The following is a 55113-nucleotide window of genomic DNA, read 5'->3' as shown; positions in this document are numbered from 1 at the left end:
CATCCTCAATTCGGGCATCCGCGCTGAAAAGGCCGATTGGGATGAGTACCGCTACTATCCCACCCAGTTCTTCGAGCCCTATCTGACCCGACGGCGCGCCAACGGCTTTGGGCTCTATGGCGCGCTCGGTATCGGCCGTCGCGAGGTCGACAAGATGCGCGCCCAGCACGACCGCAACTTCGTCTTCTTCGACGCGCCGGTCGGCATGATCTTCACCATCGACCGCCGGCTCAACCAGGGTTCATGGATCGACTACGGCATGTTCCTGCAAAACATCATGGTCGCGGCGCGGGGCAGGGGCTTGCACACGTGCCCACAAGCGGCGTTCGCCCCCTATCACCGGCAGATCCGGCCGGTGCTCAACATTCCCGACGAGGAGATCGTCGTCTGCGGCATGGCGCTTGGCCATGAGGATATTTCCAAACCCGAAAACGCCTTCCGCACCGACCGCGTGCCTCTGGAAGAGTGGGTGACGTTCAGCGAGTAAGCCGGCCGCCCTGGCCAGAACCGGCCAACTGGGCGTCGAGCCCTATTCCGTGTTCATCTGTGCGCCGTGGCCGCTGACATGGGCGCCGTCCTGCGGCGTCAGCTTGAGATAGGCGAATAGCGCACACAGCGTGATGACGCCCTCGATCACGAACAGGATGCGAAAATCGCTTGCCACGGCCGGGCCGCCGCCGGCCAGAAACGACAGTGCAGCGGCGGCTAGGCCAACGCTGATCGCCACCGCGAGCTGCCACAGGATGTAATAGAGCGCGCTGAAGCGGGCGAGCTGCTCGGGTGCGATGTCGGAATAGGCGAGGTTGCCGGTCGACGCCCATTGCGCGGAGCGGAAGACGCCGAAGACGAAGATGTAGGCAAGCACGATCCACACCGGTGTGGTTGCCTGCATCAAGGCAAATCCAGCGACCATGGCGGCGACGATCGGCGTGTTGCAGACCAGCACGCGGCGGAAGCCGAAACGGTTGAGGACACGCGGCATGAAGAAGCGCATGGCCACCGAACCGACCGCGGCAACGAAAGTCAGTGATCCCGCCTGCACCGCGCTCATGCCGAAGCCGAGCTGGAACATCAGAGGCAGCAGGAAGACGACCGAGCTGAGGCCGATCGTATCCAGGCCACCGCCGGTCAGGAAGGAAATGCGGAAGGTGCGGATGCGCAGGAGCTTGAGATCGAGCAGCGGGTTGCGCACGCGCAGGCAGTAGAACGAGGCAATGGTCAGGATGACGAGCGCGAGCGCCAGTTCACCGGCGATGACTCCGCCGGCCGCATCCTTGGCGGCAAGCGAATCCATGCCGAAGACCAGCAGCACCATGCCGCTGCCGACCAGCAGAAAGCCCGGAAAATCGAACGGCGTGCGCACCGGCTTGGTCACTGTCGGAAACAGCGAGGCTGCAAGTACAGCCGCGATCAGCGCGAACGGCACGTTGATGAAGAAGATCCAGCGCCAGGAAATGTAGGTGGTCAGCGCGCCGCCGACGAGCGGGCCGACCAGCGGCCCGGACTGGCCGGCCAGCGAGATGTACATGTTGATCTTCAGCGTGCGGCTGCGCGGAAAGGTCTGCAGGATGACGACCTGGCCGAGCGTGCCCATCAACGCGCCGCCGAACCCTTGCAGCGCGCGGGCACCGACCAGCATCCAGATGTTGTCGGACAACCCGCACAGGGCCGACGCGGTGGCGAACACCAGCAAGGCAAAGCAATAAACGTTGCGCAGGCCGAAGCGGTCGGCGGCCCAGCCGCCAAGCGGCATCGAGATGATCAGGCTGGCGACATAGACGGTGATCAGGAGGCCGAGCTGGCTGGGCGGGCGGCCGAGACTTTCGCCGATGCCGGGCAGGGCCGTCACCACGACATTCTGGTCGAGGCTGGTCATGAAGACGCCGCAGGCGACCGTCAGCGGCAGCAGGAGCAAGGCTCTGGCCGACACATCGGCGCGATCGGTGGCGCCGGCGGATATTTCTGCGGTCATGGGGATGTTCGAACCAAACGACTATGCCGAGCCTGAGACGGGGTTTGATGCCCCTTGGGCCGGTCTTGGCGGCCACGTTTCCCATCATGGCCGCCCGCGGCGCGATTCTCTAGCGGCAGAACCGGCTGGCGTTGATGCCAGAAGCCGCGGCGATGCGGCCATCCGGCCGGCGCTGCCTATTGCACCTCGTAGCCGATTTCCTCGCTGGCATGGCAGAGCGCCTTCCAGAACGAGCGTGCGAACGAGCGGAAGACATAGATGTCGAACTGGTCGGAGCCGGTACGCTGGATCTGGGCGAAGACATCGTGATGGGTGGTCGAGCGGCCGGCGCCAACCGGAAAGGCCGGCAGCGCGAAGTCGATGGCGAAGAACTTCGCCAGCACCCATTCGGCCTTTGGCCCGGCGATGCGAATGGCGGTGCGACCATGCGAAAGGTCGGTCACCGTGCCGATGGCCGGGGTGACCGCCTTGGCAAAGGCGCCGGCCAGGCCTTCGGCTTCATCGGCAACGGTGAATTTTCCCGGCGCGAAGCCGAACACCGACTTCACGCCGTCGCTCAGGCCGCCGCCGGCGCCATCGGGTAGCGCAAGCCCGGCGACGGTACGGATGGCGGCAATCAACTTCTTCTCCTCACCCGGCCAGGCTGCCAGCTGCACGATCGAGCCGGGCCCGGTCTCGGTCAGGATGATCTCGACGCCGTGTTCGAAATTGCCATGCGAGCCAATGTGAAACTCCGGCTCGAGCGGTGATTGGCGCTCAACCATGCATGCGGCTCCCGTCCGGATCGAAGAAGTGGTTGGAGACGATCTCGACCGGCCCGAACCGGTTGCGCAGGGGATCGGAGACATTGGCGCGCGTGCCGTGCCGTGCCTTGCCGCCCTTGACCAGCGCCAGCGCAATGTGCTTGCCGAGCGCCGGCGAATAACAGCAGGCGGTGATGTGGCCGATCGAGCCGTGGGGATTGGCTTCGTCGAGTTGCTCGACGATGTGCGCGCCGCCATTGAGTGGCCGGTTGTCCAGCGCGATCAGGCCGACGAGCTCCAGACGGTCAGACGCGATCAGGCCCTCGCGGTCCATCATCGCCGAGCCGATGAACGGCTTTTTCTTCGACAGCATCCAGTCGAGATGCAAGTCGCGCGCCGTGGTGCGGCCGTCGATCTCGGCGCCGGTGACATGGCCTTTCTCGATGCGCATCGTGCCCAGCGCCTCGAGCCCGTAGGTGACCAGCCCGAACGGTTTGCCGGCCTCGATCAACGCTTCCCAGACATGGGTGCCATGGCCGGCACCAGAATAGACCTCGAAGGCCATTTCACCGGAGAAGGAGAGCCGGCAAATCATCACCGGGACACCCGATATCTCGCCGCGCACGATGCCCATGAAGGGCAAGGTGGCGTTGTCGACCGATGTGCCGGTGACGCAAGCAGCGAGGATTTGCCTGGCCTTCGGTCCGCCGATCGCGGCGCCCGCCCATTCGTCGGTCACCGAGGTGACGTGCACCTTGAGCTCCGGCCAGATCACGTCGAGGAAATATTCCAGATGCTGCATCACCTTGCCGGCGTTGGCCGTGGTGGTGGTCATCAGGAAATCCTGCTCGCCCAACCGCCAGGTGGTGCCGTCGTCGAAGGCGAGGCCGTCCTCGCGCAGCATCAGCCCGTAGCGGGCCTTGCCGACGGCCAGCGTCGAAAACATGTTGGTGTAGACGCGGTCGAGGAATGCAGCGGCGTCGGGCCCTTGCACGGCGATCTTGCCCAATGTCGAGACATCGACGATGCCGGCGCTTTCGCGCGTCGCCTTGGCTTCGCGCACATAGGCCTGCTCAATCGTCTCCCCGGCATGGCCGTAGATCATCGGACGGTACCACAGGCCGGCCGAATACATCGTCGCGCCATTGGCGAGATGCCAGTCATGCATCGGCGTCAGCCGCTCGGGTTTCAGGTCACCGAAGCGCTCGGCCGCCAGCGAGCCGATCGACACCGGCGCAAAGGGCGGGCGGAAGCGTGTCGTGCCGACCTCGGGGATCGGCTTGCCCAGCGCCTCGGCCATGATGGCAAGGCCCGGAACATTGGAGCTCTTGCCCTGGTCGGTCGCCATGCCGAGCGTGGTGTAGCGCTTCAGGTGCTCGACCGAGACAAAGCCTTCGCGGTGTGCCAGCCGCACATCCTCTGCAGTGACGTCGTGCTGGAAATCGACAAAGCTCTTGCCTTTGGCCCTGATCTCGAACACCGGCGCCGGATCGGGATCGCCAGGAACGGCTTCAACAGTGGGCAACGCCGCCGGCGTGCTGGTTCCGCCGGCCGCGGCAAGGCCAGCGGCGCGGCCTTCCGCGATGGCTTCAGTGGTGGAAAAGCTGCCGGTGAAGGCGCCGGCGCCAATCCAGTGCTGCGTTGGCCATTGCTGCGTCGGCTTCGGCGGCAGGAAAGCCTGCCGCGCGGCATTCCACTCGGCCTTGGCACCGGCCTGGCTGGCCAGATGGATGGTCGGCGACCAGCCGCCCGACATCAGCAGGCAATCGGCATGGATGCTGCGGGCGTCGCCGGTGAGCGAGCCGTTGGCCATGTCGAAGCGTTGCAGCTTGAGGCCGGACAGCGCCTTGCCGCCCTCGGTGGCGATGACGGCATGGCCGGCGAAGATCTCGGCCTCGGCCTCCGTGGCCAGCTTGCGCATTTCGGCTGAAAGATCTGGCCGGACGTCGGCTATGGCGACGACCGCGGCACCCGCCTTCTTCAAGGCGACTGCCGTCCGGTAGGCGCTGTCGTTGTTGGTGAACAGCGCGATCCGTTCACCCGGCAGCACACCGAACTCGTTGGCGTAGCGCTCGGCGGCATGCGCCAGCATCACGCCTGGCCTGTCATTGCCCGGAAACACCAGCGGCCGTTCGAAGGCGCCGGTGGCGAGCACCACGGAGCGGGCGCGGATCGCCCAATAGCGATGGCGCGGCTCGCCCTTGCCGGGCTGCTCCTTGTGGTCGCTGACCCGTTCGAGCGCGGCAAGTGTGTTGTTGTCGTAATAGCCCCAGACCGTGGTGCGCGGCAAAAGCCGGACATTGTCGCGGCCTTCGAGCTGGGCAACGGTGCGGCGGGCCCAGTCGGCGGCCGGTGCGCCATCGATGGTTTCGCCTGACCAGTTGGCAGAGCCGCCGAAACGCGGCTCAAGATCAGCCAGCATGACCCGGGCGCCCTGATCGGCAGCGGCCTTGGCGGCCATCAGCCCGGCCGGGCCGGAGCCGACCACCAGCACGTCGCAAAAGGCGTTCATGCGTTCATAGCGGGCCGGGTCCTTCGCCGATCCGGCGCTGCCGAGACCGGCGGCGCGGCGGATGAAATGCTCGCAGAACATCCAGAAGCGAGTGCCTTTGAGCGGACCGATCACCGGCCCCATGAAGGTCTTGTAGTAGAAGCCGGCCGACAGGATCTTGCCGCCAAGCTGGTTGACGGCGTTGACGTCCCAGGCAAGCGAGGGAAAGCGGTTCTGGCTGATGGCGACCAGTCCGTCATGGATCTCGACCATGGTCGCCGGAATGTTGGGCTCGCGAACATCGCCCTTCAGCACCGTCACCAGCGCGTTGGGCTCCTCGACGCCTGCGGTGAGCAGGCCGCGCGGGCGGTGATATTTGAATGAACGCCCATAAAGGGTGACGCCCTTGGCCAACAGCGCCGACGCCAGCGTGTCGCCGGCATGGCCGGTATAGGTGGCTCCGTCGAAGGTGAAGCGGATGGTTTTCAGCCGGTCTATGCGGCCGCCAGTGTCGGTGCGGCGCGGGCTCATGATTTGTCCTCCGCCTTGCGGCGCGCGGTCGAGGTGTGAGCGCCGCGCATGAAGGCGACGCTCAAAATCTCATGCGTCAGCGTGTTGCGCACGACCCTGAGATGCGCGCGGCAACCGCCAGAATGCTGCCAGATCTCGTTGTGGTCGCCGGCCGGGTTCAGCCGGTCGTAGACATAGGCGTTCCATGCCTCGAAATTCTGCGAGGCGGGGTCGGGACGCTCACGGTTGCCGTCACCTTGATAGGTAAATTCGACGACGTCGCGCGGGCCGCAATAGGGACAGGTGATCAACATGGGACTTTACCTAATGCAGCCGCGGGTTTGCACCCTGGCCCTTGTCGTCGATCACCAGGCCGCGGTGGAAGCGGTCGAGCGTGAAGGGGGCGTTGAACTCGTGCGGCTGATCCTTGGCGATGGTCCAGGCAAAGCACCAACCCGAGGCCGGCGTCGCCTTGAAGCCGCCATAGCACCAGCCGCAGTTGAGATACATGCCGGGCAGGGGGCCGGTGGTGATGATCGGCGAGCCGTCCATCGACATGTCGCAGACGCCGCCCCAGGAGCGCAGCATGCGCACGCGGGCAAGGCCCGGAAACAGCGCCAGCATCTCGCTCATCACTTCGTCGACGATGGGCAGGTTGCCGCGCTGGGCGTAGCTGTTGTAGCCGTCGATGTCGCCGCCATAGATGAGGCCGCCCTTGTCCGACTGCGACATGTAGAAATGCCCCATGCCGAAGGTGACGACGGTGTCGATGAAAGGCTTTAGCGATTCGGTGACGAAGGCCTGCAGCACATGGCTCTCGATCGGCATCGTCTCGACGCCGGCCAACTGCATGACGCGCCCGGTGCTGCCGGCGACCGTCACGGCCACTTTTTTGGCGCGGATGTCGCCGCGCGACGTCGTGACGCCGGTGACGCGGTCGCCGTCGCGCAGGAAGCCGGTGACCTCGCAATTCTCGATGATGTCGACGCCGCGCCGGTCGGCGCCGCGCGCATAGCCCCAGGCGACCGCATCGTGGCGGGCGGTGCCGGCGCGCCGCTGCATCAGGCCGCCGACCACCGGGAATCGTGCGCTGTCGGAGATATCGAGCGCCGGGATCAGGCGTTTGATCTGCGCCGGCGTCATCAATTCAGCATCGACGCCGAGATGACGCATGGCGTTGCCGCGCCGTGCATAATCGTCGAACTGGGCCGGCGTGTGCGCCAGGTTCAGGCAGCCGCGCTGGGAGAACATGACGTTGTAATTCAACTCGTGCGACAGGTTCTCCCACATCTTCATCGAATGCTCGTAGAAGCGGGTGTTGGCGGGCAGCAGATAGTTCGAGCGCACGGCCGTCGTGTTGCGGCCGACATTGCCGGAGCCGAGCCAACCCTTTTCCAGCACCGCGACATTGGTGATACCGTGCTCCTTGGCGAGATAGTAGGCGGTTGCCAGCCCGTGACCGCCGCCACCGATGATGATGACATCATAGGACGCCTTCGGATCCGGCTTGCGCCAGGCCGGTTTCCAGTCCTTGTTTCCCTTGAGCGCGTTCGCGAGCAGCGAAAAGGCCGAGTACTCTGCCATCATTGTCATCCGGTTCGGGCGATGCGGCAGACTATAGAGCAGGCCGCATCCGCAAAGCCAATATTGCGCCATCGCCTTTCGACTGGCCGACGCCCGCGATCGGATCAGTGGAGCGATCGGATGCGACGGCTTGCCCCATGATATGGCCGTCTTTATCAATGACAGGCTTTTTAGATGCCTTTGCCGCTCGTGAGTCGCCAACAAATCATGCTTTTCCGGTTGCTTCGCCTCATTTTGATCCTCGCGCTTGTCGTCTCGGCGCCGCCTTCGTTTGACGCGATGGCGCAAGCGCTCGGTCAGGGCGCTGCCGGATTGATCACCGATCAGCAGAAAGTCATCCAGGGCCTGACGGCCAAGACTGACGACCTCGAGAAGAAAATACAGCAGGACGGTGAGGACGATGCCGCACTCGTCGATATCCGTCTGCAACTGGAGGACCTGTCGCGGGCGGCACTTACCAGTGCGCTGGCGTTTCGTTCGCGCCTCACCGACATCAACAATCGGATCGAGGTGCTGGGCCCGCCACCCGCGGCGGGGCAGCCACAGGAGCCCGACATAGTTACAGGCGAACGCCAGGCGTTGGCGTCGGAAAAGGCCGAGATCAACGCAGTTGTCGCCAGCGCGCAGAACCTGTCGATCCGCATCAGCGGGCTGGTCGACAACATCGGCAACATGCGCAGCGCGCTGTTCCGCAACCTTTTGACCAAGCGCTACGTGCTGTCCGATGCCCTGAGCCCTGAGGTCTTCTCCGACGCCCATGACGAATACGCCAACCTGTACAAGGCGGTGTCGTCCTGGCTGATCTTCGCTTTCAAGTTCAAGTTTAAGGCCATCCTGGCAGCGACCTTCGTGGCGCTCGGACTGGCGCTGGTGCTGCTGGTCGGGGGCAGGCGGCTGTTCGGGCGGGTCTTCGAAGCCGACCCGACGGTCGAGCAACCGTCCTATCTCAGCCGTCTATCGGTGGCGTTCTGGTCGACTTTGCTGCCGTCACTGGCGGTCAGCGTATTCCTGGCCTCCACGGTGTTCTTATTCAACTATTACAATGTGTTGCGTGGCGACATCGGGGTCTTCCTGAACGCGCTGGCGGCTGTCATCGCTGTGGTGTTCGGCGTCAACCGGCTGACCAATGCGGCGCTCGAGCCGCGGCTGCCGAACTGGCGGCTCATTCCCGTCGAAACCGGCCCGGCGCGCTGGTTGGTGCGGCTGACGACCGCCATGGCAGTGGTCATCGGCGTCAACTATTTCCTGTCGATCGTCAACGACAAGATGGGCTCGCCGCTGTCGCTGACCATTGCCCGCAGTTTCGGCGCCACGATCATCTTTGGCGTGATCCTGATCCTGATGGCGATGCTGCGGCCGTTCAGGGCGCGTGACGGAAGCTGGCGGCCGTGGCCGGCATGGCTGCGCTACATGGCGCTCGCACTCGGTTTGTTCACCATCGCTGCGGCCTTGCTCGGCTATATTGGCCTTGCCATCTTTGTCTCGGTGCAAGTGTTGGTCACCGGCACCATCCTCATCACTTCCTATATCGGCTTCCTGTCGGCGCGGGCGATCGGCGAGGAGGGCGCTTTCGCCGACACGTCCGTTGGGCGCTGGCTGTCGGCCAATTCGAGTTACGATGACGCCGCCCTCGATCAACTCGGCCTCGCCGTCAGCGTCGCCATCAACTTGATGATCGTGCTGGTCTTCCTGCCGCTGATCCTGTTGATGTGGGGTTTCCAGCCCGGCGACATCGAGGCCTGGGCCTACAGGCTGGCAACCGGGATCACCGTCGGTTCGGTGACGATTTCGGTCACCGGCATCCTTTCCGGCATCGTCGTCTTCATCATCGGCTATTTCCTGACGCGCTGGTTCCAGGGCTGGCTCGACGGTTCGGTGATGGCGCGCGGCAAGGTCGATACCGGAGTGCGCAACTCGATCCGGCTGGCGGTCGGCTACTCCGGTGTTGCGCTGGCGGCACTGGTCGGCATCTCGGCTGCGGGCATCGACCTGTCCAATCTAGCGCTGGTCGCCGGTGCCCTCTCTCTCGGCATCGGCTTTGGCCTGCAGAATGTGGTGTCCAATTTCGTCTCCGGCCTGATTCTTTTGGCCGAGCGGCCATTCAAGGTCGGCGACTGGATCGTCGCCGGCGATGTCAGCGGCACCGTCAAGAAGATCAGCGTGCGCGCCACCGAGATCGAGACGTTCCAGCGGCAGTCGGTGATCCTGCCCAATTCGAACCTGATCAACAACGCCGTCGGCAACTGGACGCATCGCAACAAGCTTGGCCGGGTCGACATCAAGGTCGGCGTCGCCTATGGCAGCGACGTCAAAAAGGTTCACGCCATCCTGACGGAGATCGCACGCGGCCACCCGATGGTGCTGAAGAATCCGGAACCTTTCGTGCTGTTTTCCAATTTCGGCGCGGCAGCACTGGAATTCGAGATCCGCGTGTTCCTGGCCGATGTGATGAACGGCAATATCGCGCAGAACGACATCCGTTTTGCCGTGCTCGAGAAATTCAGCGGCGAGCATATCGAGATTCCCTCGACGCCACGCGCCGTCGTCGAGGTCCGCAAGCCAGAGGCCTGGCCGACCGACGACGACAAGATCGAGGCCGACTTCGTCGAACAGGAGCAGGCCAAGGTGGAAGCCGCGGCCGAAGCAAAAAAGCTCGCCAAGACGGGACGCAAGGCGCGCAAGCCCGATCCGGACTAGGGGTAATGAGTCAACTGGCCTTTGAACGGGTGCGCTCGCAACCGAGCAAAGCCAATTGCGGCATGAATGCGGCATTCAGTTGCGGTTCAGCTTCCATCTCATATAAGCTCCCATGCAAAGGCGAAAATGCCTTGCGAAATGCAACAGAGGCGGTGGGAACACCGATATTGCAACATGTGGAAGTCTCTCGTCGCTGCCGTCGCTTTGGCCGCCGCCATCGGCTCGACCCATGCCGCCAGCGCGGTCAACAAGGACGCCGAGACCCGCACGCTGATCGTGACGGAGGGCGGCAGCAAATCAGACCTTGCGCTGGCCGCTGGCGAAACCGTTGAATTCTGCCCGAACGGTTGCTTCGTCACCTTGCCCAATGGCGATCTCGAAGCCCTGACCGGCTCGGAAACGGTCGAGATCTCGGGCGGCGTTGCCCGCATCAAGTAATCCCGACGGCATGACAGGAAAGGCCGGGCATTTGCCCGGCCTTTTATTGTTTCCGGTAGCGTTTGCTTAACAATGACGCCGGAAATACGGCCGCAACAACCGCCTGCATCCGGGCGTTTTAACGTTCGCTATGCCGTTCCCGGCTATACCAGCTTCAAGACGCCGAAACGCGGCGCGCAACGAGGTTCCGGTTTTCCGGATCATACGCTGGCAGGGCAGGACGGGCTATGGATGCGAGGTCGGACAGGAACGCAATACCGTTTGCGGTCGATCTCGACGGCACGCTGATTGCTACCGACCTGTTGTGGGAAGGACTGTTCATCCTTCTCAAGAAGAACCCGCTCTATATATTCCTCGTGCCTTTCTGGGCCGCCCGCGGGCCGGCCCGGTTGAAGCAGGCGATTGCCCAGCGCATCGACATCGACCCGGCATCGCTGCCCTATCGCGAGGCGTTGCTCTGCCGCCTCCGGACCGAGCACGCCGAAGGCCGCAAGATCGTGCTGGCGACCGGCACGCCGCGCAAGTTCGCCGATGCCATCGCTGCCCATCTCGGCATTTTCGACCGGGTGATGGCCACCGACGGCTTCGACAATCTCACCTCCGGCAAGAAGCGCGCCTCACTGATCGCGGCCTATGGCGACGGCGGCTTCGATTACGCCGGCAACAGCCGCCACGACCTCCAGGTCTTCGACGCGGCGCGCACGGCGATCGTGGTGGCGCCCGACCGTCATGCCGCGCGCTGGCAGGCAGCACACGGCGCCGAGACGATGCCGACGCCGAAGCCGACATTGCGGACCGTCGTCAAGATGTTGCGCGTGCATCAGTGGCTCAAGAACTCGCTGATCGCCGTGCCGATGGTGCTGTCGCATGAATACTTCAACACCGCCATGATCTGGCAATGCCTGCTGGCGTTCGTCTCGTTCAGCGCGGTGGCGTCGGCCATCTACATCCTCAACGATTTCTTCGACCTTGCGCTCGACCGCAAGCACGCCACCAAGCGCAACCGGCCGTTCGCCAGCGGCGCGCTGTCGATCCCGTTCGGCCTTTGCGCGATCGCGGTGCTGCTGGCGATCGGCATCGCCACCGGGTTGCTTTTGTCGCCCGAATTCCTGGCCGTGCTTGGCGGCTACATGGTGGTCACGACGGCCTATTCGCTGTCGTTCAAGCGGATGCTGCTTGTCGACGTGCTGACGCTTGCAGGCCTCTACACGATCCGCGTCCTGGCGGGTGCGGCCGCGACCGGTGTCGACGTCTCGTTCTGGCTGCTCGCTTTCTCGATCTTCTTCTTCCTGTCGCTGGCGCTGGTGAAGCGCTTCGTCGAACTGCGCACCACCGCCATTCCGCCCGGCGAGCGCATTGCCGGCCGTGGCTATCGCACCGAAGACCAGGAGATCGTCGCCCAGGCCGGAATGGCTTCGGCCTTCTCCTCGGCGCTGGTGCTGGCGCTCTACATGGACAGCGTCGCGGTGCGCGAGCTTTATCCGCATCCGTGGCTGATCTGGCCGCTGGCGCCGATCGTGCTTTATCTCACCATGCGCGTCTGGATTCTGGCGCGCCGCGACGAGATGCATGACGACCCGGTCGTCTTCATCATCCGCGACTGGCGCAGCCAGATCGTGGTGCTGATCGGCGCGGTGATGCTGGTCATCGGAGGCTGGTAGGGGATGGCCGCCGAACGCTTCCCGAGCTTTGGTCTTGCCACGCCGCCGGCACCACGCGCGATCGGTGCCGACCATGGCATTGCGCTGCTGAAGGGCGGCCAGGCCAAGCCGGCGTCGCTGCTCGCCTATGGCAACGGCCGTTCCTACGGCGATTCTTGCCAGAACGAGGCCGGCACGGTCGTCGACATGCGGTCCTTGAATACCATCCGCGCCTTCAATGCCGAGACAGGCCTTCTTGTAGCCGATGCCGGGGTGCTGTTGTCCGACATCATCGCACACGCTGCCCCTTACGGCTTCTTCCCGGCGGTTGTTCCGGGCACCCAATTCGTCACGCTCGGCGGCGCCATCGCCAATGATGTGCATGGCAAGAACCATCATCGGCGCGGCACCTTCGGCTGCCATGTCGAGGCCTTGACGCTGCTCAGGTCCGACGGAAAGACCCGTCGCTGTTCGGCGACCGACAATGCGCGGCTGTTTCGGGCGACGATCGGCGGAATGGGGCTGACCGGCCTCATCCTGTCGGCCTCGATCCGGCTGATGCGGGTGCCTTCGCTCGACATCGTCGAGACGGCGACGCCGTTTCGCGATCTCGGCGAATTTTTCGGTCTGGCCGAGGCGGCCGACCAGGCCAATGAATATGCGGTCGCCTGGATCGACCAGTTGGCCGGCGGCCGCAACGGAGGTCGCGGCCTGCTGTTCACGGGCAATCACGCCGAGCAGGGCTCGCATTCGGCCGCGCGCGCCGGTGGCATGCTATCGGTGCCGGTCCAGCCGCCGTTCAATGTCCTTAACCGGCCGTTCCTGACCGCCTTCAATGGCGCATACAGGTGGAAGAAGGGCCGGTCCGCGGCGCCGCGCCAGGTCGGATACCAGGGCTTCTTCTTTCCGCTTGACGGCGTGCGAGACTGGAATCGGCTTTACGGACCGAAAGGGCTTTTCCAGCACCAGAGCGTGGTGCCTGAAGAGACGGCGCACGAGGCGGTGCCGGCGCTGCTGGCGGCTGCAAGGCGGGCCGGGCACGGGTCGTTCCTCACAGTGCTCAAACGGTTCGGCTCGATCCGCTCGCCGGGGCTGCTGTCGTTCCCGCGTCCCGGCTATACGCTGACGCTGGATTTCCCCAACAGAGGGGCTGCAACGCTCGCGCTGCTGCGGGAACTCGATCGCATCACCGTCGAGGCCGGCGGCGCGGTCAACCCCTATAAGGATGCCAGCATGGGCGCCGACATCTTCGCTTCGTCCTTTCCCGAATGGCAGCGGCTGGAGGCGTTGCGCGATCCCGCCTTCATGTCGTCATTCTGGGCTCGGACGGCAAGGAAACTCGATGCGCGACGCGGCACGGTCGAGGCGGCGGAATAGATAAAACTCGAGTAATTCTTGGTTATCATATCGTTAAATTGACGATTCACTCAAAACATTCTTGTGGCTTCACGAAATGTTTGCGGGTTTGTAATAGGAAGCGTGAAGGGGTGGTTGGGAACACATGAAATACATCGTCTTCATTCTCTTCACGGTCATGACCAATGCCGCTGCGCAGCTGATGCTGAAGCAAGGCATGATGTCGCTCGGGCCGATCTCGTTCGAGGGCGTCAATCCCCTGGTCAAGCTGTTGCAGATCGTCTTCAGCCCCTGGGTGTTCCTGGGCCTGTGCACCTTCGTCATCTCGATGGCCTCGCACCTCTATGTGCTGTCCAAGGTCGAGCTTTCCTTCGCCTATCCGTTCCTCAGCCTCGCCTATGTCGCCGTCGCCATCTTCGCGTATTTCGTCTTCCGCGAGGACCTCAATGGCTGGCGCATCGCCGGCATCGCCTGCATCTGCGTCGGCACGGTGCTGATCGCGCAAAGCGGGCGCGGGCATGAGGCGCAAACGGCTTCGCTTTCTTCCGACAAGATTCACAGCGAGACTATCCAATGAGACATGTGATTTTCGGTGGCGACGGTTTCGTCGGTCGCCATCTAGCCCCGAAGCTTGTCGCCGATGGTGAAGAGGTTGTCGTCGCCGACATCGTCAGGAGCGACCTGCCGCACTACCGCAATGTCCGCTTTATCAAGTGCGATGTCACCGATCCGGCCTCGGTCGCCGCGGTTGGGCTGAAGGCCGACGACATGGTCTACAATTTGTCGGCCAAGATGCTGTCGCCGATCCAGGTTCGCGCCAAACGGCATGATTTCTTCTTCCCGGTCAATTTCCATGGCACCGAGCACATCATGCAGGCGATGGACAAGGCCGGCGCACCCAAGCTCGTCCACTACACGACCGACATGATTTACGGCCACACGGTCACCCAGCCGATGACGGAGGAGCATCCGGTCGCGCCGCTTGGCGAATATGGCTGGTCGAAACAGAAGACCGAGGAACTGGCCGCCGAATGGCGCAAGCGTGGCATGTCGATCTCGCTGTTCCGCCCGCGCCTGATCATCGGCCCCGGCCGGCTCGGCATTCTGGAAAAGCTGTTCAAGCTGATCGACTGGAGCTTTCCGGTGCCGATGATCGGTTCGGGCAGAAACCCCTATCAGTTCATCTCGGTGTTCGACTGCGCTGAGGCGGCGCGCGCCGCCTGGAAGGCCGGGGTGCCTGATGAGGCCTATAATCTGGGCTCGCTCAACCCGCCGCCGGTCAAGAAACTGCTCGGCGACCTGATCAGGCATGCGGGTTCTAAATCGATCCTGATCCCGACGCCGGGCTGGGCGGTGAAGCGCACGCTCGACCTGCTCGACCTGATGAACATGCCGATTATGGATCCGGAGCAATATCTGATCGCCGACGAAGAGTGCGTGCTCGATGTCTCCAAGGCGGAACGCCAGCTCGGCTGGGTGCCGCAATATCGCGACGAGGACATGCTGATCGCCGCCTACAGCGAGTACCGCGCCAAGAAGGCCGGTCACGCTGTCGCCACCAAACATGTGCCGGCCGAATAGCGGCTCGCAAAACAGTTTTCGTTGCGCACGATCCCCGGTCATGCGCGCAGACAGGAGATTGAAATGACCGTCATGGCCAAGCCCGAACAGACGAGCGCGCGCACCATGGTCAGCGCGCCGGCGCTGTCGCCCGCCACGATCGCCAAGCCCGACCTGATCAGCGTCGAGCAGGCCAAGGCGATGGACGTCGCTGTGATGACCGACCTGTTCAAGGCGCACCTCAATCCCGGCCAGCTGCATTTCATGAAGCTGCTCGGCTTCCACAAGATCAAGATCGAGCGTGCCGAGGGCATGTTCTACATCGACCAGAACGGCCGCAAGATCCTCGATTTCTTCGGTGGCTTTGGTTCGCTGGCCTTTGGCCACAACCATCCGCGCATTCTGGAAGCGCGGAAAAAATTCCAGGAGGAGAGGCGCCAGGAGATCGCCATCGCCTTCATGTCGCAATATGCGGCGGCTCTGGCGCACAACATCGCCAAATGCTCACCCGGCGATCTCGACATGGTGTTCCTCGGCTCGTCAGGCTCAGAGGCGATGGAAGCGGCGATCAAGCTCGCCGAGCGCGCCGCCGGCCCGAAGCGGCCGAAAATCGCCTATGCCGAGAATTCCTTTCACGGCAAGACCAAGGGCGTGTTGGGCATCACCGACGGCCAGCTTTATCGCGCCGACTTCAAGATGGCGGAGAATACGGTCCGCATCCCCTTTGCCGACATTGAAGCGGTCGAGCGCCTGTTCCGCTCCGACCCGGAGGTCGGCGTCATCGTGCTCGAAACCATCCAGGGCGGCGGCGGCATCATCCAGGCTCCCGCCGAATACTGGCATAAGCTGCGCGCGCTCTGCGACCAATATGGCGTGCTGTGGGTCGCCGACGAAGTGCAGTGCGGCTATGGCCGCTCGGGCCGCTTCTATGCCTTCGAGCATTACGGCGTGGTTCCTGATGTGACGGCGCTGGCCAAGTCGCTTGGCGCAGGCAAGGCGGCGGTCGGTGCGATGATTGCCCGGCGCGAGGTCTACATGAAGGCCTACGGCACGCCGAAGACGGCGATGATCCATGCGATGGCGACCTTCGGCGGCATGGGCGAGGCCTGCATCACCTCGATCGAGGGGCTCAACGTGCTCTATGACGAGGGGTTGATCGACAACGCAGCCGTTACCGGCGATTACCTGCTGCAGCGGCTGCAGGCGCTCAAGGACAAATATCCCAAGATCATCAAGGACGTCCGCGGCAAGGGCTTCATGGTCGGCCTGGAGTTCCACGACTTCTCGCAGACCTTGCCGATGGTGCTGCGGCCGATCGTCAGCGTGCTCGACGACAAGCTGAAAGGCTCGCTGTCGGGCTTTATCGGCGCGCTCTTGCTGCGTGATTACGACGTGCTCGTCGCCTTCACCGAATACAATCGCAACGTCATCCGGCTCGAGCCGCCGCTGATCTGCCAGCGCGAGCATGTCGACCGTTTCGTCGATGCCTTCGACAGCCTGCTGTCGCGCGGCATCGTGTCGATCGTCAAGGATTTCGTCAAAAGCCAAGTCCGTTAAAGCGAAGGTCGCTGAGCAAAATCATGCTGACCAAGTCTCCCCTTGCGAAAAACCCACTCGACCGGCTCACCGAGGCCGGCCTGGCGTGGGGCGAGGGGACCTATGCGCGTTTGGCGGCACCCATCGGCGCGGCGACTTTCGCGCTCTACATCCTGCTGACGGCGTTCACGGCATGGGTGATGCCGGACGCCAACTGGGACATGCTGCCCTATCTCGCCATCGCCGAGGAAGGCACCTATCCTGATGCGCAGGCGCTGCACGACTATGCCTACAGCACCGTCAAGGCCGGCGTGTCGGCGGGCGACTACAAGACGCTGACCGACGATGGCGGCGGCTTCCGCAGCCATATGGCGGAGAATGCCGCCGACTTCCATTCGCTGCTCGGCATGTATCGGATCAAGTTCCTCTATGCCGAGATCCTGTCGACCATGAGTTCGGCGATGTCGCCGGTGGAGGCGATGCGGCTGGTCTCGGTGTTGTCCGTGCTGTTGTTCGGCGCGATCGCGCTGCTCTGGCTGCGCTCGGAGCATGCACTGGCGCTGGCGCCTGTGGTCGGCGCGATCTTGATCATGGCCGACTTCGGCGATGCGGCGCGTGCCTCGACGCCTGACCTGTTGTGCTCGGCGCTGTTCCTCGGCGGGCTTTACGCCTATGTCCGCGGCCGCGAGGCGACAACGGCGATCCTGCTCTTCCTTGCCTTCATGGCGCGGCCGGACAACATTGTTTTCCTTGCTATTTTCGCTGTGTTGCTGGTCGCCTTCCGGCAGAAGGCATGGGGCGCGCTGGTCGGCTTCGCCGCGTCCTTCGTCGCCTATTTCGCCATTTCGCACTGGGCCCATCACCCCGGCTGGTGGCCACATCTGTGGTTCTCCAGCATCGAGCAGCACTACAATATGGACGGGTTCGAGCCGCCATTTTCGATCGCTGCTTATCTGCGGGCGTTCGCCACGTCGCTGCTGCGTGCCGTCAGCCTCAACAGCTGGGTCGGCGTCTCGGTGCTGGCTTTGGCCGGCTGGTACGCGGCAAGCCGCGCCGGCTTCCGCCTCGAGCGTCGCGCCGGCATCCTGTTCGCGGCGCTGGTGCTCGGCGTGCTGGCGAAGTTTGCCGTGTTCCCGATCCACGACACTCGCATCTATCTCCCCAATCTGATCCCGCCGTTCCTGCTGCTGGCGACGCCGCTGATGGCGCTGTGGGCAACAGCGGCCCGTGGCCAGCATCGCGCCGCCCTGCACGTCCTTCCCGGAGACAAGTCATGAGTTCAGTATCCAACCTGGCGCGTGTTGCCCTGTCGCTTGGTCTTCCCAGTGGACTTCTCGATCGCGGACCGTCGCTGCGCGGCACGAAATTCCTGGCCAAGGCGGCGCTGAAAGCGCGCTTCGGCGGATCAGGGCGCCCGTTCCAGATGGTCAATGTCGGCGCCTGCGACGGCGCGTTGTTCGATGACGTCACGCCGTGGCTGCACCGCATAGCTGGTGCACGCGCCATGCTGGTCGAGCCGATCCCGTACAATCAGAAGCGGCTGCGCGCCAACTATCCCGACACGAGCCGGTTCATCATCGAGCCGGTGGCTGTCACCAAGACGAAGGGCACGATCACCGTCCACACCTTCGATGCCGCGGCCCTCGAGGCCGGCACGTTGCCGATCGAGTTCATCGGCTGCTCGTCGGTGACTGACACCAATCTGATGTCGGGCAAGAACGCCTGGGGCGAGGCCGACGCAAATTTCAACAAGTTCGCGCCGCATCTGAGAGATATCGAGGTGCCGTCGGAAACGCTGCAGACCCTGCTCGACCGCAACGGTATCAGCTATATCGATGCATTTCTCGTCGATTGCGAGGGCGCCGACTGGGTCGTCTTCGAACAACTCGACCTCAAGCGCTATCGCCCAGGCATGATCAAGGTTGAGGTCGGCGCGCTGCCGGCCGCCGAGATCGGCCAGGTCGTGGTCAAGCTGAAGACGTCAGGCTATCAGGTCGGCTTCCAGGCCGAGGATGTGTGGGCCTTCGCCTGAACTGGCCTCTCTTCGGCCGAAAAAGAACCGGCCGATGCGTCCCATGTAAGCCATTCTGTCGTCTGGTCGCTCGGCTTTTTGCCAATGTCGCAAACAGGCTTCATCAGCGCCACCGCTCCGCCCTATAGTCCGCCCGCTTTATCACCTTGGAGTCGCGGGCAAATGGCAGAGTTTCCGAAAAAGGCGAAGGTCGTCATCGTTGGCCTGGGCGGCATTGTCGGCGCATCGATCGCCCATCACCTGATCGAACGCGGCTGGGACGATATTGTCGGCATCGACAAGTCCGGCATCCCGACCGACATCGGTTCGACGGCGCATGCCTCCGATTTCTGCTACACCACCAGCCATGATTTCCTGTCGTGCTGGACGACGCTGTACTCCATCGATTTCTACGAGAAGATGGGCCACTACGCGCGCATCGGCGGCCTCGAAGTGGCTCGCGTTGGCGACGACAGCCGCATGGACGAGATCAAGCGCAAGATCGCCTCGGCCAAGGCCTTTGGCACGCGCGCGCGCCTGATCGAACCGGCCGAGATCAAGGAAAAATTTCCGCTGATCGAAGAAGGCATGGTGCAGGGCGGCCTGTGGGATCCCGATGCCGGTCTTGTCATCCCGCGTTCGCAGACCGTCGCCGGCAAGCTTGTCGACCAGGCGGAAGCCTCCGGCAAGCTCAAATCCTTCGCCAACACGCCGGCAAAGTCGCTCATCGTCAAGGACGGCCGCATCACCGGCGTGGTGACCGATCGCGGCACCATCGAAGCCGATTATGTCGTGGTCTGCGCCGGCATCTGGGGCCGGCTGATCGCGGAGATGGTCGGCGAGGATCTGCCGGTCATGCCGATCGACCATCCGCTCACCTTCTTCGGCCCGTACAACGAGTTCGCCGGCACCGGCAAGGAGATCGGCTGGCCGCTGCTGCGTGACCAGGGCAATTCGGCCTATATGCGTGACACCGGCGATCCCAAGACCGCCGAGGGCGGGCAGATCGAATGGGGCTATTACGAAGAGACCAATCCGCGCCTTTGCCATCCGCGCGACCTCTTGGAGAAGGACCAGGCCCGGCTTTCGCCTTCGCAGCGCGATCTCGACATGGAGCAGATCCTGGGGCCGCTCGAACGCGCCATGGAACTGACGCCGATCCTGGGTGAACTCGGCTACAATGAGAGCCATTCCTTCAATGGTCTCTTGCAGGTGACAGCGGATGGCGGCCCCTCCATGGGCGAAAGCCAGAAGGTGAGGGGGCTGTGGTATGCCGTCGCCATCTGGGTCAAGGACGGGCCCGGCATGGGCAAGCTGATCGCCGACTGGATGACCGACGGCCGCACGGCGATCGACCATCACGCCATCGACTATGCGCGTTTCTATCCGCACCAGACGAAGGAGCAGTTCATCTGGGACCGCTGTACCGAGACGGCGATGAAGGTCTATAATCCGGCGGTGCATCCGCGCGAACCCTTCTCCAAGGCTCGCAACATCAGGCGCTCGCCGTTCTGGGAGCGCGAAAAGGAACTCGGCGGCTATTTCATGGAACTCGGCGGCTGGGAGCGTGCCCATGGCTATGCCGCCAACGAGCATCTTTTGGAAAAATACGGCAACCGCGTGCCGGTGCGCGAGAACGAGTGGGACAACCGCCATTTCTGGCGCGTTTCCAACGCCGAACATCTCGCAATGAGCGAGGATTGCGGCATCGTCAACCTGTCGCACTTCTCGATGTATGACATCGAAGGGCCAGACCATGTCGCGTTGCTGGAATGGTTGTGCGCAGCCAAGATCGGCGGCGACAACAACATCGGCAAGGGCATCTACACCCACTTCCTCGACGAGGAAGGCATGGTGCGCGCCGACTTCACCGTCATCCGCATGGCCGACCGCTGTCGTTTGATCGACGGGGCGGACGCCGGCCCGCGCGACTTCCAGTATATGCGCCGCACCGCGCAGGACAAAGGTTTCGACGTCACCATCACCGACGTGACCGAGAAATACGTCACCATCGGCATCTGGGGTCCTAATGCCCGGGCGACCTTGCAGAAGGTGGTCGAGAATCCGGACGGGCTGTCGCTTGAAAACTTCCCGTTCGCGGCGATCAAGCCGGTCCGGATCGGCGGCAAGGACGTCACCGCCTTCCGCATCTCCTATGTCGGCGAGCAGGGTTGGGAACTGCATATGCGCTACGAGGATGGTCTCGCCGTCTGGGACGCGCTGCGCTCGACCGGCGTGATGCCCTTTGGCGTCGAAACCTATGCCAACACGCGCCGCATGGAAAAGAGCCTGCGCCTGCAGAATGCCGACCTGCTGACCGAGTACAATCTGCTCGAAGCCGATCTAGCCCGTCCGAAGGTCAAGGAGAACGATTTCTGCGGCAAGGCCAGGCATGTCGAGTACCGCGCGCGCGAGCACCAGCCGGCCACGCTGTGCACGCTGGTGATGACCGAGAATGTCGATTCGAAAGGCGTTGCCCGCTATCCCGTCGGCACGATGCCGGTGATGGATCCGAAGACGGGCGAAACGCTGGTCGACGAACTCGGGCGCCGGTCGTTCACGACGTCGATGGCCTATGGTCCGACCATCGGCAAGAACATCGGCCTCGCCTATCTGCCGTGGGCGTTTGCCCAGGAAGGCCGCAAGCTTGCCATCGAGTATTTCGGTGAGACCTATCCGGTCGAAGTCGCGGCGGTCGGCTACAAGCCGCTCTACGACCCGGAGAACCTCAAGCCGCGCAGCTGACGACTGCAGGGCGCAAAACAGCGTGAATAAGAAGCCCGGCTGCTGGCCGGGCTTTTCTCTTTTTTAACGACCGATTCTCGCTTACCCTTGCGGCATGTCTGCTTTTTCATGCGCGAGACATGTCTTGTCGGGCGGCGCCGCGATCGCAATGATGCTCTGGCTGACGCCGGTGTCCCTCGCGGATGAACCGGTCGATGTCGAGCTGGTGCTGGCCGTCGATGTTTCCCTGTCGATGTCGCCCGATGAACTCGAGATCCAGCGGCACGGCTACGCGGCAGCGCTGACGCACGACAACGTTCTGCAGGCGATCGCCGACGGCGCTCATGGCAAGATCGCCGTCACCTATGTCGAGTGGGCCGGCACCACCTGGCAGCGCGTCATCGTGCCGTGGACGGTGATCGCCAATCGCGCTGACGCGGAGCGTGTGGTTGCGCAATTGTCGGCCCAACCGCCCGGCAGCGCGCGGCGCACCTCRATCTCCGGCGCACTGGAGTTCGGCAGCGATCTTTTTGCTGAAAGCGGCTACCAGGGAGACAAACGGGTCATCGACATTTCAGGTGACGGTCCCAACAACCAGGGCGCGCCGGTCAACCTCACCCGCGACGGGCTGGTCAAGCAAGGCATCGTCATCAACGGACTGCCGCTGATGACCCGAGGCGGCTTTTCCGGCGCCTACGACGTCAACAATCTCGATCGCTACTACAGCGACTGTGTCATCGGCGGTCCTGGGGCCTTCATGATCCCGGTCAACGACTGGACGCAATTTCCCGAAGCCATACGCCGCAAGCTGGTGCTGGAACTTGCCGGCCCAGCCTCACCGCAATGGGCGGCGGAAGAAGCCGCGCATCCGCCTGTTGTATTGGCGCAGGACGCGCCCGTCAGCGATTGCCTGGTCGGCGAGAAAATGTGGCGCAACCGCAGCTGGATGTTCGACAGCCGCTAGGCTTGCCTCTCCAACGGAAGCAATGGCAAACTGGCGAGGCCGCGCGATCGGGCGGCGGGGGCCGCGGTCAGAACCGAGGAAAACACCAGATGAAACGTCTTGCCATCCTGACTGCTGTCGCATCCGTGTTGTTTGCTGACGGCGCCAGCGCCCAATACAATGATGAGCCCGCCTGCATCATGTTCGAGCACGCAAATTTTCGCGGGCGGTCTATCGGCATGGGGTCCGACGATTCCGTGAATTTTCGCGGCGGTCAGTTCTGGAACGACCGCGTGTCGTCGGTGATCGTCCGCCGTGGCTGCACGCTCGTTGCCTATGAGGACTCGCGGATGGGCGGCCGTTCGATCGAGATCAGGCGCAGGGTCCGTAATTTCGGCGGCAGCGAATGGAACGACCGCATCTCGTCGGCGGAGTGTTATTGCAACGACTACTGAAGGCATGCCGGATTTCTGGCGGCTCATGCCGTTTCGGCGGCGGGCGATCCAGTGGGGCTATCGGCGCCGGCCCGCGTTGCGCCTCACCATCCTGTTCATTGACAAGCCGATTGGCCTCTGTGACACAATTTCTGTAGAGAAARCAAAAGGGGAACTGACATGACCAGGATCGCCGTTCTTACCGCAACATTGACACTTGCCGCCGGCTTGTCCGCACCGGCGATGGCTGCCACATCTGTCACCATCGGCATCAGCGGCTGGACCGGCTTCGCGCCGCTGACGCTTGCCAAGCAGGCAGGCCTGTTCGAGAAGCACGGCCTCGACGTGACCTTGAAGAAGGTGCCGCAAGCGAGCCGGCCGCTCGCCATCGCCAGCGGCGACCTGCAATGCGCCGCCACCACGGTCGAGACCTGGCTGGTCTGGAATGCCAGCGGCGTCACCACCAAGCAGATCTTCCAGCTCGACAAGTCCTATGGCGCCGACGGCATCGTCGTCCGCAACGACATCAAGACCGTCGCCGATCTCAAAGGCAAGAATGTCGCGTCCTCGGCACCCGGCACGTCGCCTTATTTCATGCTCGCCTGGGTGCTGAACAAGAACGGCATGTCGACCAAGGATGTGACCGTCGTCAACCTGGAGCCGGACGCGGCGGCGCAGGCCTTCCTCGCCGGCCAGAACGACGCCGCGGTCACCTATGAGCCGTTCATCTCGGCGGTGCGAGGCAAATCCGACCAGGGCCATATCCTAGCGACGACGCTCGACTACCCGATGGTGCTCGACACGGTCGGCTGCACGCCCGAATTCCTGAAGGCCAACCCCGATGCCGCCAAGGCACTTGCCGACAGCTATTTCGAAGCGCTCGACCTGATCAAGAGCGATCCGCAGAAATCCTACGAGATCATGGGCGCCGACGTGAAGCAGTCGGCCAAGGAGTTCGGGGATTCGGCGAAGTACCTGAAATGGGCCGACAAGGCCGAGAACAAGCAGTTCTTCACCAAGGAATTCCAGGACTTTTCCAAGACCGCCGGCGATCTTTTGCTGCAGATGGGGCTGATCAAGGAAGCGCCCGACGTCACCACGCTGGCCGACACCAGCGCGGTGTCGAACTGACAGTCCGGCCTTTAACCATTCTCGCGGCGGCGCTTGCGCCGCCGTTTTCTCCTGGACAAGTGACGATTTGAAGATGGGGACGATTTGAAGATGCGCCCCTTGCATCCAGTCTCGCCGGGCATCCGAACCGTGCTCGGCATTTCCTTCTTCGTGCTGTTCGTCGCCTTCTGGGCTTGGATCACGCTTGGCGGCCACGTCAATCGCATCTTCCTCGCCGATCCGCTGTCGATGCTGCGGGATGGCTGGCGGCTGCTGGTCGAGGATCGTTTCTGGCTCGACATATTGATCACCATCTGGCGGGTCTTCGGCGGCTTCCTGCTGGCCTCGGTCGTCGCGGTGCCGCTCGGTATTGCCATGGGCGCCTGGAGGCCGGTGGAGGCGTTTCTTGAGCCATTCGTCTCGTTTGCCCGTTACCTGCCGGCCTCGGCCTTCATTCCGCTGCTCATCCTGTGGGCCGGCATTGGCGAACTGGAAAAACTGCTCGTCATCTTCGTCGGCTCGGTGTTCCAGATCATCCTGATCATCGCGGTCAAGGTCGGCAGCACGCGGCGCGACCTGGTCGAGGCTGCCTATACGCTGGGCTCCACCAACAACGGCATCGTCAGCCGTGTGATCATGCCGGCCAATGCGCCGGAGATCGCCGAGACGTTGCGGCTGGTGCTCGGCTGGGCCTGGACCTATGTCATCGTCGCCGAGCTGATCGGCTCGTCCTCCGGCATCGGCTACATGATCATCAACAGCCAGTCGCGGCTGGCGACGGGGCAGATCATCTTCGGCATCATCGTCATCGGGCTGATCGGACTGTTGTCCGATTTCGCTTTCAAGGCCTTCAACCGCTGGCTCTTTCCGTGGAGCCTGGCGTGAGCAAGCTTCTCATCGAGGGCGTTTCGCGAACGTTCGCCGGCGTGCGCGGCGGCGAGCCGGTCAAGGCGCTGATGCCGGTCGACCTGGCGGTCGCGGCCAACGACTTCATCACCATCCTCGGTCCATCGGGCTGCGGAAAGTCGACGCTGCTCAGAATTGTCGCCGGCCTGGAAGCCCCAAGTGAAGGCCGGGTTCTGCTCGACGGTAAGGCGGTGACCCGTCCGGGGCCGGATCGCGGCATGGTCTTCCAGTCCTACACGCTGTTTCCCTGGCTGACGGTGGCCGAGAACATCGCCTTCGGCCTGCGCGAACGCGGCATGGCCGAAAAGGAGCGTGACGGGATCGTTGCTTCCTATGTCGATCTCGTCGGTCTGAAAGGGTTTGAGAACCACTGGCCGAAGCAGCTTTCCGGCGGCATGCAGCAGCGCACGGCGATCGCCCGCGCTTTGGCCAACGATCCCGAGATCCTGTTGCTCGACGAGCCGTTCGGCGCGCTCGACAACCAGACGCGCGGGTTGATGCAGGAGCTGCTGCTCGGCATCTGGGAGCGTCGCAAGAAAACGGTGCTGTTCGTCACCCACGACATCGAGGAAGCGATCTTCATGGCGTCGCGCGTGATCGTGATGACGGCGCGGCCCGGCCGCATCAAGTCGGATGTCGCCATCGACCTGCCGCATCCGCGCCACTACACGCTGAAGACCAGCCCGGAATTCTCGGCGCTGAAGGCACGGCTGACCGAGGATATCCGCGTCGAGGCGATGCGCACGGCGCAGACGCAGAGCGCCTAGGCAACCTTGATGTGCCGGCTCAGGCCGCCAGCAACTGCTTGCGGTCTACGCGCTCCTGCTGCGGCGAGCGGGCATAGAGCTCGCGGTAGCATTTGGAGAAATGCGAGGCCGAGACGAAGCCGCAGGCGACCGCCACCTCGACCACCGGCATCGACGACTGGATCAGCAGGTGCCTGGCGCGATCGAGCCGGATTTCCAGATAGTAGCGGGCAGGGGAGCGTCCCATCTCGGTGCGGAACAGCCGCTCGATCTGGCGGCGCGACAGGTCGACATGGTCGGCGATCTCGATCAGCGACAGCGGCTCGGACAGGTTCGCCTCCATCAGTTCGATGATGGTCAGCACTTTCGAGTTCTGCACGCCGAGGCGGGCACGCAGCGGCAGGCGCTGGCGGTCGGTCGGGCTGCGCACGCGGTCGGTCAGCACCTGCTCGCAGACGCGGTTGACGAGGTTCTCGTCGAAGTCGTCGCCGATCAGCTTCAGCATCATGTCGAGTGCCGCGGTGCCGCCGGCGCAGGTGTAGATGTTCTGGTCGATCTCGAACAGGTCGGCAAAGACATTGGCCTTCGGAAAAGCCTCGGAAAAGCCCGGCAGGTTCTCCCAGTGAATGGCGCAGCGCTTGTTGGACAGCAGTCCCGCGGCGGCAAGGATATGCGCGCCCGTGCACAGGCCGCCGACGGCGACGCCGCGATTGTACTCCTCGCGCAGCCAGGCGAAGGCCGACTTATTCTGATAGCGCTCGACATTGACGCCGCTGCAGACGATGGCCATGTTCGGCCGGTCAGGGCCCGCCATCTTCTTACGCTCTTCCTCCAGCGACGTGTTGACCGCGCATTCGACCCCGTTCGAGGCGCGCACCGGCTTGCCGTCGATGCTGGCGAGGCGCCAGCGATAGGCCTCATAGCCAAGCATGCGGTTAGCCGAGCGCAACGGGTCGAGCGCGGTCGCAAACGCTATCATGGTGAAATCGGGAATAAGAAAGAATACAAACGATCGCTTGATCGGATGCTTTACGGCGTTCAAGGGAACCTCACGCAGCCATGACGCGAACAGGATGTCGCGATTAGCATAGCGACATCAGGAAAAACCATGTCTGTCAATCGGCTACGCGGCCAGGACACGATTAAATTTGCGACATGGGTCGCAAATGGGCGATCGGGTGTTCAGCGAGGCCTGCACGCGACGCCCAACTGTTCAGGAACGGGCAGATTACGCCTTGCGGCGGAAACAAGAACGCCGCCTTGCGAGGAACCAGGCGGCGTTGCAGTTTTAAAGCAGCGGCAGGGAAGCGCTGCCTGCAAAAAAGATCAGGCGACGAAGCCGAGGCGCGCCGCAGCCATCGCGCCGGTCTGGCCGGGCATGGTGTTGGCAAGGCGCTGACGCTCGAGAGCGGTGGTCAGGTTCATTTCACGGCGGGCGAAAAGGCGGGCAAAAAGCTTCATGATCATCTCCATTCGGTTGCTCAGACGGGTCGCCTTCGCTTGATGGAGTGGGGCAGCTCGTTTGCTGACGCTGATATAGGCTTGCGCAGCGTAAAACTAAATCGCAAAAGCGAAGCGCTTGTTATGAAATGCGACACCGATTGCGACAATTTTGGGCAGCATGCTCGAATTTTACGATTGTTTACAAGGGACTAATTGGGAAACCGGGTCGCTATGCGGCTTGCTCATATGCGTCATGCGCTGGCGACATGGCTCCAAAACTCATTTGAATACAAATAAAACAAAGAAGGCCTGCCGGGCGGCTTGCGCGGCAGGCCTTCAGCACATGGTACACACGATTTACTTTGCTCCAGCCCACGATCCGACGCCGTTGCGAACCCCGGTCTTGGTGTCGGCAGCTTCAGGCCAGCCGATGTCCTTCTGCAGTTCGATCGGCAGGGAGTGGATGGCACGTTCGGTCTGGTAGCGGGCGCGGGCTGCGCTGAATTCGGTCGCGATCCGACCGATGGACGACAGGATAGACATTTCTTTCTCCTTTGGTGCTGGCGGATGCCAGACGGTGAGTTGGTTACGTCGCTTTTGTTTCAACTGCATTTCATGTCGATTGCAGGTTTGTATCGTGGTCGTTTCGGGGCCACTTCCAATGCGTCCTGCCTCGATGGTGTTGACTATCGTCCCAATCTGATGTTCAATCAAACGAAATGGAATGATGCTTTGTATCAGAAAAATTGAAGGTCGATTCCCATGAACGCCCCACTCAATCATCCACTGCCACTGCTCGATCTCGACGTTTTGCGCACTTTCGTGGCGATTGCAGAGACAGGCAGCTTCACCACCGCCGCCAATGCCGTCTTCCGCACGCCGTCGGCTGTCTCCATGCAGATCAAGAAGCTGGAGGACATTCTCGGCCGCTCGGTGTTCGCGCGCGACGCCCGCTCGGTGTCGCTGACCACGGATGGCGAAATGCTGCTCGGCTATGCCCGCAGGCTGCTGTCGATCAACCGCGAGGTGGTGTCGAAATTCATCATTCCCGAGATTGTCGGCGTTGTCCGGCTCGGCTCGCCGGATGACTATGGCGAGCGCGTGCTGCCGCATGTGCTGAAGCGTTTTGCGCAATCGCATCCGTCGATCGCCGTCGACGTCACCATCGACCAGAGCAGCAATCTGCGCCGGCGCATGGACGACCGCGCGCTCGACATCACGCTCTTGACCAACTCCTACAAGACCAGTGCGCTCGGCGCCGAGGTGCTGCTCACCGAGCCGATCGTCTGGGCCGGTGCCAAGGGCGGCTGCGCGCATCTGCGCGAACCCTTGCCGGTATCGCTCTGGGAAGAGGGCTGCGCTTGGCGGGCCGGCGCACTTGAGGCGCTTGGACGCGAAGGCCGCAACTATCGCATCGCCTATATGAGTGCGCACACGGCCGGCCAGCGCGCCGCGATCATGTCCGATCTCGCCGTGGCGCCGCTGCCGAAGTCATTCCTCGGCAACGACATGGTCGAACTCTGCCCGAAGGACGGTATGCCCGACATCGGCACTTACAATCTGGCGATGGTGGTGGCGCCGGACGCCAGCGCGCCGGTCAAGGCCGTTGCCGACCATATCCGCGCGACCTTCGAAGTGTTCCGGGAAACCGGCAAGTTCTGATACGCCGGCTGTGAACCGCGTTTCAGTGCTCAGCGATCTTATCACATGTGGGAAGCCGATTGATGTTCTGGCTGCAAACGTAAGCGACCTGGGTTGGTCCGAGACGCCAGTGGTCGTCCTGACCACCGATCATATTTTGAGTGTGCTCCGACGGTTCCAGGAAGGAGAGCTCATCGCTGCGGACGTGGAGGCCTGGGCAGATCTGATCGAATGCAGGGAAGATATCGACTACCAGCCAGAGCGAGATGAAGACATAGTGGAAGCAATTTTCGTGCTGGCCAATCCGGTGTTGAATGGTTCGTTAGATGAAGCCTTGACCGACCAGGTGATCGCCTTGATCTCGGCTTGACCAAAGGTTTTTTCCCCGGCCAGGAAGGTCACGATGCTGTCGCGCGCCCGCCGTGCTTCAGGCATGTCGATCAGTGGCCAAACGTGGAACATACCTTCCTCGTAGACGACCTCGACCTCGACGCCGACGGCGCGCGCCTTTTGCGCGAAGATCAGATTGTCAGGACTGAGGAGGTCGTGCGAGCCGGTTAGGAGCAGCGTTTTAGGCAGCACCGAGAGGTCGCCATAGAGCGGGCTGATGTGCCAGTCGCTGCGACCGTAGCCGGCGCTGTAGAGCCGGACAGCCTCCATCCCGCCCGAAATGCCCAGCCAGGGGTCGCGGCGTTCGGCCTCGAACACTTCGGGGTTGGAAAGCGACATGTCGAGGCCGGGCGAAATCAGCACATGGCGCGACGGCAGGGGCAGGGCCTGTTCCGCGGCCATCATGGTCAGCACGACGGCCATGTTGCCGCCGGCGGAATCGCCCATGAAGACGATGTCCTCGGCCTCTGTCTCGTCGAGCATCTGGCGGTAGACGTCGCCGACCATGCCGAACATGGCGTGGAAATCGTGTTCGGGAGCGATGGGATAGATCGGCACGGTGATGCCGTAGCCCAGCCGGTCGGCCATGTCGGCGATCAGGTGCCAGTGATAGGGCGTGATTTCAAAGACATAGGCGCCGCCGTGCAGATAGAGCATCCGCTTCTGCTCGCCGGCCTTGGGTGCGATTTCATAGACGGGGAAGCCATCGACCGTATGCATCTGGATGTCGAGACGCTGATGCAGTGCGGCGGGAGGTAGGTGGGTCTCGGTCTTGCGCGCGGCAGCGATCCAGCGCTGCAGGTTTTCAGGGCTGGAAAACGCCTTCTTGCGGCTGTACCGGAGCACGAAGGATACGACGTGGCTTTTCAAACTTGGCATGCGGATACACGAACTTCGGCGGCAGCCGACTAAGAGAATTCCCCTCTCTGGCGAAGATCGTGCCGTGGCCGAAAATGTCAAGTTATACGCTATGGCTACACGGTGGTGTGATCCGCGCCGTGGTGCTTGCGCCGACGATCAACGCCGCAGCAGAAGCGCGGCGCGCAGCCGGGTGTTGCCAGGCGCCGAGGCCGCATGGGGGCTCCGACGCCTGACGAGCAGTTTGCATTTGTCGGTGAATGTCATCAGCGCGCCGTGCCCAGAAGCAGCGAGATGAGCGCGGCCTGCGGGTCGTTCGGCGGCGATGCCGGCCAACCAATGTCCTTCTGGACATGCGGCGGCAGGCTGTTCATGGCCCGGATCGACTTCTTCCTGTCGTGGGCAAACTTGATGGCCGCACCATAACGGCCGAGGCTTTCGAACATCGACATTTTGGTTTCCTCCGGAAGGTCACTGCGGCAGGAAGACATTTCCGACCGGCCTTCGACGCCGGCCTAAATGCGCCGCGCGTGTTTCCAGCGGATTTCACGAAAACAACGCTTCGGTTTCCGAATCGGCAGATCCGGAAACATTTGCATACAAATGAGTTGGAGAGGCTGGCGACCTGGGCGCGCCCGCCTATTCCCGGCCGCGCCGGGCGGCGTGGCCCTCGCGCGAACGCCGGCGCGGAGCGGCGTCGCCGGCGACACCGTCCTCGCTGACCGTCTTGCGCGGCGGCAGTTTCACCGCCGCCGACAGTTTCGGGAACGGATCGACCTTGTTGGGCAGCGCCATGGCGTAGACGAAATGCTCCTGGAATTTCGGTTCCAGCGCGGTCTCGATCTTCTCGATCTTGCTGACCGTGTCCTCGATTTCGCGGCGATAGCCGCGGTTGAGCAGCGCCATGCGCGCACCGGCACCGGCGGCGTTGCCGACGGCCGAAACCTTGTCGAGATCGCAGTCCGGGATCAGGCCCAGCACCATGGCGTATTTCGGATCGATGAAGGAACCGAAGGCACCGGCGAAATGGATGCGGTCGACATGATCGGTGTTCTGCTTTTCCATCAACAGCTTGGTGCCGGCGTAAAGCGCTGCCTTGGCAAGCTGGATGGCGCGCACGTCGGTCTGGGTGATGGTGATCTTCGGCTCGCCCTCCTTCAGCACGTAGGAGAAGGTGCGGCCATTGGCGGTGACACGCGGCGAGCGGGCGGCAAGTCCGCCGTCGATGACGCCGTCCTCGGAGATGATGCCGGTGAGATACATCTCCGCGACGACCTCGATGATGCCGGAGCCGCAGATGCCGGTGACCCCGGTCGCCTGCACGCTGTCGAGGAAGCCCGCCTCGTCGGACCACAATTCCGAGCCGATGACGCGGTACTTCGGCTCCAGCGTGTCGGGGTCGATGCGCACGCGCTCGATGGCACCGGGCGCGGCGCGCTGGCCGCCGGAGATTTCCGCGCCCTCGAAAGCGGGGCCGGTGGGCGAGGAGGCGGCGACGACGCGCGTGCGGTTGCCAAGCACGATCTCGGCATTGGTGCCGACGTCGACGATCAGCATCATCTCGTCCTGGCGATGCGGGCCTTCCGACAGCGTCACCGCTGCCGCATCGGCGCCGACATGGCCGGCGATGCAAGGCAGCATGTAGAGCCGGGCTCCCTGGTTGAGCTTCAGGCCGATGTCGGAAGCCTTGACGTGCACCGCGCCTGAAACCGCTAGTGCGAAGGGCGCGCCGCCAAGCTCGGTCGGGTCGATACCGAGGAACAGATGGTGCATGATCGGATTGCCGACGAAGACGGAATCCAGGATGTCGTTGCGGTGGACATTGCCTTCGGCGCAGACCTTGTCGACAAGGCCGGAGATCGCTTCGCGCACGGCGACCGTCATGCCTTCGCGACCGTCGGGGTTCATCATCACGTAGGAGACCCGGCTCATCAGGTCCTCGCCGAAGCGGATCTGCGGGTTCGACGTGCCCGACGAGGCAGCGACGCGGCCCGACAGCAGCGACACCAGATGCATGGCAATGGTGGTCGAGCCGATATCGCAGGCCAACCCATAGGCTTCGTTCTTAAGGCCCGGCCACAAAGCGATGACGCGTGCGGTCTCCGAGTCGGCATCCTTGTAGATGGCAGCGGTGGCGGTCCAGCTGCCCTTGCGCAGAATGCCTTGCACTTGCGGCAAGAGATAAAAATCGAACTCCAGGCTCTTGAGGTTCCAGTCCTTCATCAGGGCGATCTTGAGGCGGTCGAGATCCCCGAGCGGCTTATGCATGTCGGGCTCTTCGATTTCGACATAGCACATGCGGATTGCCGCATCGCGGGCGATCACCCTGGTGTCGGCATCCTTGCGGATGGTCTGCGCGTTGATGACCGTGTCCTGAGGCACGTCGATGACGAGGTCGCCGAGGATCTGCGCCGAGCAGGACAGGCGGCGCCGTTCGGGCAGGCCGCGCACGCGCTCGTAGCGCTCTTCCTTGGCGCCCTTGGGCGAGATGTGGTCGTTGGATGAGACGATCTTGTGCTTGGCGAAATTGCCTTCCTGCACTTCGATCTGGCAGCGCCCACAGGTAGCGCGTCCGCCGCAGACGCTTTCGACATAGACGCCGAGCTGGCGCGCGGCATCGAGCACGGGCGTGCCGACAGGAAACCGCCCGCGCTTGCCCGACGGCATGAACAGCACGAGCGGATCGGTGATGTTGGCAGGTGAATTCATGCTTGCACGCGTCTCGATGACGATTGTCGATGCCGTTTAACGGATCGTTTCGCTATTGGGCGGAATGTTTGATGGTCCAGAGGCCAATCATGTCCGATCTCCTCCTGTCCGCCATAACAACCGCTTTTACCATGGTGCGCCTGCTGCGCGGCCCATGGCTGCGCAATCCGCAATATCTGGCGTCCGGTATCGTCGGCGCGATTGTCGGAGCATTGCTGCTCCACGGGTTCTGGCCGGCCGCCGACGACGACTTCATTGTCGGCGGGCTGACCGGCATTTTCGGGTCGTGGGCGGGAATGGTGCTGTTCGACGCCATTTTGGGCATGGCCTGACCGAAACGCACACCGTCCCGACGGCATCATCTGCACGATCGGTTCGGTGAGGTTTACAAGACAGTCCACGATTGCGCGCTTATCCCCGACCCATCCGGGCTTCACGGCCGCCACGGCGGCGTCCACCATTGCCGGCGCCTTCGCCCGGCGCGTTGACTTGCGTCGGTGCGGCTACCGCCTGGCCGCCTTCGGCCGGCTTGTAGTCCTTGTAGGTGCGAATCCAGTTGGTGCAGTTCTCGTCGGTGCCGTTGAGCACATTGGCGCCGCGCACGGCTTCCATTTCCTGCGGGCGCACCGGGTTCATGATCGCGCTGGTCATGCCGGCGCCGATCACCATCGGGATGAAGGCGGCATTGATGCCGTGGCGATGCGGCAGGCCAAAGGAGATATTGGACAGGCCGCAAGTGGTGTTCACCTTGAGCTCTTCGCGAAGCCGACGCAGCAGCGCGAACACTTGGCGGCCGGCATCGCCGAGCGCGCCGATCGGCATCACCAGAGGGTCGACGACGACGTCGTGCGCGGGAATGCCGAAATCGGCGCAACGCTGCACGATCTTCTTGGCGACGGCGAAACGCACATCCGGATCCATCGAAATGCCGGTCTCGTCATTGGAGATGGCGACGACAGGGACGTTGTACTTCTTGACCAGCGGCAGGATGGCCTCGAGCTTTTCTTCCTCGCCGGTGACGGAGTTGACCAGTGGCCGGCCCTTGGCGACCTTCAACGCGGCCTCGATCGCGGCGGTGACCGACGAGTCGATCGACAGTGGTAGGTCGACGAGGCCCTGGACGATTTCCAGCGTCTGCACCAGCAGGCCGGGTTCGGTCTCGTTCGGGTTGACCGAGGTAACGCCGGCATTGACGTCGAGCATGGTGGCGCCACAGGCTGCCTGCTCGAGCGCATCCTTGATGACCGTCTCGAAGTTGCCCACGATCATCTCGGCGGCCAGCTTCTTGCGGCCGGTCGGATTGATGCGTTCGCCAATCACGCAGAACGGCTGGTCGAAGCCGATGATGATTTCTCGTGTCGCCGAGGCGACGATGGTCCGGGTCATGAATTCTCTCTCCGCCGTGATATAAAGATTTCTTTATATCGTTGTCTGGTTTCGTTCAAGCGAACAGGTGCTCGTCCGCGCCGTCAGTGCGCGGTCTTCACCATCTCCACCTGCGTTTCGGTAATGTCGTCGTGCAGTATGTGCCCGAGCCGGTCGGCGACCATCTGGTCGTCGCGACGGATTTCGCGTTTCCATGGCTGGCGGCCCTTCAGCACGCCCGATTCATCGACGATCTCGGCGACATATTCCTCCTGGCGATAGGCCATCACATGGACGCCGGAGACGCCGGAGATTTCCTTCACCTCATTGATGATGTCGATGCAGAGCTGCTTGCCTTCCTTCTTCTGGTCTTGCGCGCCCTCCAGCCGCTTGATGACCGAATCGGGGATGTGGATGCCCGGCACGTTGGAGCGGATCCATTTGGCTGTCTTGGCCGAGGCCAGCGGTCCGACGCCAACCAGGATGAAGCACTGTTCGGTGTAGCCGAGGTCGCGCACCTTCTGCATGTAGGTCCGGAACATAGGCACGTCGAAACAATACTGGCTCTGCACGAATTGCGCGCCGGCGGCGATCTTCTTGCCCAACCGATGCGGGCGGAAATCGATTGGCGGTGCGAACGGATTGATCGCCGCACCAAGGAAAAGCTGCGGCGGCGTCGTCAGCTTGCGGCCGGACAGGAACTTGCCGTTGTCGCGCATGACGCGGCAGGTTTCCAGGAGCGACATGCAGTCGAGGTCGAAGACCGGCTTGGCGCCGGGCTGGTCGCCGGCCTGCACGCCGTCGCCGGTCAGGCACAGCATGTTGGCGACGCCCATCGCAGCCCCGCCCAGCACGTCGCCCTGAATGGCGATGCGGTTCTTGTCGCGGCAGGCGATCTGCATGATCGGCGCATAGCCCATGCGGGTCAAAAGCGCACAGATGCCAACCGACGACATGTGGCAGTTGGCACCCGAGGCGTCGACGGCGTTGATGGCGTCAACCCAGCCGTCGAAGATCTTCGCCCGGTTGTAGACGTCTTCCGGGTCGGCGCTGTCGGGCGGGTTGAGTTCGGTCGTGACCGCGAATTCACCACGCCGCAGGACACGTTCCAGCCGGCCGCGCGAGGTGTGGCCGGGCAGGGGGTCGAGCGGCAGATGGATGCCGGCCGGGTTCTCGTCGCGCTGGCTTCCGATCATGCCGATGCCCCGGTGTTTGCCGCGCCATTCTTGGCGGCAGCGGCGGCTTCGCGCGCGGCGGCCGCCTGCGCGGTGACCCGCAACCAGGCCGAGGTTTCGCGCAGCGACTGATCGACCGGCTTCTGCACGGTCAGGATCCTGTCATTGTGGACCATATTCTGCGAGCCTTCCCAGGCCTTGACCCAGACGCAGGGCATATCAGGCTCGACCTCGCAATTGCCGTTGGCGCGCACGCCGCCGCAAGGGCCGTTGCGCAATTGCTTGGGGCAATTCATCGGGCAGGACATGCCGGTCGAGGACAATATGCATTGGCCGCACATGCGGCAGTCGAACATGAAGCCCTTGACGCGCTTCTCGACAAATTTGACCGGCCCTTCGACACGGCCGTAGCCGATGCCCTTCCACAAGGGGTGGAGGAGCAGGAACATGTCGGCGAATCTGGCATAGAACCATTCGAGCAATCGCGAGTGCCGCACCGACCATAGTCTGACCGCGAACGAACGCTGCACGCGCCGCTGCGGCGACACGTCGGCCGGCTTGTAGTCGGATTTCGGCGCTGCCTTCTTGACCAGAGTGGCCTGGGTAACCGTTGGCTGGGTGTCAGACATTTTCTTTGCCGCCCGCCTTGACCAGAGCGACCAGCCGCTCACGGTCGTATGTCATGTCGATGTCCTGGAACGCCTTCTCGACCTCGGCTTCGAGGTCGTCGCCAACCGGAACAGGATCGGCCTTGCGCCATTCGGCCAGATAGTCATCTGTGCCGCCGGCGCCGGTGCGCATGGCGCACATGTCAATCGCTTCGGTGAAGCGCAGCGGCAGTTCGCGCTTGGCGTTCTGCCGGCCCTTCTTGACGATGACCTGGGCAGGGATGTCGCGCCAGTAGACGACGATCAGATCGGCCATGAATTCTCACTCCTCGATGGAGCGAGCATTGCCGGAAGCGCAGTTGGGCCGCTTGTTATGGGACGACGCGCGCGCATTCAAAAGCGACGCATTCGGATGTCGTAAAATGAAAGGTGCGTTTATTCGTTTCCGGCGTGTGCCGGCGGCAGGTTCTATGTGTCGGAAAAGCCGGCGCGGTGCACCCGATCGCAGATCATGATTGCGCTACCAAATGCCGGTTCTCAGGCCTGTCCAGAGGTAGAACCAGATCGTGGGGTGATACCATTGTTTCGACGGCAGGCCCGGGTCGATGGTGGCAAGTTTTCCGGCCAGCACGTCGCTGACCGCTTCGACGCAGATGTCGCGCGAAAACGCGGCCTGGCGCAGCGCGTAGCTCGAAATGCTGTCGCCGCGTTTGGGCTGCGCGCGCACCTGTTTCAACACCGCGCCCGTATCGACGCCGGCATCGACCAGATGCACGGTGGTGCCGAAATTCTGCGCATCACCTGATGCCAGAGCCCAATAGCCGCCATTCATGCCGCGATATTTCGGCGTGATGCCCGCATGGTAGTTGAGCACCGGGCAGGGCATTTTGCGCAGCATCTCGGCCGAGATCAGTCGGCAACCGTTGAGCAGCACGACGCCTGGCTGGATCTTTTGGATCGCCTGCAGGCACTCAGGCCCATTGGCCGAGGCCACCTGGATAATCTCCTGGCCTGGTCGCGGCTCAACCTCCAGTCTCTCCTCGGCGATCAATCGCGCGCCATGGCGAGCCAGCAGCCGCTTGCCCACCCTGCTCAGCACCATCGTGCCAAGCTGGCCCATGGCCGAGACCCAACCCTGGCGGCGAGCCCGGCCACGCAGCAATTGCTTTTTGGATTCAGGGGTTTCGAGGATGACGCTGACAGGACCGACGCGATCGGCGATTGCGTTGATCATGGCCCAGACATGCTGGCCGCCGCCGGTCACGACGACGATCGACGCGCTGGTTCCAACCCGTGAAGACATGGCCCGCTTTCCTGCCTTGCACGCGGCCGGCTGCCGCATGCTGGCCGGATTTGTGCCGGAATGGGGTTAAATCTTGATGACCACGCTCAGCGCTTGAACTCGATGATGTCGAGCTTCGATTCGTAATAGGGTGCTGGAAATTCGATGCGCCATTGGCTGGCGCTGTTGCGGAAGGCATAGCCGACCTGGTCGGTTTGCGGGCCACTGCCATAGGGTTTTGCCGGATCGCTGTTGACATAGGCCGAGCCAAGATAGATCGCGCGCTTCTCGCCATCGTCGAAGAAACGGCCCTTGGTGCGTTGCGAGCCGCTGATCTTTTCCAGTCGCCAGCCGGAGCCGTCGTCGGTCACCTTGCACTTGAACCAGCCATAGATGACGAGCGGCAATGGTCCGCCGGCCTTGATGGTGCGGCACTGCCAGTTGCCGGTCAGGTCCTTGTCGGAAAACGCCACCAGCGGTTTTGCCAGCAAGGCGTCGAGCTGCTTGACCTCGGCGGGATCTCCCGCCTTCGCCTCGGCCAGCGCCTCCTTGCGGGTCTCGCCATATTTGTCGAGCCGTGTCTTGTCGGCGGCGGTGATCAGTTTCTGCACCTCAACATCGGCAAGGGCGGGAAGGGTGCAGCAGAGCAGACCGACAGCGGCGAGCAGTGGACGAAGGATCATAGGAGGCCTCCCGGTTGATGTCTCGAGCAGCGCCGCTGCTGACCTGGTGCATAACTATCGGGTCGCTGGCGCCTGTCATCCGTGCTTAACAGCGTCACGGTCAAAAATCATGGTGTGACGAATGCGAATCTTGCTCACGGGATCGTCGGGTTGGCTGGGCAGCGCGCTTTCGCCGCGCCTGCGGGCCCTCGGCCACGATGTCACAGGCCTCGATCCCGTTCCATCGAGGGAGACCCGGATTGTCGGCTCGATCGCCGATCGTGATCTGGTCCTGCGCACTGTCCGCGACAACCGGATCGAGGCGATCATCCACAGCGGTGCGCTGCACAAGCCCAATATCGAGAACCGCGCCAACAGCATTTTTTGTCGCGACCAACGTGCAAGGCACGTTGAACCTGCTCGACGCGGCGGTGGTGTCCGGCGTGGAGCGCTTCGTCTTCACGTCGACGACCTCGTTGATGATTTCACAGGCGATACGCGACGGGTTCGAGGGTGGTGCGCGCAAGGCCGCCTGGCTGACCGAGGCGATGTCGCCCGAGCCGCGCAACATCTACGGCGTCACCAAGCTTTCGGCCGAACATCTTTGCCGCCTCTATCATATCCAGCACGGCCTGCCGGTGGTGGTGTTGCGCACCGCCCGCTTCTTTCCCGAAGCCGACGACATGGCGCATGCGATCGAACAGTCGGATGCCAACACCAAGGCCAATGAACTGCTGTTTCGCCGGTTGACGGTGGATGACGCGGCCGCTGCCCACATCCTTGCCCTCGAAAAGGCGCCGCGGCTCGGTTTCGACGTTTTCATCGTGTCGGCGCCGACGCCGTTCCGGCCCGATGATTGCGCCGCACTGATCGCCGACGCCCCGTCGGTCGTCGCGCGCTATTTTCCGGACTTTCTGGCGCTCTACGCGCGAAAAGGCTGGACGATGTTTGGCTCCATCGACCGCGTCTATGACGCCTCGCGGGCAAGCGACCGGCTGGTTTCGTCTGCCGGACGAGCTTTGCCGATGTGCTTGCGGAGTTGCGGACGGAAGTGGGCGTCGCCTAGCCAGCGTGTGCCGCGGCCTGCGCCATTCCGGCCGTCAGGTCGCCATAGCCGGTCGCCCGGCGCTCATAGGCGAGGCCGAGCAATTTTGCGGCTTTTTCCGCGACCTTGTCCAACTCCGGATCGTCGGTCTGGGCGAGGTAGATCAGCTTCTCGTAGTTGCCGAAATAGTCCTTGATCAGCTCCGGGTGCTTGTCGAGGCCGAGCGGCTTCATGAAGAAGGCGTCGAACTGACGACACAGGAAATCGGTCATGTAGAAGGACATCATGTCGTCGTCGGCGACTTTCGCATAGGCCTCCATGCCTTGATAGAAGGCAAAGCAATGCGGGCCGGCCATGCGCTCGACGCCGTGCTTCTCGCAGATCCGGTCGAGCAGGCCACCGGTGCCACAATCGGCATAGCCGACGAAGATGTGTTCGTAGCCGTCCGCCTTGGCCTTCTCGATGGCCTTGTCCATGGCCGGCGCGATGCGATCCGGATAGAAATGAAATTCCGCCGGCAGGCAGGTCAGATCGAGGTGATCCAGTCCGAGCTGTTCCTTGACGGCCAGAACTTCGCGCGCAATCATCCCACAGGCGATGACGAGCAGCCTGTCGTCTTGATTCGGTTTCGTTTTTTGTATCTTGGCCATGGAACCAGTCGAGCCGGCCTTCGTTGCTGCGGGGCTAATTTATCTATTGAGGGAGACACCGTCCATGAAACTGTTACGCATCGCGCCGATAGCCATCCTTGCCTGCGCCCTGGCCCTTACGGCATGTGCGAACACCGTCCGCGGCGTCGGCAAAGATGTCAAATCGACGGCCAGGGCGGTCGAGGACACCGTCACCAAGCCCTGATCCGCACACAGCCTCACCCACCACTTGGGAACAAAAAAGCCGCGCTGCAAGGCGCGGCTTTTTCCATTGTCCATGCCGGATTGGCCAATCACGCCGAAGCGCGGACGTTGTGCTTGCGCTTCATGAAGTCCTTGGCGGTCTCGACCGCCACCGCGGCGTCGCGGCAATAGGCRTCGGCGCCGACGGCCTTGCCGAATTCCTCGTTCAGTGGCGCACCGCCGACCAGCACGACATAATCGTCGCGGATGCCCTTTTCCTTCATCGTGTCGATGACGACCTTCATGTAGGGCATGGTCGTGGTCAGCAGTGCCGACATGCCGATGATGTCGGGCTGGTGCTGTTCGATCGCATCGAGATATTTCTCGACCGCATTGTTGATGCCGAGGTCRATGACGTCGAAGCCSGCACCTTCCATCATCATGCCGACGAGGTTCTTGCCGATGTCGTGGATGTCGCCCTTGACGGTGCCGATGACCATCTTGCCCTGCTTCGGCGCGCCGGTGGCGGCAAGCAGCGGACGCAGGATGAACATGCCGGCCTTCATCGCRTTGGCCGACAACAGCACTTCGGGAACGAACAGGATGCCGTCGCGAAAATCCTCGCCGACGATGCGCATGCCTTCGACCAGCGCYTCGGTCAGCACCTTGTAAGGCRCCCAGCCGCGCTCGAGCAGGATGTTGGTGCCTTCCTCGATCTCTTCCTTCAGCCCGTCATAGAGATCGTCGTGCATCTGCTGCACCAACTCGTCGTCGGAAAGTTCGGAAAGGATGATCTCGTCGTCGGACATTTGTATCGAGCTCCTGCCGGCATCGCGACTGCGTCGCAAGGCACACAATATTCGCGTTCATACCTAACCCGCTGGGGGCATGTATCCATAGCTGATTTGCGACTTCCCGCAAAAGGAAAGCGACCGTAACTCTCTTGGAATTCTTGTCGATTTTGCGACAGCCGTTGGCGCTGGCGGGCCGTTTCGAATAGGGTGCTTGGCTACGATCCGGCAAGAAGCGGCGATACGCTGCCGCAATGGATTCCGGACAAGAACAAATTCAGGGAAGAGCGATCATGAGCGAACACGCGGCAGTCGATCAGGAAGCGTCAAACGCGCGACGCGGGCGCGGCGCCAGCGGCGGAGCGGCTGCCCGGCGTGCAGCCCGTTCGGGCGGCGGCCCCGGCACCCAGCTCACCTATATCAAGCGCAAGATCAACGTCTATGAGGTACTGGACGAGGAAGGCCTGGCGCTGATCGAGAAGAACACCGACACGGTGCTCGAGGAGATCGGCATCATCTTCCGCGACGACGCGGAAGCGCTGCAGCTGTGGAAAGAAGCCGGCGCCGACGTCAAGGGCGAACGCGTGCACTTTCCCAAAGGGCTCTGCCGCTCGCTGCTGAAGACCGCGCCGTCCGTCTACACCCAGCACGCCCGCAATTCCGAACGCTCGGTGCAGATCGGCGGCAACGCCACTGTCTTTGCGCCGGTCTATGGCCCGCCCTTCGTGCGCGATCTCGACGGCGTCAGGCGCTATGCGACCATCGAGGATTTCCGGAATTTCGTGAAGCTCGCCTACATGGCGCCGTCGATCCACCATTCGGGCGGCACCGTGTGCGAACCGGTCGATGTGCCGGTCAACAAGCGCCATCTCGACATGATCTACAGCCACATCAAATATTCGGACAAGCCGTTCATGGGCTCGGTGACAGCGCCCGAGCGCGCCGAGGACACCGTCGCCATGGCCAAGATCGTGTTCGGCGACGACTTCGTCGAAAACAACACGGTGCTGACCAGCCTGATCAACGCCAACTCGCCGATGGTGTTCGACGAGACCATGCTCGGCGCGCTGAAAGTCTATTCGCGCCACAACCAGGCCTGCATCGTCACGCCGTTCATTCTCGCCGGTGCGATGAGCCCGGTGACGGTCGCCGGGACGCTGACGCAGGTTTTGGCCGAGGTGCTGGCCGGCGCGTCGTTCACCCAGCTGATCCGGCCGGGCGCGCCGGTGCTGTTCGGCACTTTCGCCTCGTCAATCTCCATGCAATCGGGCGCGCCGACCTTCGGCACGCCCGAGCCGTCGCTGGTGTCCTATGGCGCCGCACAGCTCGCACGTCGCCTCGGCCTGCCGTTCCGCACCGGCGGCTCGCTTTGCGCATCCAAGGTTCCGGACGCTCAGGCGGCCTATGAAAGCGCCAACACGCTGAACTCGACCATCCTGGCCGGCACCAACTTCGTGCTGCACTCGGCCGGCTGGCTCGAGGGCGGGCTCGCCTCCTGCTACGAAAAATTCATGATGGACATCGACCAGCTCGGCATGACGCAGAAGTTCTCCGAGGGCGTCGATCTGTCGGAAAACGGTCAGGCGATGGATGCCATCCGCCAGGTCGGACCGGGCAGCCACTATCTCGGCTGCGACCACACCCAGGCCAATTTCCAGACCGCCTTCTATCGCTCCAACATCGCCGACAACAATTCCTACGAACAGTGGCTGGCCGAGGGCGAGAAGACCGCGCCGCAGCGCGCCAACGAGCTCGCCCGCCGCTGGCTGGAAAGCTATGAGGCACCATACCTCGATCCGAGCACCGACGAAGCCTTGAAGGACTTCATCGCCAAGAAGAAGGGGTCGATGCCCGACGCCTTCACTTGAAAGGAGCCCGAGTCAGGCGGGGCTAAAGTCGCCAACATCATTCACAAGGAAGTCTGGCGGAGTGCATTCTCCGATCCGGTCAAGAAGGAATGATTGCGCCTGCCGGCAGCGTTGACCGTATCGCTTCGGCGCTTCTCGCCAACGGCCTTGTTCTACGTGGCGGCTTCAATTTTGAGCTGGGCGATGCGCCGCCACCGGGCCAGTCGGGCGCTCCCTCCAAGGCCGTCCTGCTGGTGGGGCAGGCGGGTGCTGCGTCCTGGCCGCATTTCCTGCGCTGGCGGGAAAAGCAATCGCCGACCATTGCCAATCCGCTCGACACCTGGTCGCGTGAAGTGATCGGGGCGGTGGCCGAGGTATTCGGGGCGAGGGCCATTTCACCGTCCGACAAGCCCTATCTGCCATTTCAGCAATGGGCGATGCGGGCGGAGGGGCTGAAGCCGTCACCGCTCGGCATCCTCATGCATCCGCAATATGGGCTGTGGCACGCCTATCGTGGTGCGCTGCTGTTCGAGCAAGAACTTCCTCTCCAAGCCGTTGAGACGCCGCTCCACCTTTGCGATGCATGTGTGGAAAAACCTTGCCTGAAATCCTGTCCGGTCGACGCTTATTCCGAACAAGGTTTCGCCTACCAATCCTGTCTGGCGCATGTGCGGGGAGCAAATGGCGGACCGTGCCGAAGCGGCGGCTGCCTCGACCGCAACGCCTGTCCGTACGGCACGGCCTATCGCTATCCATTGGAGATCCAGGCTTTTCATATGGCGRCATTCGCCGGTCTGTAGTCGCCACGCCATCCTGCACGAAATGTTGACTGCCGGGTTCAGGGAACGCCTTGTTCTGGCGGCTCACGCGGATATGTATCGCGCATCTAATGAACGGAGCAGGCGATGACGAAACAAGACCTTCAGATCAAGACCAGGGATGGCGTTGCCAGGGCAGGACTTTTCCGCGCTGCAAACACGTCCCCGGCCAAGGCCGGCATCATCCTGTATATGGATGCGTTCGGGCCGCGCGCTGCGCTCGATGGCATGGCGGAACGGTTGGCGGGCGAAGGCTATGCGGTGTTGGTGCCGGACCTGTTCTACCGCAATGCGCCCTACGGGCCGTTCGACGCCAAGACCGCCTTTGCCGAGGAAAAGACCAAGACAGTGCTGATGGCGCTGGTCACCGGCACCACGCAAGAGATGACCATCAGCGACAGTGGTGCATTCGTCGATGCGCTGGCTGCCGAGGGTGTTACCGGACCGATCGGGACGGTGGGCTATTGCATGGGCGGCGCACGGGCATTGAACGCCGCTGCAACCTATCCCGAGCAGATAAGGGCGGCGGCCAGTTTCCATGGCGGCAATCTGGCCAGCGATGCCGCCGACAGCCCGCATCGCAAGGCTGCCTCGATCAAGGCGCGTGTCTATGTCGGCACGTCCGGTGTCGACAGAAGTTTCCCGCCTGAGCAGTCGGCACGACTTGCCGAGGCGCTGCGAGTTGCGGAAGTCGACCATGTGATCGAGAACTATGTCGGCATGGCGCATGGCTGGTGCGTGCCGGATCATAGCGTCTTCGATGCGATCGGCGCCGAGCGCCATTGGAAGCGGTTGACGACGCTTTTTGCCGAAACGCTGATCCAAAACGGACCGGGACGTTGCCTGCGGTCGCACCGAACGGGTAGAGACTTGCACGATTGGCGCCGCCTGCTGAACGGCGCCGTCAGCGGGAACGATTTGGCCTGATGCAATCCTATGATGTCGTGCTCATCGGCGCGGGCGCCGCCGGAATGATGTGCGCCGTGGAGACGGCCAAGCGCGGCCGTTCGGTGCTGATCCTCGATCACGCGGCGATGCCCGGCGAAAAGATCCGCATCTCCGGCGGAGGCCGGTGCAATTTCACCAACATCCATGCCAGCCCGAAGAACTTTCTCTCGGGCAATCCGCATTTCTGCATCTCGGCGCTCAGCCGCTACACGCAGCGCGATTTCATCGCGCTCGTCGAGCGCCACCGCATTGCCTATCACGAAAAGACGCTGGGGCAGTTGTTCTGCGACGGCTCCGCACGCCAGATCATCGACATGATGGTCGCGGAAATGCGGAGCAGGGGCGTGGAACTGGCACTGTCGGCCAACGTCGGTGATGTCCGCAGAACCGTGGAAGGATTTGTGCTTACCCTCTCCACCGGTACGGTCGCATGCCAGTCCCTGGTCGTGGCGTGTGGCGGCAAGTCGATTCCCAAAATGGGGGCGACCGGCTTCGGCTACGAGCTTGCCGAACGGTTTGGTCTTGCCATTGTCGAAACGCGGCCGGCGCTGGTGCCGCTGACCTTCGACGCAAAAACGCTCGAGCGGCTGGCGCCCCTGGCCGGCAATGCCGTCGAAGCGGAAGTCGCCTGTGGCAAGACACGGTTTTCCGAAGCGATGCTGTTCACGCATCGCGGCGTCAGCGGACCGTCCATCCTGCAGATATCGTCCTATTGGCGCGAGGGAGACGAAATCCGCATCGCCATGCTGCCGGGAGCCGACGTGGCAGACCTCATTCGCACCGCCAAGCGCGGCAACGGACGGCAAGCGGTGCAGACGGTGCTGGCAAATCATCTGCCGAAGCGGCTTGCGCAGTCGATCGCCGAGCGCACCGGGATCGACGGCAACCTCGCCGATCTTTCGGATGCTGAGATCAAAACCATCGCCGCGGCGGTCAATGACTGGCACATCAAGCCGGCCGGTTCGGAGGGCTATCGTACGGCCGAAGTGACGCTTGGCGGGGTCGATACCAACGGACTTGACCAGAAGACGATGCAGGCGAAATCTGTCCCAGGCCTGTTCTTCATCGGCGAAGTCGTCGACGTCACGGGGTGGCTGGGCGGTTATAATTTCCAGTGGGCGTGGTCGTCCGGCTGGGTTGCGGGGCAAGCGGCCTAAAGCACCAAAAATGGCGACGATGCTACTTCGGTGCCTTCGCCAGCGCTTTCTTCTTCTTTTTGGCCTGGTTGTAATCGATGGCGGCCCGGACAAGGTCTTTCAGCGCGCGCTCATCGAGCTCATCGCCCTCGAAAAGATCGATCGCACGCCACACCTTGCCGTCCAACCCCGCGTTGAAGAGCTTGCCGGGGTCCGGCAGGCTGGCGCCGTGGGAAAAGGTCAGTTTCACCTTGTCCTTGTGGGCGTTGCCGACGGCGATCATTCCGTCGCGGGACCACACCGGGCTTCCCATCCACTTCCATTCCTCGATGATCTCGCCATCGGCTTCAAGAATGGTCTTGCGGACGCTGGCGAGCGTCTTGCCACGCCAGTCCGTGAGGCCCGCGATCAGCTGGTCGATCTGTTGCGATGGAATCATTGCGTGCCTTTCTCTGCCACGACGCGTTTTGTTTGCCGCGCTTTACCAGCGCGCCAGCTGGGTGATCTGAACGAGGTTGCCGCAGGTGTCGTTCAACTGGGCGATGGTCGAGCCGGTCGCCTCGGTCGGCGGCATGGTGAACTCGCCGCCGCTCGCCTTGATGCGCTCGTAGTCGCCCTTGACGTCATCGGTGAAGAACATGACCGCGGGCTGGCCTTGCTTGAAGATGGCTTGCTGATAGGCCTTGGCGGCCGGGTTGTCGTTGAGCGCGAGTTGCAGCTCGGTTCCATCGGGCTCTTCGGACGAGGCCACGGTCAACCAGCGATAGGGCCCATTGCTGAAGTCGGCCTTCTTGGTGAGGCCGAGCACTTCAGTATAGAAGCGCAGGGCGTTTTCCTGGTCGTCCACATAGACGCTGGTCAGCTTGATCTTCATCGCTATTTCTCCTCTGTCCGCCCTGTCGGAAGGGCGTGGTTTGAATTGTGCTGGCAGGCTTCAATCAATCCGCGGGCGCGGCTACGGGATCCAGCCGGGCAGGGCGGCGGCCTGCTTCACCCACTCCGCCATCTGCGCCTCGTCGAACGCGTCGCCTTCGCGGATGTCGATCCAGCGTGCGTCCTTGCTTTTCGCCGTGCCGCCGGGCGGGACCGGCCGCAACGACATGCCGCTGAAGAAGGTCACCTTCACGTAGCGGGTCAGGACATGGAACGTCACGAACCAGCCTTGGCCCTCGATGCCGTAGAACGGCGAATTCCATCTCACGGCTTTGCGGACATCAGGCACATTGCGCACGATGAGTGCGTCGAGGCGCTCGCCGAGGCCGCGTTTCCAGCCCGGCATTGCAGCGATATAGGCCTGCACCGGCGCGTCGCCGTCCCCCTTCGCGATTTGCGGGTTGCCGCCCGACAGCAGGACTGGTGCAGCCTTGGCCGCGACCTTGGTCGATTGCCCCTGCGTCTTGGCCATTCTGCCCATTTCCTATGCGCCCGCGCGTTCCCTGCCGTTTCCCTTGGCGGCATACGGCAGCGCGAACATGTACAAGCCACTGAACAGCAGCAAGAAGAGCGGCAAGAGCGGCGAGTAGACGATCCAGGCAGGCGGCTGCCCCAATGTCATGGCAACGAAGTTGGCGATGACGGTCAGCGTAAAGATGATCGACAGCCAGCGATGAGTTTGCCGAATCCACTTGTTCCAATCCAATGAGACCTCCCGTTAAAAACGAGCCGAAGCGGACCCAGTGATCCGCTCGGCGGGTTTCAATCCATTCGCGCCAGGACCTCAGCCAGGTTTGCAAAGTACTGCCGCCACCCACTCGTCGCACCCCGGTATGCCTGCTCCTGATCCGGCCGGAAGCCGGACTGCTCCATGCGCAATCGAGTGCCCGTGCTGGTCGGCATGAGAGTCCATGTGACGACACTCTCGAGGCCATAGGCCTGCCAGGTGTAGGACAGTGTCTTGTTCGGCTCGATTGCGGTTACCTGACAGTCAACGACGATGCTCACGTCAGGCTGCGGGTCCTTTCGCAGATTGAAACGATGACCTGCGACTGGCTTGAAATCATTCTTCATCAGCCACTCCTCGATCAAATGCGGTTGGGTGAGCGCGCGCCAGATCTTTTCCGGGGGATGAGGTATCTCTCGTTCGACAACGACGGAGCGCGTTTCGGTCGCAATGTTGGTCATTGGTCCATTCTATTGAGCAGGTTTTCGAGGTCGTCGAACCGGCTCTGCCAGAATGCGTTCATCTGGTTCGTCCAGTCAGTCAGCGGTGCAAGTGCGCCGAGTTGGGCGCTGTAATGGGTCTGCCGTCCCTCATGGCGGTCGCGCACTAGGCCGGCATGCCTGAGCACGCCGAGGTGCTTTGACACGGCCGGTTGCGAGACCCCCGACTGAGCCGTCAGTGCGCCGACCGTCTGTTCGCCTTCCCGGCACAGGCGCTCGAAGATGGCCCGACGCGTCGGATCGGAGAGCGTTCTGAACAGGACATCGTGAGCATTCGTCATTGGGATCGATAACTCGGCGGCTATTGATCGACGTATAACTGCAGAGATATGTATCTGTCAAGCAGGGTAGCGATGGCCACGATCTGGCCGTTTCCAAAAAAATCTTTCCATTGCCCCAAGGAATCGCCATTAGCCTTCGTCCAACAGGCAAATGATGGCGATGATGCTGGATGAGAGCGAAGCCTCCGACGCCGAACTGATCGGGCGGGCGAAGGGCGGAGACAGGGGGGCCTTCAGCAAATTGCTGGAAAGGCACTATGACTTCGTCTATCGCGCCGCCTATCGCTGGTGCGGCAAGAAGGCCGATGCCGAAGACATCGCCCAGGAAGTCTGCGTCCGGCTCGGCCGGGCTATCCGCGACTATCGCGGGGGCGGCGCCTTCACGACATGGCTTTACTCCGTGACCCTGAACGCCGCGCGCGACATGATGCGCAAGTCCGCCCGCGATATGGCAAAGACGGAGGCCTATGGCGTTCACGCGCTAATCTCGGGCGAGGCTTCGGCAGAGCCGGAAGACCCGGCCGAGGCATTGTGGGCGGCGGTAAGGCAGTTGCCGGACAAGCAGCGCGACGCCGTGCTGCTGGTCTATGGCGAGGGCTTGAGCCATGCGGCCGCCGCCGAGGCGATGGCGATCTCGGAGGCGACGGTTTCCTGGCACATCCATGAAGCGAAGAAACGGCTGAAGACGCTGATGCGCTCGGCCGGGGAAGTGTGACCATGGTCGACGACAACGAACTCAACAGACTGCGCGACATCGCGGCGCCGGCGCCGGGCGAGAGCGCGAAGGCTCGTGCCTTCGAAGCCGCCATGCGCGCCTATGATCAGGAAAATATTTCGACCGTGACCCAAGGATCGGTAGGCGGGCTTCGTCTCACAGAGCGAGCACAAAAGCTCTGGAGCGAGATCATGCAAAAGAAACTCATTGCCGCGCCGGCTCTTGCCGGGCTCGTCGCCCTGCCGATCGCCGGATACGCCACCTTCCACATGCTGAGGGAACAGCCGCCCAAATTCGGCGGCGACGAGAAGATCACCGAAACGCTGGCCGACAAGCCTGCGACGGTGAAGCAGACGACCAACGAGCTCAAGCCAGCCCGCACCGAACTGGAGAAAGACAAGAAGGCCGACGCGGACGTGGAAAGCCGCGACGCCACAGATGCGCTTGTCGCGCCGGCCTCACCGCCGAAATCCGAATCGACCATTGCTATCGGCGGCGAACAGCAGGAGGCGGCGAAGAGCGCTCCCCGACAAGATGCTACTGGCGCCGGAAGTGTGGCAATGAATAGTGCACCCCCGGCACCGGCCCCGACAGGCGAATTTGCGCTGGACGGCACAGTAAGCGCCCCCAGCAAGTCGCGGAGTCTCGCGCCGGCCGAGTCCAAGCTGATGGCGCAGCAGCCAGCCATGGCTCCGGCCGACCAGGTTCAGCCGCAAGAGGAAAACCGCGACCGCATCGAGGATTTCAAGACCAATCCGGTGCATGCCGCGCTGGAGGATCCGGTCTCGACCTTCTCGATCGATGTCGACACGGCTTCCTATTCCTTCGTGCGGCGTTCGCTGAAGGAAGGGTTCGTGCCGCAGGCCGATACGGTCCGCGTCGAGGAGATGATCAACTACTTCCCTTATGACTGGAAGGGCCCGGACTCCGCCACGACGCCGTTCAACTCGACGGTCAGCGTCATGCCGACACCGTGGAACACGCACACCAAGCTGATGCATGTCGCCATCAAGGGTTTTGACGTCAAGCCGACCGAGCAGCCGAAAGCCAATCTGGTCTTCCTGATCGACGTCTCGGGCTCGATGGACGAGCCGGACAAGCTGCCGCTGCTCAAGTCGGCTTTCCGGCTTCTGGTCGGCAAATTGAAGGCAGACGACACGATCTCGATCGTGACCTATGCGGGTGAGGCCGGCACCGTGCTGATGCCGACAAAAGTTGCCGAGAAGGACAAGATCCTCAATGCCATCGACAACCTGCAGCCCGGCGGCTCGACGGCCGGCGAGGCAGGCATCAAAGAAGCCTACAGACTTGCCCAGCAATCCTTCGTCAAGGACGGCGTCAACCGGGTGATGCTGGCCACCGATGGCGACTTCAACGTTGGCCAGACGGATGACGACGATCTGAAGCGGTTGATCGAAAGCGAGCGCAAGACCGGTGTCTTCCTGTCCGTGTTCGGCTTTGGCCGCGGCAATCTGAACGACCAGATGATGCAGACCATCGCCCAGAACGGCAACGGCACGGCCGCCTATATCGACACGCTCGCCGAGGCGGAAAAGGTGCTGGTCGAGGATGCCTCCTCGACGCTGTTCACCATCGCCAAGGATGTGAAGATCCAGGTCGAGTTCAACCCGAACAAGGTCTCTGAATATCGGCTGATCGGCTACGAGACCCGGGCGCTCAACCGCGAGGATTTCAACAATGACCGCGTCGATGCCGGCGATATCGGTTCGGGCCATTCGGTCACCGCGATCTACGAGATCACGCCGAAGGGCAGCGGTGGCGAGCAGATCGATCCGCTGCGCTACGGCCAGGCGTCGGTGGACAATGGGGGCGTCGCCAATGCCGGCGAATATGCCTTCGTCAAGATCCGCTACAAGCTGCCCAACGAGGACGTCTCGAAGCTGATCACCACGCCGGTGACTTCGGCCAACGAGGTGGCGTCGTTCGACGAGGCCGGCACCGACCAGCGCTTCTCCGTGGCCGTCGCGGCCTTCGGCCAGAAGCTGCGCGACGAGGATGCAACCGCGAAGTTCGGTTACGACAAGATCATGGAGATTGCCACCGCCGCTCGAGGATCCGACCCGTTTGGGTACAGGTCCGAGTTCCTCTCGCTTGTGCGCCTTGCCTCGGCGCTGGGCGGAAATCGGTAGTGGTGATGGCGGCCGGTTTCTTTCAGATGGGATCGTTCTGATACGGGAAACCGACCCACGGGCGGGTGAGGCAGGCCGGCGAGGGATTCATTCCTTGCCGGCCTTTTTTTGCGGATTGTTAAATTGCGTTGGATTTCCGGTAGATGATCGCAATTTCCTCTTGTTACGCAGAGGCTCATGTATGGGCTTGAGGGGGCCAGAATTGCTGATCAGGACTGTTGCGAACTCGATAACCCGAGATATGCCGGCACTTGGATCGGCAGCGTCCACGCCATCGGCGGAATCCAGGCGCATCAGCGACGATGTCGCTCAAGCGCGTAACACCGCCATATCAGCGCTGAACAATGATCGTTTTCGCGTCATGCTGGAGCAGATCTCCGACCCCAGTGCGTCGGGGGCGCTGATGACGATGCGCGGCGATACGGCCGCCGGCGCCGGTACCGATTTCAAGTCGGCGCAGTCGAGCTACGCCGACAACAGCGAATAATCAGAAACGATAAGGTCAGGCCCGGCTGCGGCGACGCTCGCGGCGGGCTTCGCTGGTCTCGGCGGTGTTTTCGGTCGCCACCTTGTTGCGCATCGGACCGATGCGCTCGACAATCGCGCCAACGGTCGGACGATCCGCCTTGGTGTGCGCGTCGAGTGCCTTGCGCATGGCGGCAAGGTGCTGGAACGAGGTGCCGCAGCAGCCGCCGACGATTTTCGCACCGGCATCGACGGCAAGCCTGACATAGTCGGCCATCAGTTCCGGCGTGCCGGAATAATGAATCTCGGTGCCGCGGAATTCGGGAATGCCGCAATTGCCCTTGACGATCACAGTCGCCTCCGGCTTCGCCTCGGTCATGTCGAGCAGCGATGCCAGGATGTCGGAGGCGCCAACGCCGCAATTGGCACCGACGCCGAGCGGCGCTTGCGACAAGCCGTCGACGACGCCGTGGATGTCCTTCGGCAGCAGGCCCATCATGGTGCGGCCGGCGGTGTCGAAGGACCCGGTATAGGTATAGGGCAGGCCGACGCGGATGGCGGCTTGGGCAGCGGCGCGGATCTCGTCGGGAGCCGACATGGTCTCGATCCAGGCGACTTCGGCGCCACCGGCCTTGAGACCTTCGATCTGTTCGGCAAAGGCGTCGACGGCCTCGTCATAGGTCATGCCGCCAAGCGGCACCAGCAATTCGCCGGTCGGACCGACCGAGCCGGCGACGATCACCTTGCGGCCGGCCTTGTCGGCGACGGCACGCGCAATCTCGGAGGCGCGCTTGTTCAGCGCGTGCACACGGTCCTGCGCATGGTGCAGCTTCAGCCGGTGACGGGTGCCGCCAAAGGAATTGGTGAGGATGATGTCGGCGCCCGCATCGACGAAATTCTGGTGCAGGCTGCTGATGGTTTCGGGCGCCGTCTCGTTCAGCAGCTCCGGCGCTTCGCCAGCCTCCAGCCCCATGGCGAACAAATTGGTGCCAGTGGCGCCATCGGCCAGCAGCACGCCCTTTTCGGCCAGCAGGGCATCGATTGGGTTGGTCGTCGTCATCGGATTGGCTTTCATGTTTCGAAATTCGGATAAGGATATAAAGAAGTCTTTATGTGTAGTCAATGATATTKCGGCGATTGACTGGCGATGTCGACGGCCGGGCGTTGGGTTGAATGGCCCACGATTGCCGTCGATCAGGCAGAGCCTGATGCGAAGGACATGTCAGCCAGATTGCGCGCGAAGGCGGCGGCTTCGTGCGGGTTGACGTCGGCGGCACGGATCAGATTGTCGAAATGCTGGGTCAAGGCCTGGACCGGCTGGGTGGCGTTCAGCACCACATACATGTCGCCGACATAGATAGCCGCCCGATAGGGGCCGAAGATGGTGAGGGGAATGGAATAGCGCATGCGGCCGTCATATAGAAACAAGCGGAAGGTCGGGTAGAGATCGTCAAGCAGCGTTGCCATATGGGCGAGTTGCTGTCGGCGGTCGGCCTCCGGAAAACGGTCCCAAACGCCCAGGCCGCGGGCAAAGATCTCCAGCGTATGGCGCGGCATGCAGACTTCCATGTCGGTTTCCGGCCGCCGGTTGTAATCGATGCGGTATTGGGTTTCGTTGGCTTGCGTCAGACGGCTCCTGTTGGTGATGTTGGCTTCGTAGTCGACGAGGGCGTGTGTTCGCAGAAGATCGGGGATGCCGGCCGGCACATAGCGGATCTTGGTACCGGCAGCCTCGGCGAACCACTTTGCCAGCAGCGTGCGGTCGAAGCCGTCGCGCGCTTCCTCGATCTCCAGGCTTTCGCGGATCTCGCCGGTGACACCCTCGTCCTGGCTGAGGCCAAGCAGCCAGTCCAGCGATACTTTGAACTCGGCAGCGATATTGAGCAGGGTTTCCGCCCGGGGCAGGCGTGTCGAGGCGCCTGACAGGAGTTGCGACAGGGCCGACCGATCGATGCCGACCGCGGTCGCGAACGATGACTGGTTGAGATCGGACCGTGTCAGGAGCAGCTTCAGACGCTCCCGAAAGATTGCTGACAGATCTCGTTTGTCCATCACTTCGCTCCGCGAATCAGGAGGAAAAATTTGCGCCAAAGCTGCCGAATGGACGCCTCAGGCGTAAATGAATCCCCAATATTGTTTACAATGTGTAACATGTGCTGTCAAAAATGCGCAATCGCAACATTTTGTACACTTTGTCTCGTTGAGTGGAATCGCTTCTCCTGACACAATGTTGTCAGGAACCAGTTGGGGTTCCGGCGACTGAGGGACAGTGGTCGATAGCATGACTAGCATGAGCATCAGACAGCGTAGCGTACCGGCCATCGAATGGCCGACCGTGGTTCTCGCATTCTTCTGCTACGCAACATGGTTTGCCACCGGCTTCCTCCTCTGGCCATCCTACCCGATCTCCGCGCTCGCCGTCCTGGCCTTCACCGCCGCATTGCAATCGTCGATCATGCACGAAGTGCTGCACGGTCATCCAACGCGCAATGCGCGGATCAATGAGGCCTTCGTCTTCCTGCCGATCGGTCTCGTCTGGCCGTTCCGCCGCTTCAAGACCATTCATCTGCGCCATCATGCCGACGAGCGGCTGACCGATCCGCTGGACGATCCCGAGAGCTACTACCAGGCGCTCTGGCAGCATGACGACTTGCCGCCGACGATGAAATTCCTGCTCAAGATCAACAACACCATGGCTGGCCGCTTCGTGCTCGGCCCCTGGCTGTCCTGCGTCGGCTTCTTCATCGACGACGCCAAGCACATGATCGCCGGCGACAATACGATCCGCAAGGCGTGGCTGCTGCATGCGATCGGGCTCGCCATCGTGATGCCCATCGTCCAGTTCGGCTTCGGCATCCCGCTGTGGCTCTACGTCCTGGTACCGGTCTGGCTCGGCCAGTCGCTGATCTCGATCCGCACCTTCGCCGAGCATCAATGGTCCGAACACCCGGAGGGCCGCACGGTGATCGTCGAGCGCTCGCCGCTGTCGTTCTTGTTCCTCAACAACAATCTGCATTTCGTCCACCACAAGAGCCCGACCGTGGCCTGGTACCGGCTGCCGAAACTGTTTCGCGACCGTCGCGACGAATGGCTGCGGATGAACAATGGCTATGCCTATCCGAACTATTTCGCGCTGATCAAAGCCTATGCCTTCAAGGCGAAGGAGCCGATCGTGCATCCGGTGCTGCGGCGCGCGCCGGAGCCGGGCAGGGCGTTCAAACCTCGCATCAGGGCGCGCAACATCAATGGGCTCGGCTCCGCGCCGGTTCCCGCCGAGCCGCCGAAGGAATGAGTTTTGCGGCGAGTGGGTAATGCCTGCTAGACTGGCTGCGGTCGGTCCCCTTCAATCCCAGATACAACGGTCAGATTCCGGCATGAGCGAATTGGTTGCGGCATTGCCGATGTATGACTGGCCCGAAGCGCGCGCCGAGGTCGACGCCCAATGGGCGCGCTTGCGCGACGCCTTCCGGCGGAAGGGTATCGACGCGCCGCAAACGATCGTGCGCCGCAATGGTGACCTGCCGCCGGTGCCGGGTGGCATTCATGATGCCCAGGGAAAACTGATTGCGCCAGACCCTGCGACATTGTCGCCGGACGAGCTCGATTTTCACAAGCTTTGGCTGCATCCAGCGCTGCTGTTTGCGCAGACCTGCTGGGGACCGATGGAACTCGGCCTGTCCAAACACGTTCAGGTGGTCGGCCAGCCAAGCTACGACGCCTGTGAAGGCGGGCAGGGCGAGCTCTATTCGAGCGCGCTGGTGATGCGGGCGGGCGAGGGGCCGGAGGTTCGATCGCCTGCTGACGGTCGCGCACTCATCCCGCGGGATCTGATCCGTGGCAAGCGCTTCACCTTCAACAGCCTTGATTCCATGTCAGGCATCATTGCGCTGACGCGCGACCTGCAAGCGGCCGGCGAAGACCTGGATTTTTTCTCGACTCGCAGCGAAAGCGGCGGCCATCGCGACTCGATCGTCGCTGTGGCCGAAGGCAAGGCGGATGTCGCGGCCATCGACTGCGGAAGCTGGGCGCTGGCGCAGCGTTTCGAGCCGGCGGCGCAAGCGGTGAAGGTCGTCGGCTGGACGGGGCGGCGCAAAGGCCTGCCGTTCATCACCGCCGCAACGACACCGGAAAAGACGGTCTGGGCGATGCGCGAGGCACTTGCCGGACTAGCCGAGCAGCCTCGCATCCAACGGGTAGGTTGAAAGTTTTTCGTTGCCGGTTTCGGTGATGAGAATCTGCTCTTCGATCTTGACGCCCTCGCGTCCGCCCAGCCGGCCGATATAGCTTTCCACGCACAGCACCATGCCTGGCTCGAGCACGCCGTCCGGGGTGTCCGCGGTCCAGTCGCTGGCATGCGGCAGGGTCGGGTATTCGTCGGCCAGGCCGACGC

General features: G+C 62.6%; 56 protein-coding genes and 2 pseudogenes (1 of these 58 only partly in view). 30 read left to right on the top strand and 28 right to left on the bottom strand.

Annotation, left to right across the window (positions count from 1 at the left end; all coding sequences use genetic code 11):
* Nucleotides 1–487, top strand: partial view of a nitroreductase gene (locus AC1D0I_RS12950; RefSeq protein WP_457150426.1) — the 3' portion only. Its footprint begins 218 nt before the window's first position; 487 of the gene's 705 nt are visible here — the last part of the coding sequence; its start codon lies beyond the left edge, outside the window; its stop codon occupies nucleotides 485–487.
* Between the two features lie 42 nt (nucleotides 488–529).
* Here the strand turns inward: AC1D0I_RS12950 and AC1D0I_RS12945 are convergent, their stop codons facing one another.
* The 5 genes from AC1D0I_RS12945 to AC1D0I_RS12925 all read right to left on the bottom strand — a co-directional run bounded on the left by AC1D0I_RS12945 (nucleotide 530) and on the right by AC1D0I_RS12925 (nucleotide 7300).
* Entirely contained in the window at nucleotides 530–1972 is a 1443-nt protein-coding gene (locus tag AC1D0I_RS12945; protein ID WP_477395480.1) for an MFS transporter, read from the bottom strand.
* 176 nt (nucleotides 1973–2148) lie between these two features.
* Nucleotides 2149–2736, bottom strand: a complete 588-nt coding sequence (locus AC1D0I_RS12940; RefSeq protein WP_095087313.1) for a sarcosine oxidase subunit gamma — start codon at nucleotides 2734–2736, stop codon at nucleotides 2149–2151.
* Complete coding sequence (locus AC1D0I_RS12935) at nucleotides 2729–5737, bottom strand: sarcosine oxidase subunit alpha (RefSeq protein ID WP_477395478.1); 3009 nt, start codon at nucleotides 5735–5737, stop codon at nucleotides 2729–2731. The genes AC1D0I_RS12940 and AC1D0I_RS12935 overlap by 8 nt, the downstream gene beginning before the upstream one ends.
* Complete coding sequence (locus AC1D0I_RS12930; protein ID WP_477395476.1) at nucleotides 5734–6030, bottom strand: sarcosine oxidase subunit delta; 297 nt, start codon at nucleotides 6028–6030, stop codon at nucleotides 5734–5736. Before AC1D0I_RS12930 ends, AC1D0I_RS12935 begins: the two co-directional genes overlap by 4 nt.
* Nucleotides 6031–6040: 10 nt before the next feature.
* Nucleotides 6041–7300 (bottom strand): sarcosine oxidase subunit beta, encoded by a 1260-nt coding sequence (locus AC1D0I_RS12925; RefSeq protein ID WP_477228725.1) that lies wholly within the window; start codon nucleotides 7298–7300, stop codon nucleotides 6041–6043.
* A 207-nt stretch (nucleotides 7301–7507) separates the two neighbouring features.
* Here AC1D0I_RS12925 and AC1D0I_RS12920 point away from each other — a divergent pair, with 207 nt between their 5' ends.
* The 15 genes from AC1D0I_RS12920 to AC1D0I_RS12850 all read left to right on the top strand — a co-directional run bounded on the left by AC1D0I_RS12920 (nucleotide 7508) and on the right by AC1D0I_RS12850 (nucleotide 25422).
* Nucleotides 7508–9997, top strand: coding sequence for a mechanosensitive ion channel family protein (locus AC1D0I_RS12920; protein WP_477228724.1), 2490 nt, complete (start codon nucleotides 7508–7510; stop codon nucleotides 9995–9997).
* A gap of 174 nt (nucleotides 9998–10171) precedes the next feature.
* The gene (locus AC1D0I_RS12915) at nucleotides 10172–10435 is read left to right on the top strand and encodes a hypothetical protein (protein ID WP_167392187.1); all 264 of its coding nucleotides are present in this window, start codon (nucleotides 10172–10174) and stop codon (nucleotides 10433–10435) included.
* Nucleotides 10436–10662: 227 nt separating this feature from the next.
* Nucleotides 10663–12096, top strand: a complete 1434-nt coding sequence (locus tag AC1D0I_RS12910; protein WP_477395474.1) for a UbiA family prenyltransferase — start codon at nucleotides 10663–10665, stop codon at nucleotides 12094–12096.
* Between the two features lie 3 nt (nucleotides 12097–12099).
* The gene (locus AC1D0I_RS12905; protein WP_477395472.1) at nucleotides 12100–13452 is read left to right on the top strand and encodes an FAD-binding oxidoreductase; all 1353 of its coding nucleotides are present in this window, start codon (nucleotides 12100–12102) and stop codon (nucleotides 13450–13452) included.
* Nucleotides 13453–13576: 124 nt separating this feature from the next.
* Nucleotides 13577–14008, top strand: a complete 432-nt coding sequence (locus tag AC1D0I_RS12900; RefSeq protein WP_095087322.1) for an EamA family transporter — start codon at nucleotides 13577–13579, stop codon at nucleotides 14006–14008.
* Nucleotides 14005–15012 (top strand): NAD-dependent epimerase/dehydratase family protein, encoded by a 1008-nt coding sequence (locus AC1D0I_RS12895; RefSeq protein WP_477307105.1) that lies wholly within the window; start codon nucleotides 14005–14007, stop codon nucleotides 15010–15012. The genes AC1D0I_RS12900 and AC1D0I_RS12895 overlap by 4 nt, the downstream gene beginning before the upstream one ends.
* Before the next feature lie 105 nt (nucleotides 15013–15117).
* A complete protein-coding gene (locus AC1D0I_RS12890) occupies nucleotides 15118–16548 on the top strand; it encodes an aspartate aminotransferase family protein (protein ID WP_477395567.1) in 1431 nt (476 codons plus the stop codon).
* Nucleotides 16549–16571: 23 nt separating this feature from the next.
* Nucleotides 16572–17804, top strand: coding sequence for a hypothetical protein (locus AC1D0I_RS12885; protein WP_477395470.1), 1233 nt, complete (start codon nucleotides 16572–16574; stop codon nucleotides 17802–17804).
* The gene (locus tag AC1D0I_RS12880; protein WP_477395468.1) at nucleotides 17801–18559 is read left to right on the top strand and encodes an FkbM family methyltransferase; all 759 of its coding nucleotides are present in this window, start codon (nucleotides 17801–17803) and stop codon (nucleotides 18557–18559) included. Before AC1D0I_RS12885 ends, AC1D0I_RS12880 begins: the two co-directional genes overlap by 4 nt.
* A gap of 162 nt (nucleotides 18560–18721) precedes the next feature.
* Nucleotides 18722–21283, top strand: a complete 2562-nt coding sequence (locus AC1D0I_RS12875) for a GcvT family protein (RefSeq protein ID WP_477395466.1) — start codon at nucleotides 18722–18724, stop codon at nucleotides 21281–21283.
* Nucleotides 21284–21377: 94 nt separating this feature from the next.
* Nucleotides 21378–22226 (top strand): DUF1194 domain-containing protein, encoded by an 849-nt coding sequence (locus AC1D0I_RS12870; RefSeq protein WP_477307115.1) that lies wholly within the window; start codon nucleotides 21378–21380, stop codon nucleotides 22224–22226.
* Between the two features lie 89 nt (nucleotides 22227–22315).
* Nucleotides 22316–22660, top strand: coding sequence for a peptidase inhibitor family I36 protein (locus tag AC1D0I_RS12865; protein ID WP_095087330.1), 345 nt, complete (start codon nucleotides 22316–22318; stop codon nucleotides 22658–22660).
* Between the two features lie 159 nt (nucleotides 22661–22819).
* The gene (locus AC1D0I_RS12860) at nucleotides 22820–23770 is read left to right on the top strand and encodes an ABC transporter substrate-binding protein (RefSeq protein WP_477395464.1); all 951 of its coding nucleotides are present in this window, start codon (nucleotides 22820–22822) and stop codon (nucleotides 23768–23770) included.
* Nucleotides 23771–23860: 90 nt separating this feature from the next.
* On the top strand, nucleotides 23861–24634 hold the full coding sequence (locus AC1D0I_RS12855; RefSeq protein WP_477395462.1) for an ABC transporter permease: 774 nt from the start codon (nucleotides 23861–23863) through the stop codon (nucleotides 24632–24634).
* Nucleotides 24631–25422, top strand: a complete 792-nt coding sequence (locus AC1D0I_RS12850; protein ID WP_477228716.1) for an ABC transporter ATP-binding protein — start codon at nucleotides 24631–24633, stop codon at nucleotides 25420–25422. Before AC1D0I_RS12855 ends, AC1D0I_RS12850 begins: the two co-directional genes overlap by 4 nt.
* A gap of 19 nt (nucleotides 25423–25441) precedes the next feature.
* Here the strand turns inward: AC1D0I_RS12850 and AC1D0I_RS12845 are convergent, their stop codons facing one another.
* The 3 genes from AC1D0I_RS12845 to AC1D0I_RS12835 form a co-directional block, all read right to left on the bottom strand.
* Nucleotides 25442–26380: a GlxA family transcriptional regulator gene (locus AC1D0I_RS12845; protein WP_425352300.1), complete on the bottom strand. Its 939-nt coding sequence runs from the start codon at nucleotides 26378–26380 to the stop codon at nucleotides 25442–25444.
* A 347-nt stretch (nucleotides 26381–26727) separates the two neighbouring features.
* On the bottom strand, nucleotides 26728–26862 hold the full coding sequence (locus AC1D0I_RS12840) for a hypothetical protein (protein ID WP_013894968.1): 135 nt from the start codon (nucleotides 26860–26862) through the stop codon (nucleotides 26728–26730).
* A gap of 339 nt (nucleotides 26863–27201) precedes the next feature.
* The gene (locus AC1D0I_RS12835; protein WP_095087335.1) at nucleotides 27202–27387 is read right to left on the bottom strand and encodes a hypothetical protein; all 186 of its coding nucleotides are present in this window, start codon (nucleotides 27385–27387) and stop codon (nucleotides 27202–27204) included.
* Nucleotides 27388–27606: 219 nt separating this feature from the next.
* On the opposite strand from AC1D0I_RS12835, the gene AC1D0I_RS12830 reads away from it, so the two are divergent.
* A complete protein-coding gene (locus tag AC1D0I_RS12830) occupies nucleotides 27607–28506 on the top strand; it encodes a LysR substrate-binding domain-containing protein (RefSeq protein ID WP_095087339.1) in 900 nt (299 codons plus the stop codon).
* A gap of 228 nt (nucleotides 28507–28734) precedes the next feature.
* On the opposite strand, the gene AC1D0I_RS12825 is transcribed toward AC1D0I_RS12830, so the two are convergent.
* The 3 genes from AC1D0I_RS12825 to AC1D0I_RS12815 form a co-directional block, all read right to left on the bottom strand.
* A complete protein-coding gene (locus AC1D0I_RS12825) occupies nucleotides 28735–29754 on the bottom strand; it encodes an alpha/beta hydrolase fold domain-containing protein (protein WP_477395460.1) in 1020 nt (339 codons plus the stop codon).
* Nucleotides 29755–29999: 245 nt separating this feature from the next.
* Nucleotides 30000–30185: a hypothetical protein gene (locus AC1D0I_RS12820; RefSeq protein ID WP_184873525.1), complete on the bottom strand. Its 186-nt coding sequence runs from the start codon at nucleotides 30183–30185 to the stop codon at nucleotides 30000–30002.
* Nucleotides 30186–30372: 187 nt separating this feature from the next.
* Nucleotides 30373–32442, bottom strand: a complete 2070-nt coding sequence (locus tag AC1D0I_RS12815; protein ID WP_477395458.1) for an ASKHA domain-containing protein — start codon at nucleotides 32440–32442, stop codon at nucleotides 30373–30375.
* A gap of 89 nt (nucleotides 32443–32531) precedes the next feature.
* Here AC1D0I_RS12815 and AC1D0I_RS12810 point away from each other — a divergent pair, with 89 nt between their 5' ends.
* Nucleotides 32532–32774 (top strand): hypothetical protein, encoded by a 243-nt coding sequence (locus tag AC1D0I_RS12810; RefSeq protein ID WP_477228713.1) that lies wholly within the window; start codon nucleotides 32532–32534, stop codon nucleotides 32772–32774.
* Nucleotides 32775–32853: 79 nt separating this feature from the next.
* Here AC1D0I_RS12810 and AC1D0I_RS12805 read toward each other — a convergent pair whose 3' ends face one another.
* The 6 genes from AC1D0I_RS12805 to AC1D0I_RS12780 all read right to left on the bottom strand — a co-directional run bounded on the left by AC1D0I_RS12805 (nucleotide 32854) and on the right by AC1D0I_RS12780 (nucleotide 37555).
* Nucleotides 32854–33828 carry a methyltetrahydrofolate cobalamin methyltransferase gene (locus AC1D0I_RS12805; protein ID WP_457153730.1) on the bottom strand — a complete coding sequence of 325 codons (975 nt, stop codon included), beginning with the start codon at nucleotides 33826–33828 and terminating at the stop codon, nucleotides 32854–32856.
* Nucleotides 33829–33911: 83 nt separating this feature from the next.
* A complete protein-coding gene (locus tag AC1D0I_RS12800; RefSeq protein WP_477228712.1) occupies nucleotides 33912–35003 on the bottom strand; it encodes a methylenetetrahydrofolate reductase in 1092 nt (363 codons plus the stop codon).
* On the bottom strand, nucleotides 35000–35611 hold the full coding sequence (locus AC1D0I_RS12795; RefSeq protein WP_184873530.1) for a methylenetetrahydrofolate reductase C-terminal domain-containing protein: 612 nt from the start codon (nucleotides 35609–35611) through the stop codon (nucleotides 35000–35002). The genes AC1D0I_RS12800 and AC1D0I_RS12795 overlap by 4 nt, the downstream gene beginning before the upstream one ends.
* Nucleotides 35604–35906, bottom strand: coding sequence for a virulence factor (locus tag AC1D0I_RS12790; RefSeq protein WP_457152323.1), 303 nt, complete (start codon nucleotides 35904–35906; stop codon nucleotides 35604–35606). Before AC1D0I_RS12790 ends, AC1D0I_RS12795 begins: the two co-directional genes overlap by 8 nt.
* Before the next feature lie 204 nt (nucleotides 35907–36110).
* Nucleotides 36111–36893 (bottom strand): formyl transferase, encoded by a 783-nt coding sequence (locus tag AC1D0I_RS12785; protein ID WP_477228711.1) that lies wholly within the window; start codon nucleotides 36891–36893, stop codon nucleotides 36111–36113.
* An 86-nt stretch (nucleotides 36894–36979) separates the two neighbouring features.
* The gene (locus AC1D0I_RS12780; RefSeq protein WP_477395456.1) at nucleotides 36980–37555 is read right to left on the bottom strand and encodes a DUF4893 domain-containing protein; all 576 of its coding nucleotides are present in this window, start codon (nucleotides 37553–37555) and stop codon (nucleotides 36980–36982) included.
* A gap of 121 nt (nucleotides 37556–37676) precedes the next feature.
* Here AC1D0I_RS12780 and AC1D0I_RS12775 point away from each other — a divergent pair.
* Both AC1D0I_RS12775 and AC1D0I_RS12770 read left to right on the top strand, forming a co-directional pair.
* Nucleotides 37677–37829, top strand: a pseudogene (locus AC1D0I_RS12775) (NAD-dependent epimerase/dehydratase family protein); the annotation flags it as partial.
* A pseudogene (locus tag AC1D0I_RS12770) lies at nucleotides 37816–38268 on the top strand (NAD-dependent epimerase/dehydratase family protein); the annotation flags it as partial. The pseudogenes AC1D0I_RS12775 and AC1D0I_RS12770, both read left to right, overlap by 14 nt.
* 328 nt (nucleotides 38269–38596) lie before the next feature.
* Here AC1D0I_RS12770 and AC1D0I_RS12765 read toward each other — a convergent pair.
* Nucleotides 38597–39229 (bottom strand): DUF1638 domain-containing protein, encoded by a 633-nt coding sequence (locus AC1D0I_RS12765; RefSeq protein ID WP_095087380.1) that lies wholly within the window; start codon nucleotides 39227–39229, stop codon nucleotides 38597–38599.
* Between the two features lie 64 nt (nucleotides 39230–39293).
* Between AC1D0I_RS12765 and AC1D0I_RS12760 the strand changes: the two genes are divergently transcribed.
* Complete coding sequence (locus AC1D0I_RS12760) at nucleotides 39294–39434, top strand: entericidin A/B family lipoprotein (protein ID WP_095087994.1); 141 nt, start codon at nucleotides 39294–39296, stop codon at nucleotides 39432–39434.
* Between the two features lie 88 nt (nucleotides 39435–39522).
* Here AC1D0I_RS12760 and AC1D0I_RS12755 read toward each other — a convergent pair whose 3' ends face one another.
* Entirely contained in the window at nucleotides 39523–40221 is a 699-nt protein-coding gene (locus AC1D0I_RS12755; RefSeq protein ID WP_477395454.1) for a corrinoid protein, read from the bottom strand.
* Between the two features lie 275 nt (nucleotides 40222–40496).
* On the opposite strand from AC1D0I_RS12755, the gene AC1D0I_RS12750 reads away from it, so the two are divergent.
* The 4 genes from AC1D0I_RS12750 (at nucleotide 40497) to AC1D0I_RS12735 (ending at nucleotide 44973) form a co-directional block, all read left to right on the top strand.
* Nucleotides 40497–42071, top strand: coding sequence for a trimethylamine methyltransferase family protein (locus AC1D0I_RS12750; protein WP_477227536.1), 1575 nt, complete (start codon nucleotides 40497–40499; stop codon nucleotides 42069–42071).
* Nucleotides 42072–42160: 89 nt separating this feature from the next.
* Complete coding sequence (locus tag AC1D0I_RS12745) at nucleotides 42161–42850, top strand: hypothetical protein (protein WP_477395452.1); 690 nt, start codon at nucleotides 42161–42163, stop codon at nucleotides 42848–42850.
* A gap of 105 nt (nucleotides 42851–42955) precedes the next feature.
* Nucleotides 42956–43795, top strand: a complete 840-nt coding sequence (locus AC1D0I_RS12740; protein ID WP_477395450.1) for a dienelactone hydrolase family protein — start codon at nucleotides 42956–42958, stop codon at nucleotides 43793–43795.
* Complete coding sequence (locus tag AC1D0I_RS12735; protein WP_477395448.1) at nucleotides 43795–44973, top strand: BaiN/RdsA family NAD(P)/FAD-dependent oxidoreductase; 1179 nt, start codon at nucleotides 43795–43797, stop codon at nucleotides 44971–44973. Before AC1D0I_RS12740 ends, AC1D0I_RS12735 begins: the two co-directional genes overlap by 1 nt.
* Nucleotides 44974–44995: 22 nt before the next feature.
* Here AC1D0I_RS12735 and AC1D0I_RS12730 read toward each other — a convergent pair whose 3' ends face one another.
* The 6 genes from AC1D0I_RS12730 to AC1D0I_RS12705 all read right to left on the bottom strand — a co-directional run bounded on the left by AC1D0I_RS12730 (nucleotide 44996) and on the right by AC1D0I_RS12705 (nucleotide 47393).
* Complete coding sequence (locus AC1D0I_RS12730; RefSeq protein ID WP_477227535.1) at nucleotides 44996–45391, bottom strand: DUF1801 domain-containing protein; 396 nt, start codon at nucleotides 45389–45391, stop codon at nucleotides 44996–44998.
* A 42-nt stretch (nucleotides 45392–45433) separates the two neighbouring features.
* Nucleotides 45434–45826, bottom strand: a complete 393-nt coding sequence (locus tag AC1D0I_RS12725; protein ID WP_457154977.1) for a VOC family protein — start codon at nucleotides 45824–45826, stop codon at nucleotides 45434–45436.
* An 81-nt stretch (nucleotides 45827–45907) separates the two neighbouring features.
* Complete coding sequence (locus tag AC1D0I_RS12720; protein ID WP_457154976.1) at nucleotides 45908–46357, bottom strand: DUF1801 domain-containing protein; 450 nt, start codon at nucleotides 46355–46357, stop codon at nucleotides 45908–45910.
* A 12-nt stretch (nucleotides 46358–46369) separates the two neighbouring features.
* Nucleotides 46370–46591, bottom strand: a complete 222-nt coding sequence (locus AC1D0I_RS12715) for a hypothetical protein (protein ID WP_457154975.1) — start codon at nucleotides 46589–46591, stop codon at nucleotides 46370–46372.
* Nucleotides 46592–46647: 56 nt separating this feature from the next.
* Entirely contained in the window at nucleotides 46648–47073 is a 426-nt protein-coding gene (locus tag AC1D0I_RS12710; RefSeq protein ID WP_477287951.1) for an SRPBCC family protein, read from the bottom strand.
* A complete protein-coding gene (locus tag AC1D0I_RS12705; RefSeq protein ID WP_457154973.1) occupies nucleotides 47070–47393 on the bottom strand; it encodes an ArsR/SmtB family transcription factor in 324 nt (107 codons plus the stop codon). The genes AC1D0I_RS12710 and AC1D0I_RS12705 overlap by 4 nt, the downstream gene beginning before the upstream one ends.
* Before the next feature lie 154 nt (nucleotides 47394–47547).
* On the opposite strand from AC1D0I_RS12705, the gene AC1D0I_RS12700 reads away from it, so the two are divergent.
* The 3 genes from AC1D0I_RS12700 (at nucleotide 47548) to AC1D0I_RS12690 (ending at nucleotide 50745) form a co-directional block, all read left to right on the top strand.
* Entirely contained in the window at nucleotides 47548–48108 is a 561-nt protein-coding gene (locus AC1D0I_RS12700) for an RNA polymerase sigma factor (protein WP_095087997.1), read from the top strand.
* A gap of 2 nt (nucleotides 48109–48110) precedes the next feature.
* Nucleotides 48111–50258 (top strand): vWA domain-containing protein, encoded by a 2148-nt coding sequence (locus tag AC1D0I_RS12695; protein WP_477395447.1) that lies wholly within the window; start codon nucleotides 48111–48113, stop codon nucleotides 50256–50258.
* Between the two features lie 241 nt (nucleotides 50259–50499).
* Entirely contained in the window at nucleotides 50500–50745 is a 246-nt protein-coding gene (locus AC1D0I_RS12690; protein ID WP_477395445.1) for a hypothetical protein, read from the top strand.
* Between the two features lie 15 nt (nucleotides 50746–50760).
* On the opposite strand, the gene bmt is transcribed toward AC1D0I_RS12690, so the two are convergent.
* Entirely contained in the window at nucleotides 50761–51783 is a 1023-nt protein-coding gene (bmt, locus tag AC1D0I_RS12685) for a betaine--homocysteine S-methyltransferase (protein WP_477395565.1), read from the bottom strand.
* 134 nt (nucleotides 51784–51917) lie between these two features.
* On the bottom strand, nucleotides 51918–52775 hold the full coding sequence (locus AC1D0I_RS12680; RefSeq protein WP_477395443.1) for a helix-turn-helix domain-containing protein: 858 nt from the start codon (nucleotides 52773–52775) through the stop codon (nucleotides 51918–51920).
* 229 nt (nucleotides 52776–53004) lie between these two features.
* Here AC1D0I_RS12680 and AC1D0I_RS12675 point away from each other — a divergent pair, with 229 nt between their 5' ends.
* Together AC1D0I_RS12675 and AC1D0I_RS12670 are read left to right on the top strand one after the other, a co-directional pair.
* On the top strand, nucleotides 53005–54015 hold the full coding sequence (locus AC1D0I_RS12675; RefSeq protein WP_477395441.1) for a fatty acid desaturase: 1011 nt from the start codon (nucleotides 53005–53007) through the stop codon (nucleotides 54013–54015).
* Between the two features lie 82 nt (nucleotides 54016–54097).
* Entirely contained in the window at nucleotides 54098–54925 is an 828-nt protein-coding gene (locus tag AC1D0I_RS12670; RefSeq protein ID WP_477395439.1) for a phosphate/phosphite/phosphonate ABC transporter substrate-binding protein, read from the top strand.
* Here AC1D0I_RS12670 and AC1D0I_RS12665 read toward each other — a convergent pair.
* On the bottom strand, nucleotides 54890–55113 hold a 224-nt coding region (locus AC1D0I_RS12665), incomplete at its 5' end, for a M24 family metallopeptidase (protein ID WP_477395437.1). The two genes, AC1D0I_RS12670 and AC1D0I_RS12665, sit on opposite strands and share 36 nt — an antisense overlap.

The organism is Mesorhizobium sp. P2_D1 (assembly GCF_056404455.1).
Note: the sequence above shows the minus strand (reverse complement) of the source record. Positions and strands in the feature narration are given on the sequence as shown.

Excerpts from the sequence above, each read along its gene's own strand:
- AC1D0I_RS12725 (WP_457154977.1), bottom strand. The coding sequence starts at position 45,826 with ATGAAGATCAAGCTGACCAGCGTCTATGTGGACGACCAGGAAAACGCC.
- AC1D0I_RS12820 (WP_184873525.1), bottom strand. The coding sequence starts at position 30,185 with ATGTCGATGTTCGAAAGCCTCGGCCGTTATGGTGCGGCCATCAAGTTT.
- AC1D0I_RS12795 (WP_184873530.1), bottom strand. The coding sequence starts at position 35,611 with ATGTCTGACACCCAGCCAACGGTTACCCAGGCCACTCTGGTCAAGAAG.
- AC1D0I_RS12910 (WP_477395474.1), top strand. The coding sequence starts at position 10,663 with ATGGATGCGAGGTCGGACAGGAACGCAATACCGTTTGCGGTCGATCTC.
- AC1D0I_RS12675 (WP_477395441.1), top strand. The coding sequence starts at position 53,005 with ATGACTAGCATGAGCATCAGACAGCGTAGCGTACCGGCCATCGAATGG.
- AC1D0I_RS12680 (WP_477395443.1), bottom strand. The coding sequence starts at position 52,775 with ATGGACAAACGAGATCTGTCAGCAATCTTTCGGGAGCGTCTGAAGCTG.
- AC1D0I_RS12945 (WP_477395480.1), bottom strand. The coding sequence starts at position 1,972 with ATGACCGCAGAAATATCCGCCGGCGCCACCGATCGCGCCGATGTGTCG.
- AC1D0I_RS12700 (WP_095087997.1), top strand. The coding sequence starts at position 47,548 with ATGGCGATGATGCTGGATGAGAGCGAAGCCTCCGACGCCGAACTGATC.
- AC1D0I_RS12810 (WP_477228713.1), top strand. The coding sequence starts at position 32,532 with ATGTCCGATCTCCTCCTGTCCGCCATAACAACCGCTTTTACCATGGTG.
- AC1D0I_RS12835 (WP_095087335.1), bottom strand. The coding sequence starts at position 27,387 with ATGTCTATCCTGTCGTCCATCGGTCGGATCGCGACCGAATTCAGCGCA.
- AC1D0I_RS12720 (WP_457154976.1), bottom strand. The coding sequence starts at position 46,357 with ATGGCCAAGACGCAGGGGCAATCGACCAAGGTCGCGGCCAAGGCTGCA.
- AC1D0I_RS12840 (WP_013894968.1), bottom strand. The coding sequence starts at position 26,862 with ATGAAGCTTTTTGCCCGCCTTTTCGCCCGCCGTGAAATGAACCTGACC.
- AC1D0I_RS12880 (WP_477395468.1), top strand. The coding sequence starts at position 17,801 with ATGAGTTCAGTATCCAACCTGGCGCGTGTTGCCCTGTCGCTTGGTCTT.
- AC1D0I_RS12930 (WP_477395476.1), bottom strand. The coding sequence starts at position 6,030 with ATGTTGATCACCTGTCCCTATTGCGGCCCGCGCGACGTCGTCGAATTT.
- AC1D0I_RS12855 (WP_477395462.1), top strand. The coding sequence starts at position 23,861 with ATGCGCCCCTTGCATCCAGTCTCGCCGGGCATCCGAACCGTGCTCGGC.
- AC1D0I_RS12915 (WP_167392187.1), top strand. The coding sequence starts at position 10,172 with ATGTGGAAGTCTCTCGTCGCTGCCGTCGCTTTGGCCGCCGCCATCGGC.
- AC1D0I_RS12845 (WP_425352300.1), bottom strand. The coding sequence starts at position 26,380 with ATGATAGCGTTTGCGACCGCGCTCGACCCGTTGCGCTCGGCTAACCGC.
- AC1D0I_RS12785 (WP_477228711.1), bottom strand. The coding sequence starts at position 36,893 with ATGTCTTCACGGGTTGGAACCAGCGCGTCGATCGTCGTCGTGACCGGC.
- AC1D0I_RS12670 (WP_477395439.1), top strand. The coding sequence starts at position 54,098 with ATGAGCGAATTGGTTGCGGCATTGCCGATGTATGACTGGCCCGAAGCG.
- bmt (WP_477395565.1), bottom strand. The coding sequence starts at position 51,783 with ATGACGACGACCAACCCAATCGATGCCCTGCTGGCCGAAAAGGGCGTG.
- AC1D0I_RS12805 (WP_457153730.1), bottom strand. The coding sequence starts at position 33,828 with ATGACCCGGACCATCGTCGCCTCGGCGACACGAGAAATCATCATCGGC.
- AC1D0I_RS12750 (WP_477227536.1), top strand. The coding sequence starts at position 40,497 with ATGAGCGAACACGCGGCAGTCGATCAGGAAGCGTCAAACGCGCGACGC.
- AC1D0I_RS12875 (WP_477395466.1), top strand. The coding sequence starts at position 18,722 with ATGGCAGAGTTTCCGAAAAAGGCGAAGGTCGTCATCGTTGGCCTGGGC.
- AC1D0I_RS12865 (WP_095087330.1), top strand. The coding sequence starts at position 22,316 with ATGAAACGTCTTGCCATCCTGACTGCTGTCGCATCCGTGTTGTTTGCT.
- AC1D0I_RS12695 (WP_477395447.1), top strand. The coding sequence starts at position 48,111 with ATGGTCGACGACAACGAACTCAACAGACTGCGCGACATCGCGGCGCCG.
- AC1D0I_RS12860 (WP_477395464.1), top strand. The coding sequence starts at position 22,820 with ATGACCAGGATCGCCGTTCTTACCGCAACATTGACACTTGCCGCCGGC.
- AC1D0I_RS12905 (WP_477395472.1), top strand. The coding sequence starts at position 12,100 with ATGGCCGCCGAACGCTTCCCGAGCTTTGGTCTTGCCACGCCGCCGGCA.
- AC1D0I_RS12790 (WP_457152323.1), bottom strand. The coding sequence starts at position 35,906 with ATGGCCGATCTGATCGTCGTCTACTGGCGCGACATCCCTGCCCAGGTC.
- AC1D0I_RS12815 (WP_477395458.1), bottom strand. The coding sequence starts at position 32,442 with ATGAATTCACCTGCCAACATCACCGATCCGCTCGTGCTGTTCATGCCG.
- AC1D0I_RS12895 (WP_477307105.1), top strand. The coding sequence starts at position 14,005 with ATGAGACATGTGATTTTCGGTGGCGACGGTTTCGTCGGTCGCCATCTA.
- AC1D0I_RS12940 (WP_095087313.1), bottom strand. The coding sequence starts at position 2,736 with ATGGTTGAGCGCCAATCACCGCTCGAGCCGGAGTTTCACATTGGCTCG.
- AC1D0I_RS12765 (WP_095087380.1), bottom strand. The coding sequence starts at position 39,229 with ATGGCCAAGATACAAAAAACGAAACCGAATCAAGACGACAGGCTGCTC.
- AC1D0I_RS12935 (WP_477395478.1), bottom strand. The coding sequence starts at position 5,737 with ATGAGCCCGCGCCGCACCGACACTGGCGGCCGCATAGACCGGCTGAAA.
- AC1D0I_RS12800 (WP_477228712.1), bottom strand. The coding sequence starts at position 35,003 with ATGATCGGAAGCCAGCGCGACGAGAACCCGGCCGGCATCCATCTGCCG.
- AC1D0I_RS12885 (WP_477395470.1), top strand. The coding sequence starts at position 16,572 with ATGCTGACCAAGTCTCCCCTTGCGAAAAACCCACTCGACCGGCTCACC.
- AC1D0I_RS12740 (WP_477395450.1), top strand. The coding sequence starts at position 42,956 with ATGACGAAACAAGACCTTCAGATCAAGACCAGGGATGGCGTTGCCAGG.
- AC1D0I_RS12920 (WP_477228724.1), top strand. The coding sequence starts at position 7,508 with ATGCTTTTCCGGTTGCTTCGCCTCATTTTGATCCTCGCGCTTGTCGTC.
- AC1D0I_RS12825 (WP_477395460.1), bottom strand. The coding sequence starts at position 29,754 with ATGCCAAGTTTGAAAAGCCACGTCGTATCCTTCGTGCTCCGGTACAGC.
- AC1D0I_RS12925 (WP_477228725.1), bottom strand. The coding sequence starts at position 7,300 with ATGGCAGAGTACTCGGCCTTTTCGCTGCTCGCGAACGCGCTCAAGGGA.
- AC1D0I_RS12690 (WP_477395445.1), top strand. The coding sequence starts at position 50,500 with ATGCCGGCACTTGGATCGGCAGCGTCCACGCCATCGGCGGAATCCAGG.
- AC1D0I_RS12705 (WP_457154973.1), bottom strand. The coding sequence starts at position 47,393 with ATGACGAATGCTCACGATGTCCTGTTCAGAACGCTCTCCGATCCGACG.
- AC1D0I_RS12735 (WP_477395448.1), top strand. The coding sequence starts at position 43,795 with ATGCAATCCTATGATGTCGTGCTCATCGGCGCGGGCGCCGCCGGAATG.
- AC1D0I_RS12730 (WP_477227535.1), bottom strand. The coding sequence starts at position 45,391 with ATGATTCCATCGCAACAGATCGACCAGCTGATCGCGGGCCTCACGGAC.
- AC1D0I_RS12710 (WP_477287951.1), bottom strand. The coding sequence starts at position 47,073 with ATGACCAACATTGCGACCGAAACGCGCTCCGTCGTTGTCGAACGAGAG.
- AC1D0I_RS12900 (WP_095087322.1), top strand. The coding sequence starts at position 13,577 with ATGAAATACATCGTCTTCATTCTCTTCACGGTCATGACCAATGCCGCT.
- AC1D0I_RS12780 (WP_477395456.1), bottom strand. The coding sequence starts at position 37,555 with ATGATCCTTCGTCCACTGCTCGCCGCTGTCGGTCTGCTCTGCTGCACC.
- AC1D0I_RS12760 (WP_095087994.1), top strand. The coding sequence starts at position 39,294 with ATGAAACTGTTACGCATCGCGCCGATAGCCATCCTTGCCTGCGCCCTG.
- AC1D0I_RS12830 (WP_095087339.1), top strand. The coding sequence starts at position 27,607 with ATGAACGCCCCACTCAATCATCCACTGCCACTGCTCGATCTCGACGTT.
- AC1D0I_RS12890 (WP_477395567.1), top strand. The coding sequence starts at position 15,118 with ATGGTCAGCGCGCCGGCGCTGTCGCCCGCCACGATCGCCAAGCCCGAC.